Origin of the sequence: Chungangia koreensis, from assembly GCF_042651785.1 — a bacterium.
GTDB classification, from domain to species: domain Bacteria; phylum Bacillota; class Bacilli; order Bacillales_A; family Planococcaceae; genus Chungangia; species Chungangia koreensis.
In genome coordinates, this window is record NZ_JBHSEC010000019.1 from 473,675 (window position 1) to 531,345 (window position 57,671).

63 protein-coding genes and 1 pseudogene (2 of these 64 running past the window's edge) are annotated in these 57,671 nt (G+C 41.5%); 55 read left to right on the forward strand and 9 right to left on the reverse strand.

Going from position 1 to position 57,671, the window contains the following annotated elements; translation table 11 throughout:
- From ACFOZY_RS11545 to ACFOZY_RS11595, 11 genes and pseudogenes are all read left to right on the forward strand, one after another.
- On the forward strand, positions 1 to 101 hold the final stretch of the coding sequence (locus ACFOZY_RS11545; protein WP_378155567.1) for a YqeG family HAD IIIA-type phosphatase. It extends 430 nt beyond the left edge of the window; 101 of the gene's 531 nt are visible here — the last part of the coding sequence; the start codon falls outside the window, past its left edge; the stop codon is at positions 99 to 101.
- Positions 98 to 1,201, forward strand: coding sequence for a ribosome biogenesis GTPase YqeH (gene yqeH, locus ACFOZY_RS11550; protein WP_378155569.1), 1,104 nt, complete (start codon positions 98 to 100; stop codon positions 1,199 to 1,201). The genes ACFOZY_RS11545 and yqeH overlap by 4 nt, the downstream gene beginning before the upstream one ends.
- A gap of 12 nt (positions 1,202 to 1,213) precedes the next feature.
- Positions 1,214 to 2,056 carry a shikimate dehydrogenase gene (aroE, locus tag ACFOZY_RS11555; protein ID WP_378155571.1) on the forward strand — a complete coding sequence of 281 codons (843 nt, stop codon included), beginning with the start codon at positions 1,214 to 1,216 and terminating at the stop codon, positions 2,054 to 2,056.
- A complete protein-coding gene (gene yhbY / locus ACFOZY_RS11560; protein ID WP_378155574.1) occupies positions 2,043 to 2,345 on the forward strand; it encodes a ribosome assembly RNA-binding protein YhbY in 303 nt (100 codons plus the stop codon). The genes aroE and yhbY overlap by 14 nt, the downstream gene beginning before the upstream one ends.
- 6 nt (positions 2,346 to 2,351) lie before the next feature.
- Positions 2,352 to 2,924: a nicotinate-nucleotide adenylyltransferase gene (locus ACFOZY_RS11565; RefSeq protein WP_378155576.1), complete on the forward strand. Its 573-nt coding sequence runs from the start codon at positions 2,352 to 2,354 to the stop codon at positions 2,922 to 2,924.
- Positions 2,911 to 3,486 carry a bis(5'-nucleosyl)-tetraphosphatase (symmetrical) YqeK gene (gene yqeK, locus ACFOZY_RS11570; RefSeq protein WP_378155579.1) on the forward strand — a complete coding sequence of 192 codons (576 nt, stop codon included), beginning with the start codon at positions 2,911 to 2,913 and terminating at the stop codon, positions 3,484 to 3,486. The genes ACFOZY_RS11565 and yqeK overlap by 14 nt, the downstream gene beginning before the upstream one ends.
- On the forward strand, positions 3,483 to 3,839 hold the full coding sequence (gene rsfS, locus ACFOZY_RS11575; RefSeq protein ID WP_378155581.1) for a ribosome silencing factor: 357 nt from the start codon (positions 3,483 to 3,485) through the stop codon (positions 3,837 to 3,839). The genes yqeK and rsfS overlap by 4 nt, the downstream gene beginning before the upstream one ends.
- Positions 3,836 to 4,570, forward strand: a complete 735-nt coding sequence (locus ACFOZY_RS11580) for a class I SAM-dependent DNA methyltransferase (RefSeq protein ID WP_378155583.1) — start codon at positions 3,836 to 3,838, stop codon at positions 4,568 to 4,570. The genes rsfS and ACFOZY_RS11580 overlap by 4 nt, the downstream gene beginning before the upstream one ends.
- Before the next feature lie 130 nt (positions 4,571 to 4,700).
- Positions 4,701 to 5,279 carry a helix-hairpin-helix domain-containing protein gene (locus tag ACFOZY_RS11585; protein ID WP_378155585.1) on the forward strand — a complete coding sequence of 193 codons (579 nt, stop codon included), beginning with the start codon at positions 4,701 to 4,703 and terminating at the stop codon, positions 5,277 to 5,279.
- 70 nt (positions 5,280 to 5,349) lie between these two features.
- Positions 5,350 to 5,767: pseudogene (locus tag ACFOZY_RS11590) on the forward strand (ComE operon protein 2); the annotation flags it as partial.
- 295 nt (positions 5,768 to 6,062) lie between these two features.
- Positions 6,063 to 8,180, forward strand: coding sequence for a DNA internalization-related competence protein ComEC/Rec2 (locus tag ACFOZY_RS11595; RefSeq protein WP_378155587.1), 2,118 nt, complete (start codon positions 6,063 to 6,065; stop codon positions 8,178 to 8,180).
- Positions 8,181 to 8,229: 49 nt separating this feature from the next.
- Here ACFOZY_RS11595 and ACFOZY_RS11600 read toward each other — a convergent pair whose 3' ends face one another.
- A complete protein-coding gene (locus tag ACFOZY_RS11600) occupies positions 8,230 to 8,364 on the reverse strand; it encodes a YqzM family protein (RefSeq protein WP_378155589.1) in 135 nt (44 codons plus the stop codon).
- A gap of 160 nt (positions 8,365 to 8,524) precedes the next feature.
- Here ACFOZY_RS11600 and holA point away from each other — a divergent pair, with 160 nt between their 5' ends.
- On the forward strand, positions 8,525 to 9,541 hold the full coding sequence (gene holA, locus ACFOZY_RS11605) for a DNA polymerase III subunit delta (RefSeq protein WP_378155592.1): 1,017 nt from the start codon (positions 8,525 to 8,527) through the stop codon (positions 9,539 to 9,541).
- Between the two features lie 222 nt (positions 9,542 to 9,763).
- Here the strand turns inward: holA and rpsT are convergent, their stop codons facing one another.
- Positions 9,764 to 10,012 (reverse strand): 30S ribosomal protein S20, encoded by a 249-nt coding sequence (gene rpsT / locus ACFOZY_RS11610; RefSeq protein ID WP_378155595.1) that lies wholly within the window; start codon positions 10,010 to 10,012, stop codon positions 9,764 to 9,766.
- A gap of 158 nt (positions 10,013 to 10,170) precedes the next feature.
- Here rpsT and gpr point away from each other — a divergent pair, with 158 nt between their 5' ends.
- From gpr to recO, 25 genes are all read left to right on the forward strand, one after another.
- Positions 10,171 to 11,211 (forward strand): GPR endopeptidase, encoded by a 1,041-nt coding sequence (gpr, locus tag ACFOZY_RS11615; RefSeq protein ID WP_378156140.1) that lies wholly within the window; start codon positions 10,171 to 10,173, stop codon positions 11,209 to 11,211.
- Positions 11,212 to 11,262: 51 nt separating this feature from the next.
- Positions 11,263 to 12,069: a stage II sporulation protein P gene (gene spoIIP / locus ACFOZY_RS11620; RefSeq protein WP_378155597.1), complete on the forward strand. Its 807-nt coding sequence runs from the start codon at positions 11,263 to 11,265 to the stop codon at positions 12,067 to 12,069.
- A gap of 54 nt (positions 12,070 to 12,123) precedes the next feature.
- Complete coding sequence (gene lepA, locus ACFOZY_RS11625; RefSeq protein WP_378155599.1) at positions 12,124 to 13,956, forward strand: translation elongation factor 4; 1,833 nt, start codon at positions 12,124 to 12,126, stop codon at positions 13,954 to 13,956.
- Positions 13,957 to 14,029: 73 nt separating this feature from the next.
- Entirely contained in the window at positions 14,030 to 15,172 is a 1,143-nt protein-coding gene (gene hemW, locus ACFOZY_RS11630; RefSeq protein WP_378155601.1) for a radical SAM family heme chaperone HemW, read from the forward strand.
- A 90-nt stretch (positions 15,173 to 15,262) separates the two neighbouring features.
- Entirely contained in the window at positions 15,263 to 16,300 is a 1,038-nt protein-coding gene (gene hrcA, locus ACFOZY_RS11635) for a heat-inducible transcriptional repressor HrcA (RefSeq protein ID WP_378155603.1), read from the forward strand.
- A 15-nt stretch (positions 16,301 to 16,315) separates the two neighbouring features.
- Positions 16,316 to 16,906 carry a nucleotide exchange factor GrpE gene (grpE, locus tag ACFOZY_RS11640; protein ID WP_378155605.1) on the forward strand — a complete coding sequence of 197 codons (591 nt, stop codon included), beginning with the start codon at positions 16,316 to 16,318 and terminating at the stop codon, positions 16,904 to 16,906.
- Between the two features lie 26 nt (positions 16,907 to 16,932).
- On the forward strand, positions 16,933 to 18,765 hold the full coding sequence (gene dnaK / locus ACFOZY_RS11645; protein WP_378155607.1) for a molecular chaperone DnaK: 1,833 nt from the start codon (positions 16,933 to 16,935) through the stop codon (positions 18,763 to 18,765).
- 152 nt (positions 18,766 to 18,917) lie between these two features.
- Positions 18,918 to 20,054 carry a molecular chaperone DnaJ gene (dnaJ, locus tag ACFOZY_RS11650; protein WP_378155609.1) on the forward strand — a complete coding sequence of 379 codons (1,137 nt, stop codon included), beginning with the start codon at positions 18,918 to 18,920 and terminating at the stop codon, positions 20,052 to 20,054.
- Between the two features lie 16 nt (positions 20,055 to 20,070).
- Entirely contained in the window at positions 20,071 to 21,012 is a 942-nt protein-coding gene (gene prmA / locus ACFOZY_RS11655) for a 50S ribosomal protein L11 methyltransferase (RefSeq protein WP_378155611.1), read from the forward strand.
- 12 nt (positions 21,013 to 21,024) lie between these two features.
- Positions 21,025 to 21,765, forward strand: coding sequence for a 16S rRNA (uracil(1498)-N(3))-methyltransferase (locus ACFOZY_RS11660; RefSeq protein WP_378155613.1), 741 nt, complete (start codon positions 21,025 to 21,027; stop codon positions 21,763 to 21,765).
- Positions 21,766 to 21,780: 15 nt separating this feature from the next.
- The gene (gene mtaB / locus ACFOZY_RS11665) at positions 21,781 to 23,139 is read left to right on the forward strand and encodes a tRNA (N(6)-L-threonylcarbamoyladenosine(37)-C(2))-methylthiotransferase MtaB (protein ID WP_378155615.1); all 1,359 of its coding nucleotides are present in this window, start codon (positions 21,781 to 21,783) and stop codon (positions 23,137 to 23,139) included.
- Between the two features lie 588 nt (positions 23,140 to 23,727).
- Positions 23,728 to 24,399 (forward strand): deoxyribose-phosphate aldolase, encoded by a 672-nt coding sequence (gene deoC / locus ACFOZY_RS11670; RefSeq protein ID WP_378155617.1) that lies wholly within the window; start codon positions 23,728 to 23,730, stop codon positions 24,397 to 24,399.
- A 101-nt stretch (positions 24,400 to 24,500) separates the two neighbouring features.
- A complete protein-coding gene (gene rpsU / locus ACFOZY_RS11675; RefSeq protein ID WP_004227078.1) occupies positions 24,501 to 24,674 on the forward strand; it encodes a 30S ribosomal protein S21 in 174 nt (57 codons plus the stop codon).
- A gap of 161 nt (positions 24,675 to 24,835) precedes the next feature.
- Positions 24,836 to 26,149 carry an NfeD family protein gene (locus tag ACFOZY_RS11680; protein ID WP_378155619.1) on the forward strand — a complete coding sequence of 438 codons (1,314 nt, stop codon included), beginning with the start codon at positions 24,836 to 24,838 and terminating at the stop codon, positions 26,147 to 26,149.
- A gap of 14 nt (positions 26,150 to 26,163) precedes the next feature.
- Entirely contained in the window at positions 26,164 to 27,159 is a 996-nt protein-coding gene (gene floA / locus ACFOZY_RS11685) for a flotillin-like protein FloA (protein WP_378155621.1), read from the forward strand.
- Positions 27,160 to 27,187: 28 nt separating this feature from the next.
- Positions 27,188 to 27,610, forward strand: a complete 423-nt coding sequence (locus ACFOZY_RS11690; protein WP_378155623.1) for a hypothetical protein — start codon at positions 27,188 to 27,190, stop codon at positions 27,608 to 27,610.
- 51 nt (positions 27,611 to 27,661) lie between these two features.
- Positions 27,662 to 27,907 carry a hypothetical protein gene (locus ACFOZY_RS11695; RefSeq protein ID WP_378155625.1) on the forward strand — a complete coding sequence of 82 codons (246 nt, stop codon included), beginning with the start codon at positions 27,662 to 27,664 and terminating at the stop codon, positions 27,905 to 27,907.
- Entirely contained in the window at positions 27,904 to 29,031 is a 1,128-nt protein-coding gene (locus ACFOZY_RS11700; protein ID WP_378155627.1) for a sporulation protein YqfD, read from the forward strand. Before ACFOZY_RS11695 ends, ACFOZY_RS11700 begins: the two co-directional genes overlap by 4 nt.
- Complete coding sequence (locus ACFOZY_RS11705; protein ID WP_378155629.1) at positions 29,032 to 29,988, forward strand: PhoH family protein; 957 nt, start codon at positions 29,032 to 29,034, stop codon at positions 29,986 to 29,988.
- A gap of 126 nt (positions 29,989 to 30,114) precedes the next feature.
- Positions 30,115 to 32,253 (forward strand): HD family phosphohydrolase, encoded by a 2,139-nt coding sequence (locus tag ACFOZY_RS11710; protein WP_378155631.1) that lies wholly within the window; start codon positions 30,115 to 30,117, stop codon positions 32,251 to 32,253.
- 30 nt (positions 32,254 to 32,283) lie between these two features.
- Complete coding sequence (gene ybeY / locus ACFOZY_RS11715; protein WP_378156142.1) at positions 32,284 to 32,754, forward strand: rRNA maturation RNase YbeY; 471 nt, start codon at positions 32,284 to 32,286, stop codon at positions 32,752 to 32,754.
- Positions 32,747 to 33,103 (forward strand): diacylglycerol kinase family protein, encoded by a 357-nt coding sequence (locus tag ACFOZY_RS11720; RefSeq protein WP_378155633.1) that lies wholly within the window; start codon positions 32,747 to 32,749, stop codon positions 33,101 to 33,103. The genes ybeY and ACFOZY_RS11720 overlap by 8 nt, the downstream gene beginning before the upstream one ends.
- Before the next feature lie 56 nt (positions 33,104 to 33,159).
- A complete protein-coding gene (locus ACFOZY_RS11725; protein ID WP_378155636.1) occupies positions 33,160 to 33,573 on the forward strand; it encodes a cytidine deaminase in 414 nt (137 codons plus the stop codon).
- Positions 33,554 to 34,474, forward strand: a complete 921-nt coding sequence (gene era, locus ACFOZY_RS11730; RefSeq protein WP_378155638.1) for a GTPase Era — start codon at positions 33,554 to 33,556, stop codon at positions 34,472 to 34,474. The genes ACFOZY_RS11725 and era overlap by 20 nt, the downstream gene beginning before the upstream one ends.
- 15 nt (positions 34,475 to 34,489) lie before the next feature.
- Positions 34,490 to 35,278: a DNA repair protein RecO gene (recO, locus tag ACFOZY_RS11735; RefSeq protein WP_378155640.1), complete on the forward strand. Its 789-nt coding sequence runs from the start codon at positions 34,490 to 34,492 to the stop codon at positions 35,276 to 35,278.
- Between the two features lie 159 nt (positions 35,279 to 35,437).
- On the opposite strand, the gene ACFOZY_RS11740 is transcribed toward recO, so the two are convergent.
- Complete coding sequence (locus tag ACFOZY_RS11740; protein ID WP_378155642.1) at positions 35,438 to 36,814, reverse strand: glycine--tRNA ligase; 1,377 nt, start codon at positions 36,812 to 36,814, stop codon at positions 35,438 to 35,440.
- A 333-nt stretch (positions 36,815 to 37,147) separates the two neighbouring features.
- Here ACFOZY_RS11740 and ACFOZY_RS11745 point away from each other — a divergent pair, with 333 nt between their 5' ends.
- From ACFOZY_RS11745 to ACFOZY_RS11785, 9 genes are all read left to right on the forward strand, one after another.
- The gene (locus ACFOZY_RS11745) at positions 37,148 to 37,786 is read left to right on the forward strand and encodes a helix-turn-helix transcriptional regulator (protein ID WP_378155644.1); all 639 of its coding nucleotides are present in this window, start codon (positions 37,148 to 37,150) and stop codon (positions 37,784 to 37,786) included.
- Between the two features lie 11 nt (positions 37,787 to 37,797).
- A complete protein-coding gene (locus ACFOZY_RS11750) occupies positions 37,798 to 38,604 on the forward strand; it encodes a pyruvate, water dikinase regulatory protein (RefSeq protein WP_378155646.1) in 807 nt (268 codons plus the stop codon).
- Between the two features lie 224 nt (positions 38,605 to 38,828).
- Positions 38,829 to 40,655 carry a DNA primase gene (dnaG, locus tag ACFOZY_RS11755; protein WP_378155648.1) on the forward strand — a complete coding sequence of 609 codons (1,827 nt, stop codon included), beginning with the start codon at positions 38,829 to 38,831 and terminating at the stop codon, positions 40,653 to 40,655.
- A gap of 31 nt (positions 40,656 to 40,686) precedes the next feature.
- Positions 40,687 to 41,799: an RNA polymerase sigma factor RpoD gene (rpoD, locus tag ACFOZY_RS11760; protein WP_378155650.1), complete on the forward strand. Its 1,113-nt coding sequence runs from the start codon at positions 40,687 to 40,689 to the stop codon at positions 41,797 to 41,799.
- A gap of 147 nt (positions 41,800 to 41,946) precedes the next feature.
- Positions 41,947 to 42,489, forward strand: a complete 543-nt coding sequence (locus ACFOZY_RS11765; RefSeq protein WP_378155653.1) for a hypothetical protein — start codon at positions 41,947 to 41,949, stop codon at positions 42,487 to 42,489.
- A 72-nt stretch (positions 42,490 to 42,561) separates the two neighbouring features.
- Entirely contained in the window at positions 42,562 to 43,710 is a 1,149-nt protein-coding gene (locus tag ACFOZY_RS11770) for an acyl-CoA dehydrogenase family protein (protein ID WP_465251163.1), read from the forward strand.
- A gap of 137 nt (positions 43,711 to 43,847) precedes the next feature.
- Positions 43,848 to 44,219 carry a c-type cytochrome gene (locus ACFOZY_RS11775; RefSeq protein WP_378155655.1) on the forward strand — a complete coding sequence of 124 codons (372 nt, stop codon included), beginning with the start codon at positions 43,848 to 43,850 and terminating at the stop codon, positions 44,217 to 44,219.
- 95 nt (positions 44,220 to 44,314) lie between these two features.
- Complete coding sequence (locus ACFOZY_RS11780; RefSeq protein ID WP_378156146.1) at positions 44,315 to 45,007, forward strand: tRNA (adenine(22)-N(1))-methyltransferase; 693 nt, start codon at positions 44,315 to 44,317, stop codon at positions 45,005 to 45,007.
- Positions 45,004 to 46,122: a Nif3-like dinuclear metal center hexameric protein gene (locus tag ACFOZY_RS11785; protein ID WP_378155657.1), complete on the forward strand. Its 1,119-nt coding sequence runs from the start codon at positions 45,004 to 45,006 to the stop codon at positions 46,120 to 46,122. Before ACFOZY_RS11780 ends, ACFOZY_RS11785 begins: the two co-directional genes overlap by 4 nt.
- A 45-nt stretch (positions 46,123 to 46,167) precedes the next feature.
- Here ACFOZY_RS11785 and ACFOZY_RS11790 read toward each other — a convergent pair whose 3' ends face one another.
- Both ACFOZY_RS11790 and vrrA read right to left on the reverse strand, forming a co-directional pair.
- On the reverse strand, positions 46,168 to 47,145 hold the full coding sequence (locus tag ACFOZY_RS11790; RefSeq protein WP_378155659.1) for a 4-hydroxy-3-methylbut-2-enyl diphosphate reductase: 978 nt from the start codon (positions 47,143 to 47,145) through the stop codon (positions 46,168 to 46,170).
- A 60-nt stretch (positions 47,146 to 47,205) separates the two neighbouring features.
- Entirely contained in the window at positions 47,206 to 47,787 is a 582-nt protein-coding gene (gene vrrA / locus ACFOZY_RS11795) for a VrrA/YqfQ family protein (RefSeq protein WP_378155661.1), read from the reverse strand.
- A gap of 111 nt (positions 47,788 to 47,898) precedes the next feature.
- On the opposite strand from vrrA, the gene ACFOZY_RS11800 reads away from it, so the two are divergent.
- The 3 genes from ACFOZY_RS11800 to ACFOZY_RS11810 all read left to right on the forward strand — a co-directional run bounded on the left by ACFOZY_RS11800 (position 47,899) and on the right by ACFOZY_RS11810 (position 50,532).
- Positions 47,899 to 49,194, forward strand: a complete 1,296-nt coding sequence (locus tag ACFOZY_RS11800) for a DEAD/DEAH box helicase (protein WP_378155663.1) — start codon at positions 47,899 to 47,901, stop codon at positions 49,192 to 49,194.
- Positions 49,195 to 49,206: 12 nt separating this feature from the next.
- Positions 49,207 to 50,094: a deoxyribonuclease IV gene (locus ACFOZY_RS11805; protein WP_378155665.1), complete on the forward strand. Its 888-nt coding sequence runs from the start codon at positions 49,207 to 49,209 to the stop codon at positions 50,092 to 50,094.
- A 102-nt stretch (positions 50,095 to 50,196) separates the two neighbouring features.
- A complete protein-coding gene (locus tag ACFOZY_RS11810; RefSeq protein ID WP_378155667.1) occupies positions 50,197 to 50,532 on the forward strand; it encodes a YqzG/YhdC family protein in 336 nt (111 codons plus the stop codon).
- Here the strand turns inward: ACFOZY_RS11810 and ACFOZY_RS11815 are convergent.
- Complete coding sequence (locus ACFOZY_RS11815; RefSeq protein WP_378155669.1) at positions 50,523 to 50,777, reverse strand: hypothetical protein; 255 nt, start codon at positions 50,775 to 50,777, stop codon at positions 50,523 to 50,525. The genes ACFOZY_RS11810 and ACFOZY_RS11815 overlap by 10 nt on opposite strands.
- Positions 50,778 to 50,880: 103 nt before the next feature.
- On the opposite strand from ACFOZY_RS11815, the gene ACFOZY_RS11820 reads away from it, so the two are divergent.
- The 3 genes from ACFOZY_RS11820 to ACFOZY_RS11830 are packed head-to-tail and all read left to right on the forward strand — an operon-like array spanning position 50,881 to position 52,951.
- Positions 50,881 to 51,648, forward strand: coding sequence for a metal ABC transporter ATP-binding protein (locus ACFOZY_RS11820; protein ID WP_378155672.1), 768 nt, complete (start codon positions 50,881 to 50,883; stop codon positions 51,646 to 51,648).
- Positions 51,645 to 52,511, forward strand: a complete 867-nt coding sequence (locus ACFOZY_RS11825) for a metal ABC transporter permease (protein ID WP_378155674.1) — start codon at positions 51,645 to 51,647, stop codon at positions 52,509 to 52,511. Before ACFOZY_RS11820 ends, ACFOZY_RS11825 begins: the two co-directional genes overlap by 4 nt.
- A complete protein-coding gene (locus ACFOZY_RS11830; protein ID WP_378155677.1) occupies positions 52,508 to 52,951 on the forward strand; it encodes a Fur family transcriptional regulator in 444 nt (147 codons plus the stop codon). Before ACFOZY_RS11825 ends, ACFOZY_RS11830 begins: the two co-directional genes overlap by 4 nt.
- Before the next feature lie 2 nt (positions 52,952 to 52,953).
- Here ACFOZY_RS11830 and ACFOZY_RS11835 read toward each other — a convergent pair whose 3' ends face one another.
- From ACFOZY_RS11835 to ACFOZY_RS11845, 3 genes are all read right to left on the reverse strand, one after another.
- A complete protein-coding gene (locus tag ACFOZY_RS11835) occupies positions 52,954 to 53,538 on the reverse strand; it encodes a 5' nucleotidase, NT5C type (protein WP_378155679.1) in 585 nt (194 codons plus the stop codon).
- The gene (ispG, locus tag ACFOZY_RS11840; RefSeq protein WP_378155681.1) at positions 53,535 to 54,656 is read right to left on the reverse strand and encodes a flavodoxin-dependent (E)-4-hydroxy-3-methylbut-2-enyl-diphosphate synthase; all 1,122 of its coding nucleotides are present in this window, start codon (positions 54,654 to 54,656) and stop codon (positions 53,535 to 53,537) included. The genes ACFOZY_RS11835 and ispG overlap by 4 nt, the downstream gene beginning before the upstream one ends.
- 89 nt (positions 54,657 to 54,745) lie before the next feature.
- Positions 54,746 to 55,084 carry a hypothetical protein gene (locus tag ACFOZY_RS11845; protein ID WP_378155683.1) on the reverse strand — a complete coding sequence of 113 codons (339 nt, stop codon included), beginning with the start codon at positions 55,082 to 55,084 and terminating at the stop codon, positions 54,746 to 54,748.
- A gap of 188 nt (positions 55,085 to 55,272) precedes the next feature.
- On the opposite strand from ACFOZY_RS11845, the gene ACFOZY_RS11850 reads away from it, so the two are divergent.
- The 3 genes from ACFOZY_RS11850 to sodA all read left to right on the forward strand — a co-directional run.
- Positions 55,273 to 56,907 (forward strand): Na/Pi cotransporter family protein, encoded by a 1,635-nt coding sequence (locus tag ACFOZY_RS11850; protein WP_378156148.1) that lies wholly within the window; start codon positions 55,273 to 55,275, stop codon positions 56,905 to 56,907.
- A gap of 18 nt (positions 56,908 to 56,925) precedes the next feature.
- Positions 56,926 to 57,402: a DUF456 domain-containing protein gene (locus ACFOZY_RS11855; protein ID WP_378155685.1), complete on the forward strand. Its 477-nt coding sequence runs from the start codon at positions 56,926 to 56,928 to the stop codon at positions 57,400 to 57,402.
- 104 nt (positions 57,403 to 57,506) lie between these two features.
- A protein-coding gene (sodA, locus tag ACFOZY_RS11860; protein WP_378155687.1) for a superoxide dismutase SodA crosses the window boundary here: on the forward strand, positions 57,507 to 57,671 show its 5' portion. The gene runs 444 nt beyond the window's last position; the window shows 165 of its 609 coding nt (coding positions 1-165); it begins with the start codon at positions 57,507 to 57,509; its stop codon lies beyond the right edge, outside the window.

Consider the following 57,671-nt stretch of genomic DNA (forward strand, 5'->3'; position numbering starts at 1 on the left):
CATCGGATGGTTTTTTCACACGCTTTAACAGGAGAATCGAACGGAGAATCATGAAGCATTTTAAACAAAAAGGCTTATTGACATGGGAGGAAGAAGCTTGAACGAAAAATATGTTTGCATCGGCTGCGGCTCTTCAATCCAGACAGAAGACCCTACACAACCGGGGTATGCACCGGAATCATCACTTAATAAAGAAGATATTATCTGCCAGCGCTGCTTTCGACTGAAAAATTATAACGAGTTGCAGCCTGTTCCTTTGACAGATGATGATTTCTTAAGAATACTGAACGGCTTAGGGCAAAGGAAAGGGCTAATTGTCAAGATTGTTGATATTTTCGACTTTAACGGAAGTTGGATTCCTGGACTCCAACGGTTTGTTGGGAAAAATCCAATACTATTAGTGGCGAATAAAGTTGATCTTCTCCCTAAATCGGTGAATAAGAATAAAGTGATTAATTGGCTGCAAGCTGAATCGAAAAAACTCGGGTTAAAACCGATCGATGTAAAACTTGTGAGTGCTTATAAAGGAATTGGCCTGGAAGAAGTAATGGATTCACTTGATGAGTATCGAAACGGTCAAGATGTATTTGTCGTCGGTTGTACCAATGTCGGAAAATCCACATTCATTAACCGGATCATAAAGCAGGCAACCGGTGAAAATGATGTGATTACGACCTCTTATTTTCCGGGAACTACATTAGATTTAATCGAAATTCCGCTTGAAGATGGTCAAGCTTTGTTTGACACACCTGGAATCATTAATCATCACCAAATGGCTCACTATATTAGTGAGAAAGATTTAAAGAAAATCACGCCAAAAAAAGAAATCAAGCCAAAGGTATTTCAGTTGAATTGTGAACAGACGCTCTATTTAGGAGCATTAGCACGATTCGACTTCATTAAAGGTGACCGATCTTCTTTCACCGTTCATATTTCGAATGAAATCGAGATTCACAGAACTAAGCTGGAAAATGCTGATGCATTATACGAGCAGCATAAAGGAGGCTTATTAACTCCGCCATCGGGCGATTCAATCGATCGTCTCCCTCCTTTAGTTAGAAGAGAATTTTCCATAAAAGAACCAAAGACGGATATTGTCTTTTCAGGGCTTGGCTGGATAACTGTTCAGCATCCGGATGTCGTTGTGGCAGCTTATGTACCAAAAGGCGTCGAAGTGATGATCCGTCCATCCCTTATATAGGAGGAGAGGAATGTGAAAAAATGGTTCGGAGTTATAGGTGACCCGATTTCCCATTCGCTTTCACCATTCATGCATGACCAATGGTTTCGAGAAAACCATCTCGATGCAACTTATTTGCCGATTCGGGTTTCTACTGAACGTCTTGGTACCGCTGTTGAATCTTTACGGCTGTTAGGAGCATCCGGGTGGAATGTAACCATTCCTCATAAAACGTCAATCATTCCATTTTTGGACGGGCTGGACCCAATGGCTTCCAAAATGGGTGCTGTCAATACCGTTGTTCGGAATGAAAAGGACGAATTGATTGGCTATAACACGGATGGACTCGGTTTCGTCCGTTCTTTAGAGGAAGAAATTGGACTAAACGAAAAACAAAGTTCAATATTAGTGATTGGTGCTGGAGGTGCTGCAAGAGGGATTGTGCACGCTTTAAGCGAAAGCGGGTATGAGCATATTACAATTGCCAACCGGACAATCGAAAAAGCAAGTTTGTTAATTGATGAAATTGGTCGAGGTGAGGCACTTTCCCTGCAAGAAGCAGAAATTCGTCTTTCTCAATTCCACATTATTATTCAAACGACATCGGCTGGCATGAAAACCGATCAAGCGAAGTTGCCATTATCAATGGAGCGTATGCGGAGCGACTGTATTGCGGCAGACATTGTTTATAATCCACTTGAAACCCCCTTTCTAAAAATTGCTTCTGAAAAAGGGGGAAGGACGATAAGCGGAATTGGGATGTTTGTCCACCAAGGCGCCATAGCATTCAATTATTGGACTGGTATCGAACCAGATACATTATCAATGAAGCAAAAAGTGACGGAACATTTAGGAGGAAAGTATGTTAACAGGTAAACAAAAAAGTTTTTTACGTAGTGAAGCTCATCATCTTCAGCCAATTTTCCAAGTAGGAAAAGGCGGGGTGAACCAGGCGATGATTAAACAGATCGAAGAAGCGCTGGAAGCACGCGAGCTTCTTAAAGTAAGCATTTTACAAAATAATGATGATGATAAAAAAGAAGTGGCTACTGCATTGGCGGAAGGCACAGGAGCAGATTTGGTCCAACTGATCGGTAGTACGATTGTACTTTATAAAGAATCGGTTAATAATAAGAAAATCATCCTTCCAAAAGCAAAGGCGTGATGCTAAATGAAAAAGGTCGGAATCTTGGGAGGAACGTTTAATCCTCCTCATAACGGCCATTTGATCATTGCTAATGAGGTATTTGATGCATTGAAACTTGATGAAATTAGGTTTATGCCGAATGCGGTTCCGCCTCACAAAGAAAAAGCAGGGGACGCCGAACTCAGTCACCGACTGGAAATGACTCGTTTAGCTATTGAGGATACTCCCTACTTTCTACTGGAAACTGCAGAAATTTCACGCGGAGGAAAATCGTATACGTATGACACAATGGTGGAATTGAAAGCTGAAGAGCCGGATGTGGATTTCTTTTTCATTATCGGCGGTGACAGTATTGATTCTTTAAAAACGTGGTACAGAATTGAAGATCTTATACAATTCGTGAACTTCGTAGGTGTTGGACGTATAGGCTCTACGGGTGAAACTGAATATCCGGTTACAAAAGTTGATATTCCATTAATTGACTTGTCCTCGACTCTAATCCGAAACCGTTTTGTAGAGGGAAAAACCGTCAAGTTTCTTATTCCTGAAAAGGTGGAACACTATATCCGAGAGGAGTGTTTATATGGTAGCAATTGATGAGGTTCTGCAATCGTTAAAAGAACGTATGCCAGAACGAAGGTATCACCATATATTGGGTGTAGTCGCAATGTCGAGGAGACTGGCTGAACACTATGGCATTCCAGAGGATAAGGCGGAGGTTGCAGCAGTATTTCATGATGTGGTGAAGTTTGCGGAGGATGACTGGCTTGAATCTGTAGTGCTGAAATCTGGCGTAAATCCACTTGTACTCACGTTTCATAGTGAGTTATGGCATGCTCCTGCAGGTGCCTATGTAGCCAAACATGAATATGGTGTAGAAGATGAAGATATTTTAAATGCCATTACGTATCATACGACTGGCCGTGCAGGTATGAGTGATCTTGAGAAAATTATTTATATGGCGGATTTAATAGAACCATCCCGAACCTTTACCGGTGTAGAGGAATTAAGGGAAAAGGCTTTTGAAGACCTTAATGAAGGCATGCTTGCATGCGTAAGACATTCGATTGCATTTTTAGTGGAAAAAACCGCTCGTATTTACCCATTAACGCTGGATTGTTATAACGAATTGATAAAAGAAGGGAAAAGTGATGAATGACGAATCCAACATTACTTGAAGTCGTTTATAAAGCGGCAGACGATAAGAAAGCAGAGGACATTGTAGTCCTCAATATGAAAGGTGTATCATTGCTTGCGGATTATTTTCTGATCTGCCATGCAAACTCCGATCGGCAAGTACAGACGATTGCAAAAGAAATTGCTGATCAGGCGAGCGAGGCTGGGCATGATGTGAAAAGACTCGAAGGATTTGATGCTGCACGATGGGTACTTGTAGACCTTGGCGATGTAGTAGCCCACGTATTCCATCGCGACGAACGTGCTTATTACAATTTGGAACGTTTATGGGGCGATGCGCCTTCGGAAAATCTTTCAATCGGTCAGGAATCATGACCTATCAACGTTTCGCTCATGTGTATGATCGGTTGATGACCGATATCCCATATGAGGAGTACGTAGAGTGGATCAAAGGAAGTGCTCCTGTACAAAGCCATCCTCAATTACTTGATATCGGCTGTGGTACCGGAACACTTTCTTTGCTGTTCCATGAAGCAGGTTATGAAGTAACAGGGACCGATCTATCAGAAGAAATGCTATCAGTAGCGCAAGAGCGATTCATGGCTGAGAAAGTGGATATTCCACTTGTTGCTCAGTCCATGCATGAGCTTGAAGGATTTTCGGATTTTGATATTGCGGTAATTGCGATTGATTCCCTTAACTACTTAAAAGAGCAAGAGGAAGTCAAAGGAACATTCAAACTGGTATATGAAGCACTCAGGACTGGTGGGTGTCTCTTTTTTGATGTTCACTCCGAATATAAGACGGATCACTTATTTTTAGACGGGCCATTTGTATACGATCATGAAGAACTTTCTTATATTTGGTTTACTGAAGAAGGGGAAGAGCCTCATTCCGTATATCATGACTTAACGTTTTTTATCAAACAGGCAAACGGCCTTTATGAACGATTTGAAGAGAGCCATTACCAGAGAACTTTCCCATTCAATCACTATGTGCAATGGTTGAATGAAGCGGGGTTCTCGGAAGTTACTGTAACCGCTGATTGGGATCGTACATCCCCAGAGCCAAACAGTGAACGGATTTTCATTCATGCAGTAAAGTAAGCCTTTCAAAGTTATGGCAAATCATATATAGTAGAGTCAGCTCTATATGATTTGCCTCCTATCGAAAGGATGGATTGAACTGTTCAGTTCATGGCAATTCAAAAATGTTCGGAAGCTTTTAATCCCCATTATGGCTTTTGGACTTATTCTGCTTTTCATTTTCCCCATCTCCGACATGTCTTCCAGCAGTGAAGGCGAAATTATTCAACCAACGTCTTCCACTTTTGATCACTCATCACTTATAGAAGAAAACAACCAGCCGTCAACTGAAGAGGTACAACAGAAAATTATGGTCGATGTCAAAGGTATGGTAAAGTACCCAGGTGTCTATGAACTTCCAGCAGGCTCCAGAATGATTGATGCCATTGAAATCGCAGGAGGACACTTGCCTGAAAGTGATGCGAGTTCTATTAATCATGCTCAAATCTTAAGCGATGAAATGGCAATCTATATTCCTTATAAAGGGGAAGAAACGGTTGCTGCTGTCCAACTGTTCATGCCTGAAGCGGATGACGGTAAAATTAATATCAATACAGCCGATGAAACAATGTTGACATCACTTCCTGGTATTGGTCCCTCAAAAGCAAAAGCAATCGTTTCTTTTCGGGAAGAAAATGGTTTATTCACTTCACCAGAAGATTTGAAAAAGGTCACGGGTATCGGTGACAAAACATATGAACAACTTGAGGATCAGATCAAAATTAAATAATACAGAAGGCGTTGACGCCCAAATAGAACTACGACTACACTAATAGAAACAGAAATAGGGAGGTCATCATATGGAGCGTATTACTTGGCATCAATTTTTTATGGCACAAAGCCATTTACTCGCAATGAGAAGCACATGTACCAGATTGGCAGTCGGTGCTGCTATCGTTAGGGACAAGCGGATCATTGCTGCGGGGTATAACGGTTCTATTTCAGGTGGGGACCATTGCATCGATCTTGGCTGCTATGTAGTAGACAACCATTGTGTACGCACAATTCACGCTGAGATGAATGCACTGTTACAATGTGCTAAATATGGGACTTCTACAAATGATGCAGAGCTTTATGTTACACATTTCCCATGCTTACAGTGCACAAAAGCAATTATCCAAGCAGGAATTAAAACCATCTATTACGCAGAAGACTACAAGAACCATACATATGCATTAGAATTACTTGCTCAATCAGGCGTTAAAGTGATGAAGGTTCCTTTTACCAGCGACGTGGATTTCCAAAAAGAAGAAAAGCTTTCTTTAGTAGAAGATTTATTAATGAAACTCCGCGAGAATGGGGCAGGACAAGAAGAACTGGCCACTTATGAATTGAAGGTGAACGAGCTATTCAAATCATAAATTTTCGCAATAAAGCCATATATTTTGCCATTCCGGTTCTTTTATCCGCTTTTGCAGTGGAGGGGCCGGCATGGCTTCCATTTTGCTCACTCCTACTGATCCCTCTCTTCATCATTCGGAGAGAATCTCTTGTTATAGCATGTTTTAGCATCTTGTTATGTTTCATTACCTTTATATTTTTTAAATCAACCCATGAACAAGTTATACCTGATCAAGTATTTGAAATTGTATGGACCGATCAATACCGGATAGATGGCGATCGACTTCGTGGTTTTGTTAAGTCACGTGATGGTGTGAAGTATTATGCGGTTTATCAGTTTAAAGATGAAGATGAAAAAAATAAGTACGGTGAAATGTCACTAAGTGGCATGAATTTTAAAGTGAATGCTGAATTTAGTGACTCAACGAGACCTGCACATCAGTATTCGTTTAATATGGAGAAATATTTAACAAGTCAAGGTGCCGCAGCTGCAATCGACATCCAAACTATGGACTTTACTGGAGTAGAAGAGGGATTGTCAACAAGGATGGCAGACTATAGGCACGGACTCCAAATGCATATCCAGCGTACATTTCCGGATACCTTAGTTGCTGAGGCAGAAGCTTTAATCATCGGGCAACGGGCAAATATCGAACAGATTGATGAGCGCGCCTATCAAGTATTAGGTATTACTCATTTATTCGCCATTTCTGGCCTTCATATCGGATTGATAACGTTTTTTGTATATGGGGTATTATTCAGAGTAGGTTTTAGGAAAGAGACTGTACGCTTACTAATAATAGTAGGCTTACCACTTTATGCTCTTCTTGCAGGCGGAGCTCCTTCGATTTGGCGGGCAGTCACTACGATCGAACTGATTTTACTCGCTTCCCAGTTCCGATGGTGGATAGGTCTCGATGATGCAATTTCGATTAGTATGTTTCTTTTTGTGTTAGTCAAACCATCAGTCGTGTATCAAATCGGATTTCAGCTTTCCTACGCTGCCGCTTTTTCATTAATATTTTCTGCTTCCATTTTGAAGAATAAATCATATTTGACATCTTCTCTGCTTATCACATTCATCTGTCAACTCATGGTTCTTCCACTTTTACTCTTTCACTTCTATGAACTCTCACTCTCTTCGTTCATCTTGAATTTACTTTTTGTTCCACTCTTTTCTTTTATCATCTTACCAGCTAATATTTTGCTTCTTTGTTCGACATTATTGCCGGGCTTTTTTTCGGATTGGCTCTTCTATTTTTACACTCCGGCAAGGGGACTTTTAGCGGACTTGATCCGTCAATTAGCCCAAATTCCCTATCAAATGTGGAACCCGGGCAAGCCGACAATTCCTCTACTGATTCTATCTTTTATAGGGGTTTCCGTTTGCTTCGTGCAATTCGAAAAAAAAGAGTATAGGAAGGGCTTTGTATTTTTAGTAATTCCGTTACTTATGATTCAGCTTTTACCTTATACTGATCGTTCCCTTTATATAACGTACCTTGATGTAGGACAAGGTGATAGTATCGTAATCGAAATGCCATACAGGCAAGCGGTATATATCATTGACACAGGTGGAGTAGTCAGATTCGGGCAGGAAGGATGGAGGGAAAGAAACTCATCTTATGAAGTCGGACGTCAAGTGGTGGTTCCTTATTTAAAGGGAAGAGGAATTCATACAGTCGATCGACTCATTATTTCACATGCTGATGCGGACCATGCAGAAGGAGCCGATGAAATAATTGAGGAGACTCAAGTGAAAGAAATTCATATTTCACCTGGTACTACCGATTTCGGTGTCCTACAAGAATTGACCCGTTTCGCCTTAAAACGGAATATTCCTATCATGGAAGTAAAAGAGGGAAGCTATTGGACATTGGGAGAATATAGCTTCAAGTACTTGTCTCCATCTGATCACATTTACGAAGGTAACAATGATTCACTCGTATTGCTTTTAGAATCTCAAGAGTTTAAGGCTCTGTTCACTGGGGATTTGGAAACAGAAGGGGAAGAAGATCTGATCAGGAAGTTTGAAGAAGAGATTAAGGAGATTACGGTATTAAAAGCAGGTCATCATGGAAGTAAAACGTCAAGTTCGGAAGTCTTTATACGGGAAACGATGCCGAGTTTAACGATATTTTCTGCAGGTATTGATAATCGTTATGGACATCCTCACGAAGAAGTGATGAATCGGTTTCAACATTATGGTTTATGGACGCTTTCTACAGCAGATATGGGTACAATACGAGTAACAGTGAAAAAGGGTGAATGGATAGTTGGAAAAATGTAAAAGAGGCAGTCCGAATTTTCATTCAGGCTGCCTCTTTGGAATAAGTCCATTACATAGTGAAAAAATCTACCACTTGAGCAACAACAAAGATCGCTGCAAAGAAAACGAAAGAAACGACAAATCCGATACCAGAGTCAATCACATCGTTAGTTTTCGTTTGTACATCTTTTTCAAATTCGTTCATTGTGACCCCTCCTAATTCAAATCTCATTATAATGTATCCAATTGAAAAAATCTATAAATAACAAAACAATGTTATTGTGTTTTCAAAACGGTTCACAGAGCTGACAAGATTCTAATCGTTTCATGTATACTTAAGAGGAAGAAAGTTCAGGGGGAATATAATGTTTACATCAATTTGGAAAGAGATTCGCAACGGCAATCTCTCACCTGTCTACTTGCTGATGGGTGAAGAAGGCTATTTTATAGAGGAAACAATAAGCCGATTAAGAAATCGTCTGTCTGCTGAAGGTGATTTGGAGGAAATGTCTTTCGACTTGGAAGAAATTCCGGTTGAAGCTGTGATAGAGGAGGCTGATACATTTCCGTTTTTCAGTGAACGAAAGCTTATACTCGCTAAAAATGCGTCTTTTTTAAAAGCCGCTGAGAAAAATAAAGTGAAAGTGGAACATGATTTAAAAGCACTTGAAAGATGGCTTGAACACCCATCTACTACTGCAGTAACCGTTTTTGTAGCCCCTTATGAAAAATTAGATGAACGTAAAAAAATCACGAAGCTAATGAAGGAGAAATCAGTAGTTGCCGTTGGGAAAGCTCTCCAAGAACAAGAGTTAGTGCAATGGGTGGTACAAGAAGCATCTAAAAGGGGAAAAACGATTAGCAAAGAGCTTGCCTTGAAGCTGATCGATATTACAGGACTTGATATGATCCGTCTACAGGCTGAAATTGAAAAAATGTCCCTCTATTTAGGGGAGGAAAAAGAAATCACTTCTTCCATCATTGAGGAAATGGTGGCAAGAACGCTTGAACAAGACGCATTCAAAATGCTGAACGCTTATTTAACTGGTGATACAGAAACAGCACTTTCCGTTTATCATGATTTAATCAGGCAAAAGGAAGAACCGATCATGCTTACATCATTATTGGCATCACAAATAAGATTAATGCATCACGTTTTCTTTTTGAAGAAGAAAGGATATCATCAGCAACAAATTGCAAAACAACTGAAGGTCCATCCATATCGTGTGAAACTTTTACTTGATAGTACGTTGAGGATTAATGAGAATAAACTGATTGAGGTTATGAAAAAGCTTGCGGATGTTGACCTGAAGCTGAAAACAGTAAGCGGCAATCGCGATCGGATTTTGGAATTAGTACTCATGCAGAAAATATCTTCATAAATGGAGTAGTGTGACGAGCACTGGCTTATTAAGTCGTTTCAGGACGGACGCTTTCCGCGGGAGTCGCCGCCTTCCACTATTTTTTATATTATGATTACAATACCAATTATTTTTCTATGAGATATTTAGATGTATACCGTTTTCCTATAATGACAGGCGTTTATCAATTATAAAAGCAAAAAACCGGTTTCCTTTAGGATACCGGTTTCTTCATATTCTGTATTACGCTTTTTTTGAAAGGCGCGCTTTTTGACGGGCAACAGCGTTTTTGTGGATCAATCCTTTGTTAGCGGCTTGGTCCATTTGTTTGTAAGCTGCTTTCAAAAGGTCATTGGCGTTTTCTTCATTGTTATTCAATGCAGTTTCAGCTTTTTTCAAAGCAGTACGCATAGCTGATTTAGCTTTTGAGTTTTGAGCATTTGCAGCTTCGCTTGTTTTAACGCGTTTAATAGCAGATTTAATGTTTGGCATGTGTTTCACCTCCTACATAAAAGACCGCGATGAGTGTTACCTCATTAAATTCGTGTCTCAATACAACAAGCATTATTTTAACAAAGTGAATAGGAGATTGCAATCATTAAATGCAAAGAATATTTCCTTGACACCTTGAGCAGAATGTTAATGAGGTGATGAATGTGACAATGGAAACGAATTGGTATCGTACTGACCTGATTGATGAGAGTGAAGAGATGGTACAGCACCGGACCAAACAGGAGAAAGAGAAACTTGAGGATTCCTCAGGTATTGATTTTTCCGAAAAACGGCAGGGACGTGTTCAAATTACTGAAATTAAAGTAGATGAAAAAGGTGCAAAAGCCATCAACAAAAAAAGTGGGACATACATAACCTTATCTGTCCCAGCTTTAACAGCTGATGATGAAGATGGATTTAAAGATCTGGAAGAAGTCATGATTGAAAAACTAAATAGCATTCATGAACATTTAAAATTATCATCCAAATCGACTATACTCATCGTTGGATTAGGGAACAGGACCATTACACCGGACGCAGTTGGTCCTTTTGCGATTGACAGGTTGCAAGACGAGGTTCCATCGTTCTTCGATCGTGACGGTAGAATGATTGTCTATGCCCCCGGTGTTACCGGTCAGACGGGATATGAAACGAGCGAATTTGTCTATTCACTTAGTGAAGGGATCAAACCGGATTTAATTTTGGTCATCGATGCGCTGGCTGCAAGAAGCAGTACAAGACTTTGCCGGACGATTCAATTAACTGATACTGGGATCCATCCGGGTTCCGGGGTAGGCAACGAGCGTAAGGAAGTATCGAAGGAAGTTATGGGGATACCGGTAACAGCAATCGGTGTTCCGACAGTAGTGGATGGACCCGTGATGATTGCAGATGCCCTTGAATCCGTTTTTAAGTTCTTGGCTTCTAAGATTGAAGAAGCCAATAGTCCTTCTTCCAGGTTATCCGTCACTCCTTGGTTGCACAATTCGGAAAAAGAAGCGGATCGCGCACCATTAAAACCGATTTTTGGTGAACTATCACAATGGTCCAAAGATGAGAAGCTTCAACTTTTAGAGGAGACTTTGTCCGGAAGTGAACAACGAATTTTTGTCACACCTAAGGATACCGACCAATGGATTTTTAATTATGCAACCTTGATTTCAAGCGGTATTACGAAGTGGATGTCGAGCTTGTCCTAAAGGTTCTATCCCTCCTTTGCGGTTCATAGAATGGGCGAAGGAGGGATCTTTATGCGTAAAAAATTACAACTCTGGATCGGGCTTATTTTCTTTCTCTTTTTACTTCCAATCGTAGCCGATAAAATCCCGGCAGAAGCAAAAGAAGAAGTGACAATTGTCGAAAAAAAGGACCAGCGACTCGTCTATGCGTCAAACCTCCGGCAGATTGAACCTCCTCCAGCTGTTGAGGAGCCTGCTGTTCAGAAAAAAAGTGCCCTTGTGTATTTTACCCATTACGACGAGGCCTTCAAGCCGATTACACAAGCTCATGACGGAAAGATAGCAGTCTCTCACCTCGAAAAGAATATTACAAATTTCGGAGAACAACTGAAAGCTCATTTTCAGGCTAATAACATCCAAACAGATGTATTGGATGTTAAGGTTTCTCGTACAAAAGCATATGATGCCATACGGCCCCATGTAAAACAGATGTTGGCTGAGAAACAGTATGATCTCCTATTAGATATTCATAGGGATGCCTTAAAAAAGGATCGTACGACCGTACAACATGAAGGAGCAAGTTATGCGAAAATAGCCATCGTCATCGGGCAGGAGAATAATAATTATCGTTGGAATGAAGCGCTGGCAGAGCGGATTTCCAAAAGAATGAACGAATTAATCCCTGATATTTCACGTGGCCTGATTCCAAAGCAAGGTCATGGAGTTGACGGTAATTATAATCAGGACCTTTCAAGGAATCTATTACTTATCGAAATCGGTGGAATCGATAATACGGAAGAGGAAATTAATCGGACTATCGCTGTATTGAGCAAGGCGGCATCAGACGTTTTAAATGCAGAACAATTAGCGAAAGATTGAAGGATTGGGTGTACACTGCTATAATTCTAATAGCTTAAATAGGAGTGGACACGCATGAACCGAGAACAACGATTAGATAGACAGAAACGGATCCGGAATTTTTCCATCATTGCACATATCGATCATGGGAAATCGACATTGGCGGACCGTATTTTGGAGTCGACAAAGACTCTTACAGCACGTGAAATGAAAGGCCAGCTGCTCGATTCCATGGATTTGGAACGGGAACGCGGCATTACGATTAAATTGACAGCTGTTCAGCTGAAATATGAGGCAAAAGATGGTCAGGAATACATTTTCCACTTGATTGACACGCCGGGACACGTAGACTTTACCTATGAAGTTTCTCGAAGCCTTGCTGCTTGCGAAGGAGCCCTTTTAGTCGTAGATGCAGCACAAGGCATCGAAGCTCAAACATTGGCGAACGTTTACCTTGCCCTGGATAACGACTTGGAGATTCTTCCGGTCATTAATAAAATCGACTTGCCAGCTGCTGATCCTGAACGTGTAAGGGACGAAATTGAAAATGTAATCGGATTGGACGCTTCAGAAGCGGTACTTGCCTCGGCGAAATCCGGAATCGGCATTGAAGATATCCTTGAACAAATTGTTGAAAAAGTTCCTGCACCACAAGGGGATCCGGAAGCACCACTTAAGGCGCTTATTTTCGACTCCTTATATGATCCATATAAAGGTGTTATCGCCTATATTCGTATTGTAGAGGGAACTGTTAAGCCGGGCGATAAAATTCGTATGATGGCCACTGGAAAAGAATTTGACGTCGTGGAAACAGGCGTATTCAGACCAAAGTCAACATCTACGGATGAATTGACAGTAGGAGACGTTGGTTATTTAACTGCCTCCATTAAAAATGTAGGGGATACACACGTCGGGGATACGATTACAAGTGCAGCGAACGCTTCGACAGATCCGCTGCCGGGTTACCGGAAATTGAACCCCATGGTTTATTGTGGTCTTTATCCAATTGACACATCGAAATATAACGATTTACGTGAAGCTTTAGAGAAACTTGAACTAAACGACTCCGCTCTACAATATGAAGCAGAGACTTCACAAGCGCTAGGTTTCGGTTTCCGATGTGGTTTCCTTGGTTTACTTCATATGGAAATCATTCAAGAGCGGATTGAGCGTGAATTTAAAATTGACTTAATCACTACTGCGCCAAGTGTTATTTATGATGTCAAATTAACTGATGGCTCTTCTCTAAGGGTGGACAATCCATCTATGATGCCTGACCCTCAAAAAATCGATCAGGTAGAGGAACCTTATGTGAAAGCTTCAATTATGGTTCCGAATGATTATGTCGGAGCAGTCATGGAGCTTTGCCAATACAAACGTGGAAATTTCTTAACGATGGATTATATGGATTCATCAAGGGTGAATATCCTTTATGAAATTCCATTATCTGAAATCGTATATGATTTCTTTGACCAATTGAAATCGAGCACGAAAGGGTATGCATCATTTGACTATGAATTAATCGGCTATAGGCCATCTAAGTTAGTGAAAATGGATATCCTTTTAAACAACGAGAAGATTGATGCGTTAAGCTTCATCGTTCACCGTGATTTCAGCTATGAGCGCGGAAAGGCGATTGTTGAGAAACTGAAAGAGCTCATACCGCGTCAGCAGTTTGAAGTACCGGTTCAGGCTGCGATCGGAACGAAAATCGTTGCCCGGTCGACGATTAAATCGATGGGAAAAAACGTACTTGCTAAATGTTATGGCGGCGACATTTCCCGTAAGCGTAAACTTTTAGAAAAGCAAAAAGAAGGGAAGAAGCGCATGAAGCAAGTGGGATCAGTTGAAGTTCCACAAGAAGCATTCATGGCTGTTCTCAAAATGGACGATCAAAATAAGAAATGATGATTAGGGGGCACCTTGCCCTCTTTTTTGTTGATGGACTGTAGCTTTATGTTTATGAAAGGAGGAGGTAAACATGGTAGAAGGCATTTATATTCACATCCCGTTTTGTCAGCAAATTTGCCATTACTGTGATTTCAACAAAGTATTCATCAAGAACCAGCCGGTGGATGAATACATTGAAGCACTCAATACTGAAATCATCCTTCTGATGCAATCTGGTGCAATCACCAGAAACCCCAAAACAATTTTTTTAGGCGGCGGAACACCAACTGCTTTGAATCCTTCCCAGCTCTTAAGATTAATGGAGATTATTCAACAGCATTTCGATCTTCCGACAGTGATTGAGTTTACTTCTGAAGCGAACCCCGACGATTTAACACTGGAGAAAATGCAGATTCTAAAAGACGGCGGAGTAAACAGGCTTAGCATCGGGGTCCAATCCTTTCATCCTGAACTGTTGAAAAAAATTGGGCGGACACATAGTAACGAAGATGCATACCGGACAATCGAATTAGCTAAAGAAATTGGATTCCAAAATCTAAGTATCGATTTGATGTATGGATTGCCAGGACAAACCATGGAAGATTGGGTTGAAACGTTAGATATCGCCTTAAAATTGGACTTGCCTCATTACTCGGCTTATTCATTAATTATTGAACCGAAAACAGTGTTCTATAATCTTATGAACAAAGGTAAGCTTCGATTGCCAGGAGAAGACCTGGAAGCAGAAATGTACGGTTTACTCATGAAGAGGATGGAGGAAGCGGGGAAATGGCAGTACGAAATAAGCAATTTCGCTCAACCGGGAACTGAATCACTCCATAATCTGATTTACTGGAACAATGATTCCTACGCAGGAATCGGTGCCGGAGCTCACGGTTATTTAAATGGTACCCGCTACTCAAATGTCGGTCCGTTGAAACGATATATTAACCTGTTGCAGGAAGGGCAGCTTCCAGTTCTTCAATCTCATGAAGTGCCGACAAAAGAAAAAATTGAAGAAGAATTGTTTTTAGGATTACGAAAAATTGAAGGGGTATCTTCAAAGCGCTTTAAAGAAAAATTCAGGTTGGATTTGCTATCTATCTTTGGAGATAAAATAGAGAATTTGATTGAACAAGGACTTCTTGAGTGGTGTGACGACTCAATTAAACTAACACAAAAAGGGAAATACTTAGGCAACGAAGTATTCCAAGAATTTCTGATTAGCGGGTAAGCCATTTAATTGACAATGGCCCCCGCTTTTTGATAATTTAAGTATAGTATTAGCACTCAAATTCAACGAGTGCTAACAGGAGTGATGATCATGTTGACGAATCGGCAAATTCTCATATTGCAAGTCACTGTTGATGATTTTATACAATCTGCTCAACCGGTAGGATCCAGACAGATTTCGAAGAAGAAAGAGTTGTCATTCAGTCCGGCTACTATTCGAAATGATATGGCTGATCTGGAGGAACTCGGTTTCCTTGAAAAACCACATACTTCTTCAGGGCGTATTCCGTCTGAAAAAGGGTATCGCTATTATGTCGATCATCTATTAAAGCCGGAAAATATCAGGCAGGAAGATCTGTTTACGATCAAATCCATTTTCATGGAGAAAATGACGGAAACAGAAGAATTGATCAAAAGGTCCGCGACCATTCTTTCGGAATTGACAAATTACACGTCAATTTTACTAGGGCCGGACGTCGGGAAACACAAGGTTAAGCGATTTTCGATTGTTCCCATCAATTCTGAATCTGCTGTAGCGATCATTGTAACGGATGAAGGGCATGTCGAGAATAGATTGTTTTCGATTCCTGAAAATATTGCGCCGTCAGATCTTGAAAAAATGGTCAATATTCTGAATGAAAAACTTACCGGAACATATTTGCATGACCTTCACAAAAAACTTGAAAATGAGACTGTTCATCTCTTCAGACAACATATTAACCGATATGGAGAACTATTTTCTTCGTTCAGGGAAGTTGTTTGGATTGAGCATGAAGACAAATTGTTTTATGGTGGTAAGATGAACATGTTCAATCAGCCAGAATTCCATGATGTCCAAAAAATCAAAGACTTTATGGGACTACTGGATGAATCTGAAGCAATCGCTTCAATCTTCCATGAGCGAAATAAAGGAATCAAGATCAAGATAGGCACAGAAAACAAACTGGATGCCATGGGAGATTGTAGTGTCATAACTGCTTCTTATCGAGTAGGGGATGAGCAGAGCGGTTCCATTGCGATTGTTGGACCGAAACGAATGGATTACCGTAGGGTAGTATCCATATTGGATCTACTTAGCGGAAGTCTCTCCAAAGAACTCACCCGCCTATTATTGGCTGACCGGCATTAAAGGAGGATTCATATTTTGACTGAGAAAAAAGATGAATTGGAGCAAAATCTGCAAAAAGTGGAAACGGCTTCTTTAGAGGAAGCAGCTTCTGATGAGACGGTTGAACTCAACAATGAAACAGAAGTTCAGCAGCCAGAAGATGAAACAAGCGAGCTCCGAAAACAGATCGAGGAACTGAAAAACAAACTCGAAGAAGAGGAAGCACGAGGGTTAAGGGCACGTGCTGACTTTGAAAACTTTAAACGCCGAAGCAATCTTGACCGGGAATCGGCTGAAAAATACCGAGCTCAAAAAATATTGACAAATATTCTACCGGTCCTCGATAACTTCGAACGTGCATTGCAAGTGGAACCGAAAACTGATGAAGGGATATCTATCTTGAAAGGGATGGATATGGTATACCGTTCTCTTGTAGCAGCAGTTGAAGAAGAGGGATTGTCTGCAATTGAAGCGGAAGGCAAAGAATTCGATCCTAACTTCCACCAAGCTGTCATGCAGGAAAAGGATGAAGCGAAACCAGCCGGGATCGTATTAGCAGAACTCCAAAAAGGGTATATGTTAAAGGATCGCATTCTAAGACCGACGATGGTTAAAGTTAACGAGTAAACCGATTGAATTAGGAGGAATTTATAATGTCTAAAATTATTGGTATTGACCTTGGAACAACAAATTCTTGTGTAGCTGTATTAGAAGGTGGCGAACCGAAAGTCATTCCTAATCCAGAAGGAAACCGAACAACACCATCTGTTGTTGCATTCAAAAATGGTGAACGCCAAGTAGGAGAAGTAGCAAAACGCCAATCCATTACAAACCCGAATACAGTTATGTCAGTCAAACGACATATGGGTACTGATTATAAAGAAACGATTGAAGGCAAAGAATTCACTCCACAAGAAATTTCAGCGATGATCTTACAATACTTGAAAGGTTTTGCTGAAGACTATCTTGGTGAAAAAGTAACAAAAGCTGTTATTACCGTACCTGCTTATTTCAATGATGCTGAACGACAAGCGACGAAAGATGCTGGCCGTATTGCAGGTCTTGAGGTAGAGCGAATTATCAACGAACCTACTGCAGCTGCGCTTGCTTACGGTTTAGATAAAACAGAAGAAGATCAAACAATTCTTGTATTTGACCTTGGCGGTGGTACGTTTGACGTATCGATCCTCGAACTTGGGGATGGTGTATTCGAAGTACGCGCTACTGCTGGTGATAATCGCCTTGGCGGAGATGATTTTGACCAAGTGGTTATGGATTATTTGGTTCAGGAATTCCGTAAAGAAAACGGTATTGATCTTTCAAAAGATAAAATGGCAATGCAGCGTTTGAAAGATGCAGCTGAAAAGGCTAAAAAAGATCTTTCTGGTGTATCATCCACTCAAATTTCCTTGCCATTCATTACAGCTGGGGAAGCTGGACCACTTCACCTTGAAATGACACTTTCCCGTGCGAAATTCGATGAATTGACTGCTCATCTTGTGGAACGTACGATGGGTCCTACACGACAAGCGTTGAAAGATTCTGGTCTATCTGCATCAGAAATTGATAAAGTAATTCTGGTTGGTGGCTCTACTCGTATTCCTGCTGTTCAGGAAGCCATCAAGAAAGAAATTGGTAAAGATCCACACCGTGGTGTAAACCCGGATGAAGTAGTAGCTATGGGTGCCGCTGTACAAGGCGGAGTTTTAACAGGAGATGTGAAAGATGTAGTGCTTCTTGATGTAACTCCATTATCTCTTGGAATTGAAACTATGGGTGGAGTATTTACGAAACTTATTGATCGGAACACGACAATTCCGACTTCAAAATCTCAAGTATTCTCCACTGCTGCAGACAACCAGCCAGCTGTTGATATCCATGTGCTTCAAGGTGAACGTCCGATGGCGGCAGACAATAAGACGTTAGGAAGATTCCAATTGTCTGATATTCCTCCTGCTCCACGAGGAGTTCCGCAAATCGAAGTAACTTTCGATATCGATAAAAACGGAATTGTGAATGTTAAAGCAAAAGACCTTGGGACTGGAAAAGAACAAAACATTACCATCCAATCGAACACTTCTCTTTCCGATGAAGAAATTGAACGTATGGTCAAGGAAGCTGAAGCCAACGCTGACGCAGATAAACAGCGTAAAGAAGAAGCTGATTTGAAAAATGATGCAGACCAAGCAATTTTCATGACTGAAAAAACATTAAAAGACCTTGGTGACAAAGTTTCAGAAGAAGAAGTGAAAAATGCTGAAACTGCAAAAGACGAATTAAAAGCGGCACTTGAAAAAGGCGAATTAGAAGATATTCGTACGAAGAAAGATAAGTTGATGGAAATTGTTCAGCAACTATCTGTGAAATTATATGAGCAAGCTGCACAGCAAGCTCAAGGTCAAGAAGGCGAAGACAATGCAGGCGGCTCTGACGATGGTGTCGTGGACGCTGAATTTGAAGAAGTAAACGACGATAAAAACAAATAATGTATTTAATTGAAAAAGCCAAAGTCCGTTTATCGGCTTTGGCTTTTTCAATGCATATGCTTGTATATGTAACCAAAGCCAAATGTTTTTGCCATTCGAAATTTCTACGTGTTAGAATAGACTTTATGTGAAAGTGAACCGGGAGTGAGACAATGAGTACAAAACGGGATTATTATGAGGTGCTCGGTTTATCAAAATCGGCATCAAAAGAAGAGATTAAAAAAGCGTATCGCAAGTTATCCAAACAGTACCATCCGGATATAAACAAAGATCCGGATGCCGTTGATAAGTTCAAAGAAATATCTGAAGCTTATGAAGTATTGAGTGACGATCAGAAAAAAGCACAATATGACCAATACGGCCACGATGCAGGCAACCAAGGCTTTGGCGGATTTGGTGGTTTCGGTGGCGCTGGTGCTGATGGTTTTGGCTTTGAAGATATTTTTAGTTCGTTTTTCGGTGGCGGGAGCACCCGCAGACGAGATCCGAACGCTCCACGTAAGGGAGACGATCTACAATACTCCATGGTGATCGACTTTGAGGATGCGGTATTCGGAAAAGAAACTGAAATTGAGATACCGAAAGAAGAAACTTGTGCCACATGTAACGGGAATGGGGCAAAGCCAGGAACTTCTCCTGAGACTTGTACCCACTGTAGCGGTACTGGGCAAGTCAGCAGCGTCCAAGAAACAGCCTTTGGCCGAATGGTCAATAGAAGAGCATGTCCAGTTTGTCACGGAACAGGTAAGATCATTCCTGAAAAATGTCCTACCTGCCACGGTGATGGCACAGTCAAAACACGTAAAAAGATAAAAGTGACAATCCCTGCTGGAGTTGATGATGGTCAACAGCTAAGGGTGTCTGGTCAAGGAGAGCCTGGACGAAATGGCGGCCCTGCTGGCGACTTGTATATCGTGTTCCGAGTTCGCGAACATGAAAAATTCGAACGTGACGGTGACGACATCTATTTAGAAATTCCACTTACCTTCCCTCAAGCTGCATTAGGTGATGAGATTGAGGTGCCGACCGTTCATGGAAAAGTGAAGCTGAAAATACCAGCTGGCACACAAACCGGAACGAAATTCCGCTTAAAAGGAAAAGGTGTGAAAAATGTTCATGGTTATGGAGTTGGGGATCAGCATGTTATTGTGAGAATTACTACTCCTAAAAAACTGACTGAAAAACAAAAACAATTACTCCGTGACTTTGCGGAGATTAGCGGGGATATACCGGAAGAACAAGGAAGTTCCCTTTTTGATAAAATTAAACGAACAATTAAAGGTGACTAAAAGGAGTTGATTGCAAGTGAATTGGGCAGAATTATCCATTCAAACGACACATGAAGCAACCGAGGCCATATCAAATATATTGCATGAGTCTGGCGCAAGTGGGGTCGTCATAGAAGATTCCGAAGAGCTACTTCGAGAGAGGGAAGATCGATTTGGTGAAATCTATGATTTAAATCCAGGTGACTTTCCGACCGAAGGGGTCATTATCAAAGCCTATTTACCAGCAAACAGTTTCATCACTGAAACTGTTGAGGAAATTAAACTTGCAATCAACAATCTGAAGAATTTTGACATTAATATCGGAAAGAACATCGTCACGATGATCGAGGTAAATGAAGAGGACTGGGAAACTGCTTGGAAGCAATACTACCATCCTGTCAAGATTTCCGAACGATTTACCATTGTCCCGAGTTGGGAGGATTACAAGCCGGTTTCTACAGACGAGTTAATCATTGAACTTGATCCGGGCATGGCTTTCGGAACCGGCACTCATCCGACAACGGTGATGTGTTTGCAGGCTTTAGAAAAAACCGTGCAACGAAATGATTATGTTATTGATGTCGGTACAGGATCTGGTGTTTTAGCAATCGGGGCTGCCAAGTTAGGAGCTGGTCACATACACGCTCTTGATTTAGATGAAGTGGCAGTCAGAGCTGCAAAAGAAAATGTTCAGTTAAATCATACCGATGAACAGATAGATGTTCTCCAAGGAAACTTGTTAGATACAGTTACCAAGCCTGGTGATATCGTCGTAGCGAATATTCTTGCCGAGGTGATCATGTCATTTACTGATGATGCCTTCCAAATTGTGAAAAACGGTGGGAAATTCATCACTTCAGGTATTATCGAGGCGAAGAAAGACGATGTAAAAACAGCTTTGACTCAATCTGGTTTTGAGATAGAGGAGATTATGATGATGGAAGACTGGGTGACCATCATATCTCGTAAACCACAATAATGGAGGTAAGTGATGCAGCGGTATTTCATTAACGGCCCTTTACTTGAAGATGGCTCAGTAGAAATTTCGGGTGAGGACGCAAAGCATATCTCCAGAGTTTTACGGATGGGGGTTGGTGACCGAGTCATTGTGGTCATTAGTCAGCGTTCGTTTATAGCGGAAATCACTACGATCACAGATCAATCCGTCATTGTTGTTCCGGAATCGAATGAATTAAGGAACAATGAAATGCCCATTCGTGTTGCCATCGCTTGTGGATTACCGAAAGGCGAGAAACTAGAATGGATTGCTCAAAAAGCGACAGAACTTGGGATGAATGAGTTAATTCCGTTTAAAGCTGAGCGCTCCATTGTGAAATGGGATGACAAAAAAGGCGCAAAGAAGCAGGAAAGACTGCAGAAAATTGCTAAGGAAGCAGCGGAGCAATCGCATCGGTCGATCATTCCAGAAGTGCATGAACCCATCAGCCTAAAACAACTGATTGACATGAGCTCCCAATTCGATGTCCTTTACGTCGCGGATGAAGAAGATGCAAAAGCAATTACTCGTACACGATTTGCCGAGCAAATGAAATCCGTATATGATAAACTATCGATGATGGTCGTGTTCGGCCCAGAAGGCGGGCTCTCGAGAAATGAAGCTGAGGTACTGAAGGAAGCCGGTTTCAAAACGATTTCCCTCGGACCCCGTATACTTAGAACAGAAACAGCCCCTTTATACGTATTGTCCGCTATATCATACGAATTTGAATGAAAGAGGTGAGCAGCCTTGGCAACAGTTGCATTCCATACTTTGGGCTGCAAAGTCAACCATTACGAAACTGAAGCGATCTGGCAGCTTTTTAAAGACTCAGGCTACGAGCGTACTGACTTTGAACACACGTCTGATGTTTACGTTATTAATACTTGTACTGTGACGAATACAGGCGACAAGAAGAGTCGTCAAGTCATTCGTCGTGCGATTCGACAGAATCCGGATGCTGTCATTTGTGTAACAGGTTGTTATGCGCAAACTTCCCCGGCTGAAATTATGGCGATACCTGGAGTTGACATAGTTGTCGGTACGATGGATCGTAAAAAGATGCTCGACTATATTGAGCAGTATAAAGTTGAGCGCCAACCGATCAATGCAGTAGGAAATATTATGAAAAATCGAGTATATGAAGAACTTGACGTTCCTTCATTTACGGATCGTCATAGAGCATCACTGAAAATACAGGAAGGCTGTAACAATTTCTGTACCTTCTGTATCATTCCTTGGGCTCGAGGATTAATGAGATCCCGTGATCCGAAAGAGGTCGTCAGACAAGCGCAGCAATTGGTTGATGCAGGTTATTTAGAAATCGTCTTAACAGGTATCCACACTGGTGGCTATGGAGAGGATCTCAAAGATTACAACTTGGCACAATTGCTTCGTGATATTGAAACCCAAGTAAAAGGTCTTAAGCGCCTACGAATTAGTTCTATCGAAGCGAGTCAGCTGACTGATGAGGTGATTGACGTACTTCGTGATTCAAACATCGTTGTACGCCACTTGCATATTCCACTTCAGTCAGGATCTAACACAGTTTTGAAACGTATGCGCCGTAAATATACAATGGAGTTCTTCGCTGAGAGACTTGAACGTCTTCGGGAAGCACTTCCTCAATTCTCATTGACTTCGGATGTAATTGTTGGATTCCCTGGGGAGTCTGAAGAGGAATTCATGGAAACATATGATTTCATTCGCGAACACAAATTCTCTGAACTTCATGTATTCCCATATTCGAAACGGACGGGTACTCCAGCAGCGAGAATGGAAGACCAAATTGATGAAAATATTAAAAATGAACGAGTTCATCGCCTCATCACGCTAAATGATCAATTAGCGAAGGAGTATGCTTCACTTTTTGAAAATGAAGTGTTGGAAGTTATTCCGGAAGGGCCTTACAATGATCAGCCTGAAAGCGGTCTATATGAAGGCTATACGGATAATTATTTGAAGGTCGTGTTCCCGGCAACAGATGAAATGGTCGGAAAACTGGTCAGAGTTAAGATTACAAAAGTTGGCTATCCTTATTGTGAAGGTCAGTTTGTACGTGTAATGGACGACTTGGAAACTGACATAGAAACTACAGCTGTCGTGTAAAGCGAATAAAATATCAGCAGTGCCTGCCACTTCGCTTTCCGTGGGCTTGGCTTTAGGCCAGCAGGAGGTTGGTCACAAAGGCGTTGCCGCAGGACGCGGCGATTTTAGCCTTTGTTCCCCCAACTGTCGTTCCTGCGGGGTCTTCAGCTCAAGCTATTCCCACAGGAGTCTTCGTGGCAGGCACTTCTCGCTTACCGACATTAACAATAGAACTTATTAATAAAGTTTTTAGTAATTACTACAAATGTAAAAGCTATAACAAATGCTTTTGGTAACATATGGTAATAATTTTATTGTAAAGACAGGAGCGGAAGGCGGCGACTCCTTAGAGGAAGGCGTCCTAAGTTCGCCACGTCCTGTGGCAACAGACGCATGACCCGCATCCTGAGGGCCCGACAGCGAGACAGTCCGAGACCCCGCAGGCGCAAGTGGAAGGGATGCTAAAACGCCGCATCGTGCGGCAACGCATCCATAACCGACATCCTGTCGGTCCGAGGCTTGGCGCGAGCCCGCGGAAAGCGTCCGCCTGGAGCGATTGCTCCAGTGTAAATTGATGTTATTAAATACAGAATTAAAAGGAGAATATCCATGACCCAAAACATCGCTTCTTTTATCGATCACACATTGTTAAAAGCAGAAACAACAAAAGAGCAAATTATTCAATTATGTGCGGAAGCAAAGGAATATTCCTTTGCATCTGTTTGTGTAAATCCTACATGGGTGGCAGTTGCTGCTGAAGAATTAAAAGGTTCGCCTGTTAAGGTGTGTACCGTTATCGGTTTTCCTCTTGGGGCTTCTACTTCCGAAACTAAGGCTTTTGAAACAAAAGACGCTATTTCAAAAGGCGCACAGGAAATCGATATGGTCATTAATATCGGTGCACTTAAATCTGATGATACTGAAATGGTAAAGTCAGATATTAAGGCTGTCGTTGAAGCTGCAAAAGGAAGTGCTATCGTCAAAGTTATTATTGAAACAAGCTTGTTGACTGATGAAGAAAAACGTGCGGCTTGTGAATTATCGAAGACAGCGGGTGCTGATTTTGTCAAAACTTCAACCGGTTTTTCTACAGGTGGGGCAACTGTAGAAGATGTGAAACTTATGCGTGGTACAGTAGGACCTGAAATGGGTGTGAAAGCATCCGGCGGCGTAAGAAGCTTGGAAGATTTGAACAATATGGTGGAAGCCGGTGCAACCAGAATCGGTGCAAGTTCAGGTGTTCAAATCATGCAAGGCCTTTCTTCAACCTCAGATTATTAAAATCGAAGCTATCTATTGACCACAAAGCGACAATACGATATAATTTCTTGAGTACATGGCCTATGTCATGTTTGATGTGTGTCGGAGGGAGGGAAAGAGAGATGTCAAAAACTGTCGTTCGTAAAAACGAATCACTTGAAGATGCTCTTCGCCGCTTCAAACGTACTGTGTCTAAAAGTGGTACGATCCAAGAAGTTAGAAAGCGCGAGTTTTATGAAAAACCAAGTGTAAAACGTAAAAAGAAGTCTGAAGCTGCACGTAAACGTAAGTGGTAATAACCCTCACCGTCCCTGCGTACAAAACTATTAAATTGATTATGATCTAAACCGGAGAATCCATGAAGGATGATCCGGTTTTATTTTTTTCTTGAAGTGAAACCTTTAGTCCTTTAATCCGTATACATACTAAGTCTTGAAAGGGAAGGGGTGAACGTTATATGGCCCTAAAGATCAACGCATTAAAATTGCTTCCGGTTTTTCTTTTATCATTATTATTTTTCCTTCCAATCACAGTTATGGCGGACGAAGTCTATCATATACCAATTGAAGAGGAAGTTGAAAAAGGATTAAGTGCATATTTAGACCGTGCATTGGATGAAGCGGAAGAAAACGGAGCGGACGCTGTAATCTTTGAAATTCATACTCCTGGTGGATTCGTCAATGCTGCTGGTGATATTGGAAAGCGGATTCAAAATTCACCACTAAAGACGATTGCTTACATTAATAGGGAAGCACATTCAGCTGGCGCCTATATAGCCTTGCATGCGGATGAAATTTATTTTGCCCCTGGTGCAACAATGGGTTCAGCTGCTGTAATTGACCAAGCGGGAAATGCCGCAGATGAAAAAGCGACCAGTGCATGGCTTGCTCAAATGGCTTCTGCAGCAGAGAGCACAAATAGAGAACCGATTTATGCAAAGGCAATGGCGGACAAAAATATCGATTTGCCGGATTTTGGTGCACCAAAAGGTTCACTTTTAACACTTTCAGCTTCAGACGCTTTAAAAGTGGGCTATTCTAATGGAACGGCTGCTTCTATTAATGAAGTGATGGAAATGGCTGGATTAGCAAATGCGGACCTCATACCTGTGGAAATGACCATTGCCGAGAAAATCGCCCGGTTCATTACGAATCCGGTGGTAGTGCCTATCCTATTATCAATCGCTAGTCTTGGACTCATTGTTGAGTTGTATTCTCCTGGATTCGGTATTCCCGGACTTATGGGTATAAGCGCACTGATCTTATTCTTCTATGGTCATATGGTGGCAGGACTTGCAGGCCATGAGTCCATCATTTTATTTGTGGTGGGGGTCATCTTGGTGGTGGCCGAAATATTCTTGCCGGGAGGAATTGCAGGATTGCTTGGCTTTGGTGCTATAATCGGAAGTATCATATTAGCGGGGGGCAATATGTTGTACATGACTATCTCAGTAGTCATCGCTTTGCTTGTCGCAATTATAGGAATGGTGATTTTAGTGAAAATCTTCGGTAAGAAGATGCATCTTTTGAATAGGCTGATCTTAAAGGATGCTACCAACACCGAAAGTGGGTATGTGTCTAACGTTAATCGCCTTGACTTACTTGGAAAGACCGGCATCAGCCTGACCCCTTTAAGACCTTCTGGAACAATTATTGTTGAAGAAGAAAGAATCGATGCAGTAACAGAAGGCAGTTATTTGGATTCCAATACTGCCGTAAAAGTAGTAAAAGTGGAAGGCTCCAGAATCGTTGTAAGAAAAATGTTGGATTAAAAGGAGGAAAACAAATGCCATTAGATTTACTCTTTACCGGACTTATCGTTGTTGTCGTCATTATCGCATTGGCCATTTTCTTTACCCTTGTCCCGGTAGCTCTATGGATTTCTGCACTTGCTGCTGGAGTAAAAGTAAGCATCTTTACTCTAATTGGAATGAGATTAAGAAGGGTAATCCCAGCAAGGGTCGTAAACCCTTTGATCAAAGCGCATAAGGCCGGATTAAGCGTTTCGATCAATCAACTTGAAAGTCACTACCTTGCAGGTGGTAATGTGGATCGGGTCATCAACTCATTGATTGCTGCCCACCGTGCAAATATCGAATTGAGTTTTGAACGGGCCGCTGCAATAGATCTTGCAGGACGTGACGTTTTGGAAGCTGTTCAAATGTCCGTTAACCCGAAAGTGATTGAAACACCATTTATAGCCGGTATGGCCATGAACGGGATTGAAGTGAAAGCCAGGGCAAGAATTACAGTGCGAGCTAATATCGACCGACTTGTAGGTGGTGCAGGCGAAGAAACCATCATCGCCCGTGTCGGAGAAGGGATCGTCAGTACGATCGGTAGCTCCGAGCATCATAAAAAAGTACTGGAAAATCCTGATTTAATCTCTAAAACTGTATTGTCTAAAGGTCTGGATTCAGGGACTGCATTCGAAATTTTATCCATCGACATCGCAGACGTTGATATAGGCAAGAATATTGGTGCTGAATTGCAAACAGAACAAGCTGAAGCAGATAAGAATATTGCTCAAGCAAAAGCGGAAGAGCGCCGCGCTATGGCCGTTGCAACTGAACAGGAAATGAAAGCCCGAATTCACGAAATGCGTGCGAAGGTTGTTGCAGCCGAAGCTGAAGTTCCGATGGCAATGGCTGAAGCATTCCGTGAAGGTAACTTAGGTGTTATGGATTACATGAATTACCGAAATCTTCAAGCTGATACAAGTATGAGAGATTCGATCAGTAAAATGGGCGGACAGCAAAAAGATCAGGATGACAACAAGTAATAAGCTGACATGAAAGGAGCACTTCTGCATGGAAATAATTGCGGTCATTGTTTTAGGATTGATATCGTTGTTGTTTAAGAAGTTCGGGGACCAGCAGGAAGAGACTCCACCTCGTCAGCGGCCAGTATCACCTAATCAGCAGTCACGACAGCCTAAACGACTTGATGATTACGCAAGAAAGTTGTTCGAGGAGTTCCAGGAGCCACAAAGGAGAAGTCCAGAACCTATCCGCACCATAGAGGTGAAACAACCTGCTCGCCAAGAACTTACAATGGAACCAGTAACTGAAAATGTTCCAGTGGAGACTTCTACATCCAGACGTGCAACTGTTCGGGTGAAAGAAGCAAAGCGTACGGTGAAGTCAACTTCAATTCTTCCAAAGAACGAACAGGAATTGTTACAAGGTTTCATCTTTTCAGAAGTGATTGGACCTCCTAAATCTAAACGATAGTACATGACCCCCCTTACTGCAGCATAAACTGCAAGTAAGGGGGGCTTTTATTTGTTCATGAAAGATCTATTGCAAATGGACCCGCAAGTCGTAATCGAAAACTTCGAAGACATTAAATTGTCGGGTAGCTATCGGATCGTCCGTTTTGAAAAAACAAGCTGCAGTTTTCGGATGAATGGATTTTATATAGAGGTTGAAGGGGACGAATTACAAATCGATATATTGCAGGAACAACTAACCTATTTGCGAATTAAAGGATTAAAATCCATTACAATCAAGGAAGGCGGAGAAGCTTGAAAAAATGGCAGTCGTTCGGTGAAAAAGTTACTGTTCTTGTAAAGGACAAGCGGGCAAATCTAATTTTATCTTCACTGAAAGCAGAAAAAGTATTTGTCACAAATAGTAAGGTGACAGAAGAAGGACTACTTTTTAAAACAACATTCCGGGATTTAAATAAGGTAAGGAAAATCAGGAAAAAATACAATGTGAAAATGGAAATATTTCCCCGAAGTCTGGATCGAATTTTCCGTTGGAACAGTTACACATTCGCTGGTGTTGGCATCTGGATCCTGATTCCATATATTTGTTCGTTTTTCTTATGGTCGGTTGCTGTAGAAGCTGATACACCGGAACGTGAGGAACAAATTCAAACCATTTTAAATAAGAGTGGTATAAAAACGTTAAGATTAATTAAAAGCTTGCCTGATGAAGCGTTAATCAGACAGCAGGTCATGAAAAATGATGCCGAATTATCGTGGGTCAACATTAGTAGAAGTGGAACTAAATATACATTAACACCACTGCCCGCTCCAATTCATACGATCAATGATGGTAAAAAGATCGCCCCTGCTCATTTAATTGCCGCGAAAAGTGGAATCATTACACATGTTTCCATTGCAAGTGGGGAAAGAGTAGTGATGAAGGATAGTACTGTACGTAAAGGTGATTTACTGGTCTCTGCTTTTATTAAACAAGGGGAAGAGATAAAGGTGGTTGGTGCTGATGGCTCTGTTTTCGCAGATTACTGGCTTGAAACCGATTTTACGGTACCTAAAACCGTGAAAATGGAAAGTCCGGATGAGCGGGTATTACATGTTGAAGTGCCTTTTGTAAAGTCAGGGAAATCTGTTCAATCCTATTGGAAAGAAATCGATCTTCCTGGACCTCTTGATCGAATTGCAAGAGCAGGGTTGGTACAACCTACATCCGAAATCACACTTACATTGGAAGAAGAATCACTTGAAAAGCTTCTGATCCCATTGCTGAGGGAAAAATTACTGACTGGACTTTCAGAAGGAGCAATTATTAAAGAAGAGAAAATTTTACACGTCGCTAGTGATAATGATACATTAAAAGGGAAGATTCTATTCTTGATCAATGAAAATATCGCTAAAAGACAACCTATTCAAGGAGAAGAATAAATGACTGAAGAAAAAGCTACGGAACTGCATGTGCAAAACCCGAATGAAGCAGTAATGCTATTGGGCATATCCGACAGCAATATGAAGCTCATTGAAGAGAGCTTAAAGGTTCAAATCATTACTCGAGGAGAAACTGTCCGCATCATTGGAGATGATGAAGGCAAAGAGAAAGCGCTTCTTTTAGTGGATCAGCTCTTAAGAGTTATCCGTAAAGGGATCAATATTAATCAGCGAGATGTTACTGCTGCTCTTGAAATGAGTAAAAGCGGAACAATTGAGTACTTTGCCGAACTATATGATGAAGAGATTGCCAGGAATACGAAAGGCAAAGCCATCCGGGCGAAAACGATCGGTCAGCGTGAATATATTCATGCGATCCGTAGGAAAGATTTAGTTTTCTGTATCGGTCCTGCTGGAACGGGAAAGACGTACCTCGCTGTTGTCATGGCTACACAAGCTTTGAAAAATGGACACGTAAAAAGAATTATCTTAACTCGTCCTGCAGTCGAGGCTGGAGAAAGTCTCGGATTCCTTCCGGGTGATTTGAAGGAGAAGGTGGACCCATATTTAAGACCACTTTACGATGCCTTACACGACGTACTGGGGACAGAACAGACGGAGAAACTGATTGAACGGGGAGTTATCGAGGTTGCTCCACTGGCTTATATGAGGGGCCGAACACTTGACGATGCATTCGTCATCTTGGACGAAGCCCAAAATACAACAAAAGCTCAGATGAAAATGTTCCTTACTCGTCTTGGCTTTGGCTCGAAGATGGTAATCACAGGGGATAAGACTCAAATCGATTTACCTAAGGGAGTGGAGTCCGGTCTCATCGAAGCTGAGAAAATTTTGACGAATGTTGGAGGCATCCATGTTCAACATCTGGAACAAGGGGATGTTGTTCGACATCCATTAGTTGCAAAAATCATCAAAGCATACGAAGAGCTTCCTTAAAGAAAACAGTCAGTTTGGAGACAGCAGTCAGCAAGAGACTGCTGTTTTTTCTCTTTTTTTCCAATGAAACAATGAAAATCTTAGCGAGAATTGCTATGATGATAGTAGGAGAAATGAGGTGGAAACGTGCAACGATTTGTGAAAAAGATGCAGCAATATGTTAGTTTTACGACCTTCTTAATACTCTTTGTAGGATTAACGGCAGTTCTTTCTTTTGTGCTGATCCTAAGTGATGTCAAAGGCGAGTCTTATGATATTCGTGAGTTCACTTTGTCGCCGGATACGATTCGTTCTAACAAAACGGTCGAGGATCCGGTCAAGACAGAGGAGGAACGGACGCGGGTTGCCTCTGAAGTACAGCCGGTTTATCAATTCACAGAAGAAATAGGCTCTAACCGTGCTGCAATCGTTTCCTCCATATTTGACTACGTATTAGACGTAAAGGCGAATTCCGTGATACAAAATACTCAGGAAGACGGTATACCAGCAGAAACTGTAAAACCGATGAGTGCCATGGTGGATGATCTCCGATCTAAACTTTCACCGATAGAAAAATCGGAAACGGCTTTTCGACTTAGTGATGAACAATTGAGGGTTTTGTTAGGACAGAATTCAGAAACGTTACGTGAAGTGCGGGATATCCTAACGAATACTACAAAAACAGTCATGAAGGACCCCATAAGGAACGATGATTTAATTCGAGCTAAAAACGAATTGGAACGGATCTTGCGTGAAGATCAGCGAATTCCAACTTCTTTGATGCAAGTAGCAGTTACGATAGGCAGATTCAGTATTGTTGAAAACGAAATATTGAATGAAGAGATCACAGAAGCGCGCGTAAAAGATGCAATGGCAGATGTTGAACCTACGAAAATCCTTCAAGGGCAGGTAATCGTGAGGGAAGGACAAGTGGTTGACCGGGAGGTATATCGCCAACTTGAACTTACGGGCATGCTGACAAGCCAAACGACTTATAAACCAATTGTCGGATTAGCCTTTTACATCATATTAATGATGTTCTTGGTGTTTACCCATTTCTATTCCTGGAAAGCGACGGCCGAGAGGAAAGGGAAGATCTTACTCGTTTTTCTAATTATTTTCCTTTTAAATGTTGTCGTCATGAAGCTTATTGGATTGGTGGAAAAGGATTATGACGTGATGGTTGCGTTTCTTTTCCCAACAGCATTGTCAGCGATGTTGACAAGAGCTCTCTCGAATGAAAAATTGGCTTTTTTGATGTGCATCTTAACAGCAGGTACTTCCGGTCTTGTGTTACGGGATGGATATACGACCATTTTACAAATGGAAATTTCTCTCTACGTATTGTTCAGTGGAATTGTCGCTGTTTATATGATGTCCACATCACACAAGCGTTCCGTCCTCTTACAGACAAGCATGTTGGTTGCGCTAACCAATTTGATTTTCTTAGCCTTTTATTTATTGATGACTCAATCTTCATATAGTTGGCAAGAGCTGACTTTCTATGGAATAGCAGCGGTTGTGTCAGGTCTATTATCGGGTGCTCTTGCAATTGGACTGTTGCCGTTTTTTGAAACGGTTTTCAATATCCTTTCAGATATGAAGCTCATAGAGTTGTCGAACCCCAACCATCCATTATTGAAAAAGATTCTGACAGAAACACCTGGAACGTACCACCATAGTGTCATGGTCGCTAATTTAGCTGACAGTGCCTGTGAAGCAATCGGGGCTAACGGACTTCTGGCGAGGGTAGGCTCATATTATCATGATATTGGAAAAACAAAACGTCCATCTTTTTTCATTGAAAATCAGATGAACGGAAAAAATCCGCATGATACAATTCCTCCGGAGACGAGCAGCGATATTATTATTGCACATACTACTGAAGGGGCAAAAATGCTCTCAAAACATAAAATGCCACAGGAGATTATCGATATTGCACGTCAACATCATGGAACGAGTTTACTTCAATATTTCTATGTGAAGGCTAAAGAACAGAATGACGAAGTGGCAGAGACAGATTATCGATACCCGGGTCCGAAACCACAAACAAAAGAAGCAGCCGTCATAAGTGTGGCGGATTCTGTGGAAGCCGCGGTCCGTTCGATGAAAGAGCCATCTGCCGAAAAAATACGTCAAGTCGTAAACAATATTATCAAAGGCAAATTGAATGATGGACAGTTTAATGAGTGTGACCTCTCCATGAAAGAACTGAAAAAAGTGGAGTCGGTGATATGTGAAACGATGAACGGTATTTATCATTCCCGTATTGAATATCCGAAATAAGAGAGGGTGGAGACTTTCTTGGAACTAATGATGGACGTTAATGACCAAACCGGATCTATCGGTGAGGAAACAGTTGAATTTATTGAAAAACTTTTAAAACATGCTGCAGAAAAGGAAGGCATTACAAAGGACACAGAAATCTCTTTGACATTCGTGACGAATGAAGAAATTAAGGAAATTAACCGAGAGTACCGTGGGAAAGATTCTCCGACTGATGTCATTTCATTCGCTATGGAGGAGCAGGGCGAAGGTGAAATCGAAATAATCGGAGAAGAAAGTATGCCTACAGTATTAGGTGACATCATCATTTCGATCGAGCGTGCAAAGGAACAGGCTGAAGAGTATGGACATAGTTATAAACGTGAACTTGGCTTTTTGACAGTCCACGGCTTCCTGCATTTACTCGGTTACGATCATATGAACGAAGAGGATGAGAAAGAGATGTTCGGTAGACAAGACGAAATCCTACATTCGTTCGGTTTACGGCGAGAAGATGTTTAATCTACGAAAGTTGCTCCTCTCCTTTAAATTTGCGTTTGAAGGGATAGTCCATTCCATTAAGACTGAGCAGAATATCCGGTTCCATCTGTTAGCAACGATGGTTGTGATGATAGCCGGTCTATTGACCGGACTGGATAAAGGGGAATGGATTATCATCTTCATTCTGATTGGCGGTATGCTCTCACTTGAGTTGATAAACACTGCCATTGAACGTGTGGTTGACTTGGTTTCCCCTGGATGGCAGCCATTGGCTAAGCAGGCAAAAGACGCTGCAGCAGGCGCCGTTCTTGTATTTGCAACAATAAGTGCTATAATCGGAATACTCATCTTTTTGCCAAAATGGTTTTAAAGATCTGGATAAAAGATTAAGAGGGAGCCGTTTGCTCTATGAGGGAGTTTGGACTAATGGAAACGAAAAATTTAATTGAACAATCGAAAAAAGCGAGAGAAAAGGCTTATGTACCGTACTCCAAGTTTCAAGTCGGTGCAGCTTTATTGACAGAAGACGGCCAAGTGTTTCATGGCTGTAATATCGAAAACGCAGGATACTCAATGACCAACTGTGCAGAACGTACAGCAATGTTTAAGGCAGTTTCAGAAGGGCACCGCAAGTTTGCTGCGATCGCAGTCACAGCAGACACTGAAGGCCCAGTTTCTCCGTGTGGCGCATGTCGACAAGTGCTTGCCGAATTTTGCAGTCAGGACATGCCTGTATACTTGACTAATTTGAAAGGCGATATTTTGGAAACAACTGTGGGAGAACTTCTTCCCGGGTCATTTTCAGCGGAGGATATGGAATATGCAGAACGGGGAGAATAAAGGCTTCAAATCAGGGTTTATTTCAATTATCGGACGTCCAAACGTCGGGAAATCCACATTTCTCAATCGGGTAATCGGACAAAAGATTGCCATTATGAGCGATAAACCACAAACTACCCGAAACAAAGTTCAGGGCGTGTTGACCACTGATCAGAGCCAAATGGTTTTCATTGATACGCCAGGGATCCATAAACCGAAGCATAAGCTTGGTGACTTCATGATGAAGGTTGCACAAAATACGTTGCGTGAAGTGGATGTCATCTTATTCATGGTGAATGCTTCTGAACCGATTGGTAAAGGTGACCGTTTTATATTGGAAATGCTGGAAGGGAATAAGACTCCAGTATTTTTAGTGATCAATAAGATTGACCTCGTCCATCCTGATGAGTTGTTAAATATTATTGATTCCTATCAATCAGAGTTCAGTTTTGCTGAAATTCTTCCGATTTCAGCTATACAAGGTAATAACGTTGATCGATTATTGGAAACGATCGGCAAGTATTTGCCAGAAGGACCACAATATTATCCCGCTGACCAGGTGACAGATCATCCTGAACGGTTCATCATCTCTGAACTCATCCGCGAAAAAGTGCTTCACCTGACAAGAGAAGAGATCCCCCATTCTGTGGCGGTAGTAATTGAAAAAATTGCTCGTGACGAAGAGAAGGATAATATGATCCGGGTGATGGCGACAATAGTTGTGGAACGGGATTCACAAAAAGGGATCGTGATCGGTAAAAGAGGGGCTCTTTTAAAGGAAGTTGGAACGTTGGCAAGGCATGATATCGAAATGCTTTTAGGCAGTAAAGTGTTCCTTGAACTATGGGTGAAAGTACAGAAGGATTGGCGCAATAAATCCCTGCACTTACGGGATTTTGGATTCAGGGAAGACGAATATTAAAGGAGTTGAAGACAATTGCTCAATAGATGGGAAGGGATTGTCTTAAAAACTCGCCCTTATGGTGAATCCAATAAGATTGTTACCATTATGACCAGGGAAGCAGGAAAGGTCACGGGTATGGCAAGGGGAGCTAAAAAACCGGCTAGCCGTCTGGCTGCTGTGACCCAGCCATTTACCCATGGCTCCTTTCTCATACAGAAAGGCCGTGGAATGGGCACGATTCAACAAGGGGAACCGATGGAGTCCATGCGACATATTGCACAGGACATAGAGGCGACAGCATACGTCAGTTATATCATCGAACTGATTGATAAACTGGTAGAAGAGGACCACTCCATGCCCCAAGTTTTTGAGTTGCTCCTGCAAGCACTCCATGCGATTTCGGAGGAGTATGATCCGGAGGCAATTGCGCTGTTTGTGGAGTGGAAGATGCTTCCTATTGCTGGAGTGCATCCAATTCTTCATCAGTGCTCAAATTGTGGAGCGACTGAAGGGGAGTTCGCCTTTTCGTTCAAATTTAACGGTTTCCTTTGTCACCGTTGTTTTGAAATGGATCCATATTTAATTCGCTTGAATCCCCAACTTGTTCGATTAATCCGGATGATGTACACAGTACCGATAGAACGAGTAGGGAACATCAGCTTAAAAAGGGAGACGAAAAATTTCCTGAAGAAGATCGTTCGTACGATCTACGAGGAACAAACGGGCATCCGTTTGAAGTCCAGGTCATTCCTGGACCAACTCGAACGCACCCCTGAGCTAAGAACCAACAGGGAAGAGCATAAAACAGATTCTGTCGAATAAAAATAAAAACTGTTTGGTCCAGTAAAGGATCAAACAGTTTTTTTAGTTTTTGAAAAAAGTTCCTGGATTAATAGCTACAGGAGGACGGTCCGAGGCTTGGCGCGAGCCCGCGGAAAGCGACCGCCTGGAGCGATTGCTCCAGCAATTATTAAACTGTTATTAGAACTCTAAGTGTTTCTCAATATATGCTTTTACATCTGCAATTGGCATACGAACTTGCTCCATTGAGTCACGGTGACGAACTGTCACTTGTTTATCTTCAACTGAATCGAAATCATATGTGATGCAGAATGGCGTTCCGATTTCATCTTGACGGCGGTAACGTTTACCGATTGACTGAGACTCATCATAATCCACCATGAAATGCTTTTGAAGTTCTGAGTAAACTTCGGTTGCCCCTTCGTTAAGCTTCTTCGACAACGGAAGAATTGCTGCTTTGTATGGTGCAATCGCAGGGTGGAAACGAAGAACAGTACGAGAATCATCGTTGTCCAAAGCTTCTTCTTCGTAAGCGTTGCACAGGAACGCAAGTGTTACACGATCTGCTCCTAATGATGGCTCGATGCAATAAGGGACATATCGTTCGTTTGTGACCGGATCAATATAATTGAAGTCTTCTCCGGAATGCTCCATATGACGCTTTAAGTCAAAGTCCGTACGATCAGCAATACCCCATAATTCGCCCCAACCGAATGGGAATTTGTATTCAATATCTGTCGTAGCATTGGAGTAGTGGGAAAGCTCATCTTCATCATGGTCGCGGAGACGCATATTGTCTTCTTTGATCCCTAAATTGAGCAACCAGTTTTTGCAATACTCACGCCAGAAAGAGAACCATTCCATGTCTTCCCCTGGTTTGCAGAAGAATTCAAGTTCCATTTGTTCAAATTCTCGTGTACGGAATGTAAAGTTACCTGGTGTGATTTCATTCCGGAAGCTTTTACCTACCTGAGCGATACCGAATGGCATTTTCTTTCGCATGGAACGCTGAACATTTTTAAAGTTAACGAAAATCCCTTGAGCCGTTTCTGGACGCAGGAAGATTTCGTTCGTGGAAGATTCAGTGACGCCTTGGTGAGTTTTGAACATTAAATTGAACTGACGGATTTCAGTGAAATCCTGTGCACCGCAATCTGGGCATTTAATTTCATGTTCATCCATAATGTCCTTCATCTTATCAAACGGCATTCCATCAACAAACATTTCGATTCCTTTAGCTTCAAGCGCATTTTCGATGAGCTTGTCGGCACGGTGACGGGCTTTACATTGCTTACAGTCAACCATCGGATCGTTAAAGTTACCGACGTGTCCTGATGCAACCCAAACTTGAGGGTTCATAAGAATGGCAGCGTCCAACCCTACGTTGTAAGGGGACTCTTGAACAAATTTCTTCCACCAAGCCTTCTTAATATTATTTTTCAGTTCTACACCTAGTGGACCGTAATCCCAAGTGTTTGCTAATCCTCCATAAATGTCGGATCCCGGAAAAACAAATCCCCGATGTTTTGCTAATGCTACTACTGCTTCCATTGTCATATCTTTTCCCTCCATAACATAAAATAGCACCCGTCCCCGGACGTTTCCGTCCGGGGACGGGTGCGTAATGACCCGCGGTTCCACCCCGATTGATTGTCAAAAGACAATCCACTTTGAGATAAAATGGCTCCAGGCTGCCTTTTCCCAGCGTTACAGGCTTTCACTATCCCTGCTCGCTTCGTACTGGTACTTATAATCCCTTCAGCGCCTATTCAACTATGGCTATATTGTAGCATGGTCCGAATTTCTTAGCAATAAACACGCAGATAAGATATAATGACTAATAGTAATAATTAACTTAAATTATGCTACTTTATTTATTGCACTGAGGCGGTGGGTCCCATAGAACTCAATAAACGTCAAGAAGAAATATTAGAAATCGTAAAAGGGAATGGACCTATAACAGGTGAACATATAGCAGAACGTCTAAATTTGACAAGGGCTACCTTACGGCCAGACCTTGCCATCCTGACGATGGCAGGCTTCTTGGATGCACGGCCCCGGGTAGGCTATTTTTATTCCGGAAAAAAGGCAGGGCAGGACCTTTCAGAAAGTGTAATGAACATGAAGGTAAAGGATTTCCAATCTATCCCTGTAGTTGTTTCAGAGAAGGTTTCTGTTTACGATGCAATCGCCCAAATGTTCCTCGAAGACGTCGGGACTTTGTTTGTAGTCAATGAACAATCATTATTGACCGGTGTATTATCGAGAAAAGATTTACTACGATCAAGTATAGGAAATAAGGAAATCAGCAAAATTCCTGTCCATATCATCATGACCAGAATGCCGAACATCACTTACTGTTTTAAGCATGATCCTTTATTGCATGTGGCAAAGAAATTAATCGAGAAACAAATTGATGCATTGCCTGTTGTGGCAGAGCACGAAAACGGTCTTGAAGTCATTGGCAGGATTACGAAAACAAATATAACGGCAGCGTTCTTATCGCTTGCTGAAAACCATGACTTGTAAGGAGGACCGTGATGAAAAGACTGAGAATTTTCATTGTATCCGATTCTATCGGTGAAACAGGTGAGCTGGTGGCAAGAGCGGCTATCAGCCAGTATCAGAACGGTTCCAGCATTTCCATTAAACGGTTTCCGCAAATAGATACGTTTGAGCATTTGCAGGAAATAGCCGTTTTGGCTAAAGAACAACGTGCCATGATTCTTTATACGTTAGTTAAAAGAGAGATGCGGGATTTCATTAAGAAAGAATGTTCATTGCATAGTTTGCATTGTATCGACCTTTTAGGGCCAACAATGAATGCGTTGGAACGTGAATTGGATGAACAACCGATCGAGGAACCGGGACTTGTGAGAAAATTAGATGATGATTATTTCAAAAAAATCGAAGCGATTGAATTTGCGGTAAAATATGATGATGGAAGAGATCCACGAGGTTTGTTGACTGCTGATATTGTCCTGATCGGTGTATCCCGGACGTCAAAAACTCCACTTTCCCAATACTTGGCGAACAAGCGATTTAAAGTAGCCAATGTACCGCTTGTTCCCGAAGTGGAACCTCCGGAAGAGTTGTTCCTGATTGACCCCGCAAAATGCTTTGGTTTAATCATTTCACCGGAGAAATTAAATTCTATCCGCCGGGAAAGATTAATTGCCCTTGGATTAAGTGATGATGCCAATTATGCTAAACTTGAACGGATTAATTCCGAGATTCGCCATTTCGAACGTATTGTCGAACGCATCGGCTGTCACGTAATTGATGTAACGAACCGTGCAGTTGAGGAAACGGCAAACTTGATCATTAACCAGATTCAGCAGAACTAAGTAAAGAAATGAATAGGAATGGACCTGCCGTGGTAGGGAGGTTCATTCTTCTTTTTTCGGTTGCAAACATGTTTTCAATAGATTTTTATAAACAAACGTTTTATAATGAAAAATTGTGGTAAAAATACTTAATGATTCGTGTTTCACCGTAAAAGTAAAATTTTTGTCGAAATTTGAAGGGTTTTTATCATTTATCTCGAATTACATTTGAGTAGGAAGTAAAGATGGTGAGAGAGTTGCGAATCGCAGAAGAGACAATCGAAGAAATTCGTTCGAAAACAGACATTGTAGAGTTTATAAGTGAATATGTCAGTTTGACGAAAAGGGGAAGAAACTGGTTCGGACTTTGCCCGTTCCATGGGGAAAATACCCCTTCGTTTTCTGTCTCTGAGGACAAGCAGATTTTCCATTGTTTCGGTTGTGGCGCTGGTGGTAATGCCATTACATTTTTAATGGATATTGAAAACATCCCATTTGTGGAGGCAGTGGCTAAAATAGGGGAACGAATAGGAATCCATGTTGATGCAGCTCCCCAGTCCCATGAAGAGTCAACACCCGCTTCCAAGGAAGCAGACCGCTTGATTGAAATGCATAAAATCGCTTCTAATTTCTATCATCATCTGCTATTGAATACAGTTGAGGGAGAGAATGCATTAAGTTACTTGAAAAAAAGAGGATTTTCAAGAGATCTTATCGAAAAGTATGGAATCGGATGGTCATTACCGAATTGGGATTCCCTATCTTTATTGCTACAGCGAAATGGTTTTGGCTTAGAAGAGGCTGAAAAAGCCGGACTCGTCATTTTAAGAGAGAATGGTGATGGCGCTTTTGATCGATTTAGGGGAAGAGTTATGTTTCCACTACACGACGATCATGGAAAAGTTATTGGATTCTCTGGAAGGATCATTGACGACCAAGACGAACCAAAATACTTGAATAGCCCGGAAACACCGATTTTTAACAAAGGGAAACTTTTATATAACCTTCACCGGGCACGTGTTCCCATCCGTAAAAACGGGAAAATTATCTTATTTGAAGGTTTTATGGATGTCATCGCAGCAAGTAAATCGGGTATTGAACATGCAGTAGCAACAATGGGCACTTCGCTCACTCCTGCACATATCGGAAAGATCAAACGTCTCGCGAACCATGTCGTTGTATCGACAGACGGTGACTCTGCCGGTTGGGAAGCAGCAAAAAGATATTCGGAAATGTTGAAAAACGAAGGGCTTCAAACCGATATCGCCGTTCTTCCTGAAGGATTGGATCCAGATGAATACATCAACAAATTTGGTCCAGAGGACTTTGCAGAAAAGATTATCGGGAAACCTCATTCTTTCTTGGCATTCATTATGATGTATGCAAGGAGAAACAAAAATTTCAAATTCGAGAATGATCTGCTCCAATATATCCATGAGGTGCTTGAACATCTCGTAGGGCAGTCTTCACCGGTGGAGCGTGATCTATACATCCGCCAGCTGAGTGAGGAAACAAAAATATCTGAAGAAGCGATTCTTCAACAATTTCGTAAGATGGAAGGCAAAATTGCCAAACTGTCTAAAAAAGAAGAAAATAGCCGACAATCACCTATACAGGCGAAAATTGAAAAAAAACGTCCATTAAATAAGGTGGACAGGGCAGAAAGAATATTATTAGCCCACATGTTGCATAATGTAGAAATATTCGATCGTATTAGTGAAGAGTCTGAACAACCCCCATTTTTCCATGATCCGTTTTTAGCTGTCTATTTTCGGTTAGCCGGGTTTTATGAAGAATACGAAAAAGCGGATTTTCAACGGTTTTTGGAGATGCTTGAAGACTCATCCCTAAGAAAAATTGTGATGGAAGCATCGATGACAGAACGCGATCCTGACCATACGGAAGAGGAAATCACAGACTGTCTTCGTCAAATAAAAAAATACCGGATTGAACTTTCGATCTCGGAAAAGCTTCAAGAATCAAAGGAAGCGGAAAAGCTTCATGATCATGCCAAGGCTCTGGAGCTTGCAAGGGAAATCATTAATCTAAGGAAATCATTATCGGCTGTCTAATAAGTCCGGTTTGTATTAAGGAGGAACAGGTATGGCGAACAAATCTGAGGAATCAAAAGAAGTGGAACAAGAACTGACAATTGAAGAAGTGAAGGCGCAACTGATAGAAGCTGGTAAGAAAGCAGGCGAACTAAGCTTTGATGATGTGACGGAAAAACTTTCTTCTTTTGAATTGGAACCGGATCAGTTCGATGAATTTCTGGATCAAATCGAAGCACAAGGAATTGAACTTGACCGGAAGGACCACGAAGAGAACGGCGAGAAAGATTCCGAAGAGACTTTCGATCTGAATGACTTGAGTGTGCCTCCTGGCGTAAAAATCAACGATCCAGTCCGGATGTATTTAAAAGAGATTGGCCGGGTGGACCTCTTATCAAGCGAAGAGGAAATCGAGCTTGCTAAACGAATTGAACAGGGCGATGAAGAAGCAAAAAAACGCCTTGCCGAGGCGAACTTGCGGCTCGTAGTCAGTATCGCTAAAAGATATGTCGGGCGTGGGATGTTATTCCTTGACTTGATTCAGGAAGGAAATATGGGTCTGATTAAGGCGGTCGAGAAATTTGACTACCGAAAAGGATTTAAGTTCAGTACGTATGCGACTTGGTGGATTCGTCAGGCAATTACTCGTGCAATTGCGGACCAAGCACGAACAATTCGGATACCGGTCCATATGGTGGAAACCATCAATAAGCTGATTCGTGTACAGCGTCAATTGTTGCAGGATTTAGGCCGTGAGCCTTCTCCTGAAGAAATTGGCGAGGAAATGGATTTGCCAGCTGAAAAAGTTCGCGAAATCCTCAAAATTGCACAAGAACCAGTCTCTCTTGAAACTCCTATCGGTGAAGAAGATGATTCCCACTTGGGCGACTTCATTGAAGACTCGGATGCGCAATCACCGTCTGATCATGCGGCATATGAATTATTGAAAGAGCAGTTGGAAGATGTCCTTGATACTTTGACGGATCGTGAAGAAAACGTTCTTCGTCTACGTTTTGGTTTAGATGATGGTCGTACAAGAACACTTGAAGAAGTCGGTAAAGTATTTGGTGTTACGCGGGAACGTATTCGTCAAATCGAGGCTAAGGCACTTCGCAAGTTAAGACATCCATCCAGAAGCAAACGTTTAAAGGACTTTTTGGAATAAATTCAATCAACCGTCCTCGAAGCTCATGAGCTTCAAGGACGGTTTTTTTTGACTATCAATCGTTATCGATAATAATAGAAAACGGAGATTGAATACTTATATAGTTTGATATAATAACAGTAGATTACGTGTTAGGTGGTAGTGGTCTTGAAGGATCAAAGGAAATCCATAATCGTAAACGAAATTCATTTTTGGAAGAAGAATCAGATGCTTCCGGAACATTATTGTGATTTTTTGCTTGCGCTATACGAGCAAGAGGAACAAAGTCATAAACCACAAAAAACGAAAAAATCCATTTTAAGCAAAGAAAGTTCGATCGCGGTACTGTGGCAGATGGTACTTGTAATTACTACCATAGTAGTTCTCTTATTTGTTTTCTACTCAACAAACTTGTGGGTTCCGATCATACTTAGTTTGTTAATGCTTTTCATATTAATCGGTGCAACGTATTATTTCACTAAGAAAACGATAAAAGCACCGGTCCTTTATGTGTTACTGGCTTTAATCTTATTAGGGCTTTCAATGAAAATATGGCTGCTCTATTTTAACGACCAACCGATTGTATTGATTGTCGTCATGTTCATCCATTGCGTACTATGGATAATTGCAGGGAGAGTTTTAAAACAGGTTTATTTTGTAATATCCGGCATTGCTGGAGTTCTGATCACTTTATATTATCTATTTTTCTGACACTCTATTCCTTGTGACATAGGGTGTTTGTTTTATATAATGGGAAATGTAAGCGCGTTCAAACAAAAGGGGATGAAAAAGTTGAATTTCGATTTAACGGATGAACAACAAATGATCCGGCGAACCATTAAGGAGTTCGCGGATGAGGTAGTAGCACCAGGAGCAGTAGAACGTGATCGTTCAAAAGAATTTCCAGTGGAAATTTTCCAGCAGCTTTCTGATATGGGGATGATGGGGCTGCCATTTCCAGAGGAATACGGCGGTGCAGGTGCTGATACAATCAGCTTTGCCATTGTAACAGAAGAGTTAAGCAGAGCATGCGCATCCACTGGTATTACATATTCTGCACATATTTCACTCGGTGGTGCTCCATTAAATCTCTTCGGTACAGAGGAGCAAAAACAGAAATATTTGACGCCAATCTGTTCAGGAGAGTCATTCGGGGCATTCGGGTTGACTGAACCGAACGCTGGTAGTGATGCAGGAGGTACAGAAACGACGGCAATAGAAGATGGCGATGAATGGGTCATTAACGGAAGCAAAGTGTTCATTACAAATGCAAGTTACGCGAAGCATTTAGCGATTACAGCAATAACAGGTGTGAAGGATGGAAAAAAAGAAATTAGCGCAATAATAGTGCCGACAGATGCTGAAGGCTTTAAGGTAATTGATAACTATGAAAAAATGGGTCTGAATGCCTCGAATACGACCGAATTGATCCTTGAAAATGTACGGGTTCCGAAAGAGAACTTATTAGGAGTCCGTGGTAATGGATTCCGCCAGTTCCTGACGACATTGGACGGAGGAAGGATCGGAATCGGAGCAATGGCAGTCGGGATAGCTCAGGCGGCATTTGATCGGGCACTCCAATACGCAAATGAGCGTAAACAATTCGGAAAGACTTTGTCCCAATTCCAAATAACCCAGTTCAAACTTGCTGATATGGCACTTAAGATTGAATTAGCCCGAAATATGGTTTATAAGGCTGCTTGGCTTAAGGATCAAGGCCGACCATTCTCAAAAGAAGCTTCCATGTGTAAATTATATGCTTCTGAAATAGCCATGGAAGTTGCAGATGAGGCGATTCAAATCCATGGTGGATACGGCTATATGAAAGAGTATGAAGTAGAGCGTTATTTGCGGGATGCAAAATTGCTTGAAATCGGTGAAGGAACCTCCGAAGTTCAGAAAATGGTCATTTCACGATTGATCGGTTGCTGAATTTGTGACTAATTTGTCACAATGAAATTGCTTCTTGGCTTTAAATACTTTCAGTTTTGGATGTAATGCAGTACAATATGGATTGTGAACTGATTCTCATTTCAGTATTAGTATACTTCTGAGGGAGGAAATACGTAATGAAAAACCCTGTTGTACCTTATATCCTTATTATGGCGTTTGGTATCGGTCTTATCTTCTTCATGTCGATTTACGGCGTGGACAAACAAGAGGAAATCGCATTAGAAAATGGCGAAGAACAATCTTCTGATAGCCAATCTGAAACACAAGCTGATTCTAACAAAGCATTCGATCCTGAATCATTTGTACAAGAAAGCTGCATCGGATGTCACGGTAACGCTTTAGAAGGCGCTTTCGGACCAGCATTGAAAGGTACTTCACTTTCCAAAGATGAAATCGTAGAAGTGCTTCAAAATGGTAAAGGTCAGATGCCTGCATTTAAAGATGTTGATCAAGCTGCAATAGCTGATTACATCCTTTCATTGGAATAGAATTACCAGAAACCTCTGTCTTCAAGGACAGGGGTTTTTCTATGCAACTATATTCCACTTCCGCTACAATAATCGAAGAGGTAGGTGCAAGTAAATTGAATTCACAAAAGTTATCGAAACGCTTGGAAACAGTTGCTTCATATGTCCCGAAAGGTTCCAGGTTAGCAGATATTGGGAGCGATCACGCATATTTACCATGTTATTTAGCCCATCAAGGGATGATCGATCGTGCAATAGCTGGTGAAGTCGTGAAAGGTCCTTATGAATCAGCGGTTAAAGAAGTCAAGAAGGAAGGGCTTCAGAACTCGATTGTTGTCAGGCTGGCTGATGGTCTGGATGCGATAAGGGAAAGTGATCAAATCGATACCATCACGATTGCAGGAATGGGCGGACCTTTAATAGTATCTATCATTGAAAAAGGGAAGACGAAATTAACTAATGTCCAGCGTCTTATATTACAGCCGAATGTTCATGCTAAAGCGATCAGGGAATGGGCAGTGAACAATGAGTGGAAGCTGATTGATGAAAAGATTTTGAAAGAAGATCGTAAAATTTATGAAGTGCTTGTGTTAGAGCGTGGAACTGTCAACTACTCAGATGTTGAAACGTTGATGGGGCCTTTCTTATTAAAAGACAAAAACTTAATTTTCCTTGAAAAATGGAACAGTGAAGTGAACCAATGGAGACGAATAGTAGATTCCCTAAATTTAGCTACTGAAGACCAAACCATGCGTAAAGAAGAGTTGGAAAAGCTTATATCACTAGTGGAAGGTGAGATAGGACAATGAAAAAAGTGAACGGACATGAAATCATTCAGTTATTTGAGGAATGGTCTCCAAAGAAATTTGCTGTAGAGGACGATCCGATAGGGTTGCAGGTTGGCAGGCTAAATGAAGAGACCGAGAAAGTTTTAGTGACATTAGATGTAAATGAAAAAGTTGTGGATGAAGCGATTGAGAAGGGTGCAAAACTGATCATTGCCCATCATCCACCCATTTTCAGGCGCCTCAAGCATATACGGACAGACTTACCGCAAGGCAGAATGTTTGAAAAATGTATTAAACATGATATCTCCATCTACGCTGCACATACAAATTTGGATGTAGCTCCAGGCGGGGTCAATGATTTGTTGGCGGAAATCTTAGAATTGGAACAATGTGAAGTGATGGAAGTTTCCTATTCAGAGCCACTTTACAAGCTGGCGGTTTTTGTACCTGTATCTCATGCAGATATAGTCAGGGATGCACTTGCTAAGGCAGGTGCTGGAGCTATTGGTGACTATAATGGATGTTCTTTCTCAACAGTGGGAACAGGCAGATTTACACCGGGAAATGGAGCAGATCCCTTTATAGGTGAAAACGGGAAACCGGAAGTGGTAGAGGAAGAGCGTATTGAGGTTGTCCTTCCGCAATCGATTAGAAGTAAGGTGCTGCATGCCATGATAAAAGCACATCCTTATGAAGAAGTTGCGTATGATTTCTTCCAGCTTGACCAACGAACAAATGATTTCGGCTTAGGTCGTGTAGGGAAGCTGAAAACTGACATGACTTTACATGACTTTGCAGAATTTGTGAAAGACCGTCTTTCCGTTCCTGCAGTTCGTGTAGTTGGTGACTTGAATGCCAGAGTCCGGAAGATTGCAGTGTTAGGCGGGGACGGTAATAAATATATTTATGCAGCTAAACGTAAGGGTGCCGATGTATTTGTTACGGGTGACTTATATTATCATGTAGCACATGACGCTTTAGATCTTGGTCTCTCTGTTGTAGATCCTGGACATAATGTAGAAAAGGTCATGATAGAGGGGGTTGTCCGAAAAATGACTAAGTTATGTTCGGAACGGGGCTATAATTGCGAATTTGTCGCCTCCGATATAAATACAGAACCTTTCAAGTTTATTTAAAAAGCTGGTCCGCCGTCACGTTGTGACAAGTGGACCAGCTTTTATTTAGGATACCGGGTAAGGTTCAATACGGTTAACCGGTTTGGGTTCCTTGATTTTCGGCAAGATTTTATTTATAGCGATGGTCCGTTCAATGGTATGGGTTTCCGGATTCTCCGGATCATATTTCTCAAGGAATTGAATGACCTCTTTGACAATCGGCGTCGGAGTGGAGGCACCAGCTGTAACAGCAACTGTATTTATGCCTTCCAGCCAATCTAGTTTCAGTTCTGAAATATCCGCAATCCGATATGATTTTGTACCTGCAATTTCCTCGGACACTTGAGTTAAGCGATTTGAGTTATTACTCATCGGGTCTCCTACGACGATCAGTAGTTCCGCTTCTCCTGCTTGATCAGCTACAGCCTCTTGGCGTACTTGAGTTGCAAGACAGATTTCCTTATGAACCTCAATATGTGGGAAACGTTCTTGAAGACGTTCAATCATATGAACCACATCCCATTGACTCATAGTAGTCTGGTTTGTGACTAATAGCTTCTCGTGAACAAGTTCAAGTGCTTCGACATCTTCAAGGGATGTAATCAACTTCACTTTGTCTGGAGCCACTCCAATTGCACCTTCCGGCTCTGGATGTCCTTTTTTGCCGATATAGAGGATATAATACCCTTCGGCCGTTTTTTCGCGGATTAAGTCGTGAGTGCTTGTAACATCCGGACAAGTTGCATCGATTGAAACAAGGCCTTTTTTACGAGCGAGCTCTCTTACTTCCGGGGATACACCATGGGCAGTGAAGATGACGGTTCCTTGTTCTACTTTATTCAAGATGTCCAAACGGTTTTCGCCATCAAGAGTAATAATGCCTTCCTGTTCAAAAGCATCTGTTACATGCTTATTGTGGACAATCATGCCCAAAATATATATAGGGCGGGGCAATGACTTATCGAGTGATGCATTACGTGCAATGACCATAGCATCCACGACACCATAGCAATAGCCCCGCGGAGTTATCTTCAACACTTTCATTCAATCTCACTCCTTCGGATACTATCCATTATAACGGAGTGGACCTAATAATTCAAAGCTTCATACAGGCGGCTGGAAAATGCGGGGTGTGGAAGCCAGCGGGGCCGCCGTATCTGCAGCACTCGTAGCGGCTGCTACTGAAGCGGCACCGGCTGAAGGGGCTGATGAAAATCCTCTATAGATGTTTAGTAATGCAGGGATGTTTTGAAGCATTGGTGCAAAACGGTTAATGATTGGAGCATATTGTTGTGCTGTGGACATAAATCTGTCGGCAGTTTGAAGATAATACTCCAATTTGGAACCACCACCACCCGGTGCTCCCGGTCCACCCGGTCCAGCTTGACCGCCACCTAAGAATCCTGGCCTACCTTGGTTGCTTCCTCTACCACCTCTTGAGAATCCTGGTCCTGATTGGCCGGACGGACCGAACGGACCTGGTCTGCTATCGCCGCCCGTCAGTCCCAACCAGTTAGGTCCTGCATGACCACCTGTCGGTCCTAACCAATTTGGTCCTGCATGGCCTCCAGTAGGCCCGAATTGTCCTGGTCCTGCTGAACCACCATGCTGCCAGCCTCCGAAAGGTGCCGCATGTTGGGAAGGTTGAGAGTTCTGTTCAAATGGATAAAATGGACGGTATTTCATTCGAATCTCCTTTCTTTCGAATTGACATCGCAATATCACTTTCTATAATATGCAATTGCTCAACTAAATGTCCGAAACATGGTACAATGATGAAACGTTAGGAGTGACAGTATGTCGAATTTTAAAGATTATAATTTCCAGCCTTTTTTACTGAAGGCGATTGAGGAGTTGGGCTTTACAGAGCCGACCCCAATCCAGCAACAAATGATCCCGTTAATCATGAAAGGGAAAAGTGCAATTGGTCAATCGCATACCGGTACCGGAAAAACACATAGTTTCCTCATCCCGATTGTAGAAAAAATCGATCCAGCAAAAATGGAGGTACAAGCTATCATAACTTCACCGACCAGAGAGCTTGCAACCCAGATTTACAATGAGTTAGACAAGCTGATCGGTGATACGGAAATTCAAACAAAATTGCTCATCGGTGGGACGGATAAGAATAGGTCAATTGAAAAATTGAAAACACAGCCGCAAATTGTAGTCGGTACACCTGGACGTATTCGAGATCTTGTAGAAGAGAACGCATTACTTGTTCATACGGCACCGATTTTAGTTGTGGATGAAGCTGACCTTGCTTTTGATATGGGCTTCATCGAAGATATCGATAAATTTGCATCTCGCATGCCTGAACAGCTTGACATGTATGTCTTTTCAGCTACAATCCCTGAAAAACTTCAACCATTTCTAAATAAATACATGGAATCTCCAGAGCATATTAAAATTGGCGATAAGCGCCCGGTTGCAGAAGGAATCCACTTTTCACTTGTACCGATTCGCAGTCAGTCAAGAAAAAACAAACTTCTCCATGTCATCAAAGCTATTAACCCTTATTTAGCTGTGATTTTCGTCAATACTCGAAATAACGCGGAGGAAGTTTCGCATTACTTGACAGGCCAGGGGATTAAAAATGCACAAATTCACGGTGCCTTAACACCGAGGGACCGAAAACGTGTAATGAAGCAAATCAGAGATTTGGAATTTCAATTTATCGTTGCTACAGATCTTGCTGCCCGAGGTATAGATATTCCAGGAATCAGCCATGTCATCAACTTCGAACTTCCTGAAGACCTTGAATTTTTCATTCATCGGGTGGGCAGAACTGCTCGTGCAGGTTTAAAGGGTACCGCAATCACGCTATATGGTCCAAGTGATGAACATGCAATCATCAAGATAGAAAAAATGGGCATCCCGTTTGTCCATCAGGATGTAAAAGACGGAGAATGGATTGACTTGAAAGAACGCCATTCACGTAAGAATCGGACAAAAGGTCAAGATGAGATCGATCTAAAAGCAAAATCACTTGTTCAGAAACCAGGTAAAGTCAAGCCGGGATATAAGAAAAAGATGCAGCGGCAAGTAGAAACTATTAAAAAAAGAGAACGCCGTATAAACAAAAAGAAATAGGGGGAGAGATTGTTGCTGATAGGTTCACATGTTTCTATGAGTGGGAAGAAGATGCTTCTTGCTGCAAGCGAAGAGGCGGTTTCATACGGTGCATCGACATTTATGATCTATACAGGTGCCCCTCAAAATACAAGAAGAAAACCGATAGAAGAACTGAATATCGCGCAAGGAATATTACACATGGAAGAGCATGGCATTTCCAATATTGTTGTGCATGCACCGTATATCATTAATATTGCAAATACAGTAAAACCAGAAACTTTTGAACTTGGGGTTGAATTCTTACAGAAAGAGATCATCAGAACAGCAGCTGTAGGTTCATCCCAAATTGTTTTACATCCCGGTGCGCATGTAGGTGCAGGAGCGGATGAGGGAATTAAAAAGATCATTGAGGGCTTGAATGAAGTCTTGACAGAGGATTATCCGGTAAATATTGCTCTTGAGACTATGGCAGGTAAAGGATCTGAATGTGGACGGACATTCGATGAATTGGCGAAAATCATTGATGGGGTGACTCATAATGAGCGGCTTACCGTTTGTTTCGATACTTGTCATACACACGATGCAGGATATGACCTTGTAAATGACTTTGACGGAGTTTTAGAAGAATTTGACCGTTTAATTGGGTTGGACAGACTAGCGGTACTTCATATTAATGACAGTAAAAATGAACGCGGTGCCGCAAAAGACCGTCATGAAAATATCGGTTTTGGTCATATTGGATTTGAAGCCTTGTCTTATATCGTCCATCATGAACAGTTGAAGCATATACCAAAAATCTTAGAAACGCCTTATATTGGTTCGGATGCAAAAACTAAAAAGCCGCCTTATAAACATGAAATTGCTATGTTGAAAGCGAAAAAGTTTGCACCTGAAGAATTAGACTTATTACGAGTATAAATTCAAAGAAAAAGTGTATCCTCGGATGTTGGGGATACACTTTTTCTTTTTGCAGAATAGAGACTGGTTTTCGGTGGACACTAATATAAAAAGGAGTCTCTCATGAAAAATTTATTCTTTTCAGCTGCGATGATCTTGTTGTCTTTGTTTGGGCATGACATCATTCTGCCAGTATCAAAAATGGTTTCAGATATACAAGAACCTGCATATGCAAAATGGGGAAGAATAGCGTTAGAACAGGCAAAAGAGCGTTATCCTAATGCGGAAATTATTGATTATCTTCACGTAGGCCGCAGGGATATGGATGACACGGCTATGGAGACGTTTAAACTCTGGATTCGTGAATCCGAGAGGGAGTTCGGCGTATTCGTCATGATTGAATTCAATCCCGAGAACGATTCTATTAAGAGAATCGAGTTTATAGAAACTCAGAACTGATTTTTATAGCCATTTAGTTGATCGAAAATACGATTTGCTTTTTCTTTACCCAAGATTTTTTCAATTCGTTCAATAATCGATTTCGGTACACCGATAATGAGCCAATGAAAAGAAAACTCCTCAAGAAGTGGTCTTAACTTTTTAATTTCGGATTTCGATAACGGAATTCCGTTGGCCTTTGCCAATTTTTCCACTTCCGAATCCGATTTTTGGCGAATTTCATTAATCAATTGTAAAATGTCCATCTTTTCATCCTTTCAAACTCACATGATTTACAAATCATGAACTCTCCTATATAATAACTCTTTGTAAATCGTAATCATTACTTTTTAGAAAAGGGGCGACTCAATGGACGCGCCATATATTGATATAGAAGATGTAAATTTTCATTATGAACATACTTCGGTATTAAGGGATATTTCCTTGATTGTATCGAAAGGGGATTTCTTAAGTATTATTGGACCGAATGGTTCTGGGAAATCCACTCTAATTAAGCTTATGCTCGGATTATTGAGACCGACCTCAGGTTCAGTTAAACTTTTTGGGGAACCGGCTCATAAGTTTAGTCATCGTGAATGGATCGGTTATGTTTCTCAAAAATCAAATGCCTTTAATACTTCATTTCCAGCAACTGTTTTGGAAGTGGTCATGAGCGGCTTAGCTAAGAAAAGAGGTCTGTTTAGAAAATACTCAGCTGAAGATCGCCATGGAGCGATGGAAGCATTAAAAGCTGTGGATATGGATCCTTATGCTTCTCGTAATATTGGGAACTTATCCGGTGGTCAACAGCAACGCGTCTTCATCGCAAGAGCGTTGATTAGCCATCCGAAAATGCTTATTTTGGATGAGCCTACCGTAGGAATTGACCGTCAACATGTTCAATCTTTTTATGATATGCTTGCACAGCTGAACCGTGACCGACAAATAACAATGGTGTTAGTGACTCATGATGTAGACACTGTATCAGATCGAATCAGCCATGTCGCTTGCTTGAATCAGACGATTCATTTTCACGGGGTTGGCAAGGAATTTGATCGAATCAGTGATAATCAGCTGCAGTCCTGGTATGGTCATTCCGTTAGAAAAGTGCACCATACTACGGAGGACTTATCATGATCGCATCTATTTTACAATATGAATTCCTTCAAAATGCATTTGCTTCAGGTATTATCATCGGTTTCATCGCACCTTTGTTGGGTGTATTCATTGTTGTCAGGAAATTGTCATTAATAGCTGATGCTCTGAGTCATGTGACTTTAGCAGGGATTGCAGGGAGTCTCTATTTGAGCCAAAGCGTAGCGTCCTTGGCGTTGTTAAATCCAATTTACTTAGGAATTGCTGCGTCAGTGGCAGGCTCATTAATGATTGAAAGGCTAAGAAGTTTATATAAGAATTTTGAGGAACTGGCGATACCGATTATCCTCTCTGCAGGAATTGGTTTCGGAGCTATTTTCATCTCTTTGGCCCAAGGGTTCAGTTCAGATTTGTTCGGCTACCTTTTCGGTTCAGTTTCTGCGGTAAGCCGGCAAGATTTGTACGTTATTATCGGAATTGCTGTAGTCGTAATTATTTTCCTATTTTCATTGTATAAGGAGCTTTTCGTTCTCTCTTTTGATGAGGAGTATGCAAAAGTAAGCGGCATCGGTTCAAAATGGATCCATGTTTTATTTATGATTGTTACAGCACTTGTCATCGCTGGCTCTATGCGAATCGTTGGAATCCTTTTAGTTTCGTCTATGATGACTTTACCGGTCGCTGCAAGTTTACAAATCGCCAAAGGCTTCAAACAGGCAATTGCGTACTCTGTCATATTTGGCGAAATTGCAGTCCTGATCGGACTTGTAACAGCATATTACCTTGAACTTGCACCCGGTGGAACAATAGTTGTTTCGTCGATTGCCATCTTACTCATCATCCTTCTTGGGAAACGAATCTATTTGGCTTTCGGTAAAGAACAAAGGGGAGGCGTTCCAGAGTGAATATTTCAAAAGCATGGGAAATCTTAAAAGAATATGGATACAAAAAAACGGATAAGCGGGAACGGATTTTATCCCTTTTTTCTGAAACAGACCGTTATTTAACGGCAAGAGATTTGTTAGATGATATGATGAAAGATTACCCTGGGATGAGCTATGACACTATATATAGAAATCTATCGACCTTTGTTGACTTGAAAATATTAGAGGAAACAGAACTATCAGGTGAACGGCATTTCCGCATGCAATGTGATGTCGAACATCATCACCATCATTTCATTTGTCTCGATTGTGGAAAGATTAAAGAGATTCATATGTGTCCGATGGATCAATTAAAGGAAGCTCTTCCTTCCTATACAATTGAGAATCATAAATTTGAAATCTACGGTAAATGTCCGGATTGCAATATTGATCAAAACAATAAAAGCGCAATGAGTGTGTAAACTCATTGCGCTTTTTCGATTGCAAATTCTTGTTCGATTATATGTTTTGCTTCCTTCCAGTTGCTTACCCGGAAGACTCCATCCGGAATGGGATCCCGATTGTACGGTGCATCAAAAAGAATGACCGGAATCTTAAGTTCCTCGTGGATAGCTACGGCATTATCGTGCTTGTCTTCAAAGAAGGCATGTACTCCATGCATCTTAGCTGTAGCAATCTTATTATGTGTACCAATCAATTCTATATGGTCATAGACCACTTCATGCTCCAAGAACCATTTGTACGTTATATCCTGTACATTACTACCGCGTGCTGATATGAAATATAATTCATACCGATCGTTCCATTCCGATAGAACTTCACGGGCATCATCGCGAATAGGGGAGGTTGCATAAATTTCAGGCTCTGATATTTTGAACCACTTACCAAACTCTAAAGGATCAATATCCGGTAATGCCTTTGTTAAATCATATTCCTGGATATCTTCCAACACCAAATTCCTTTTAAATGCCTGGTTAATATGAGGAAGGAGGGAGGTGGGACAAGTAACTGTCCCATCTATATCGATACCGAACCGATATTTTCTCAATTCGACGTTTCTCCTGCAAGTTCAAGCTCTTCTAATCTTTTCTTTTCAAAGTATTCTTGAGCAATAATGTCGATTTCCTTCTTCAATTCATCAACCATTGTCTCTTCCGGTACTTTGCGAACAGTTTTTCCGTGACGGAATAACAATCCTTCACCACGGGCACCGGCTATACCGATATCTGCTTCACGTGCTTCACCAGGACCGTTTACAGCACAGCCTAATACGGCTACTTTAATCGGAGCTTTAATGTGGGAGATATATTCTTCCACCTCATTCGCAATAGAAATCAGGTCGATTTCAATCCGGCCGCATGTCGGGCATGAGATCAATGTTGCTGCATTTGAAGAAAGGCCGAAAACTTTTAATAATTCACGTGCAACTTTGATTTCTTCTACAGGGTCCGCACTAAGAGAAATCCGTAGAGTATTTCCAATACCAGCGCTCAGTAAGGCGCCAAGACCTGCTGCACTTTTAACAGTACCGGCGAAAAGTGTTCCGGATTCTGTAATTCCTAAATGGAGTGGATAAGGAATGACTTCAGCCGCTTTCTTATAAGCTTCGATCGCCAAGTTAACATCTGATGCTTTTAAAGAAACAATAATATCGTGGAAATCAAGATCTTCTAATATCTTGATATGATGTAGAGCACTTTCCACCATTCCTTCCGCAGTAGGATATCCATACTTTTGAAGAATATGCTTCTCAAGGGAACCTGCGTTAACACCAATACGAATTGGAATCCCTTTCGCCTTAGCCGCATTAACTACCGCTTCAACCTTTTCACGGCGCCCGATATTGCCCGGGTTAATCCGAATTTTATCCGCACCTTGCTCAATTGCAATCAAAGCCAATTTATAGTCAAAGTGAATATCTACTACTAATGGAATGTTGATTCGCTTTTTTATTTCCCCAATTGCATAAGCAGCGCGCTCATCCGGGCAAGCTACACGTACAACTTGGCAACCTGCTTCTTCTAAGCGAAGGATCTGTTCAACTGTCGCGTCGACGTCGTGTGTTTTTGTCGTAGTCATACTTTGGATGAATAACTCGTCGCTTCCACCTATAGTCAAATTCCCTACACGTACTGGACGCGTTTGAGAACGATGAATAATACTCATGAAAGATTCTCTCCTTTTCAGGCTATAGCCTCACTGCTCTTATTTTATCAACTATTGTGTCGAAAATACAAGAGAGAAAGACCTCTCTATCATTGACAGCTACCTAAAGACTGGTAAATCGGCAATTGTAAAGTTTCACCATAGGCAAAATCCTGGTTTTGTAAATGGGGGTTCAATTTATAAAAATCACTTAGTCGCTCGATGAATGATTTTCCTTCAGCGGGGTAAAGTGCAAATAAAGTATAAATGGTATCCCCAGGAAGAGTTTGAACGGCAATAGAAGTCATTTCAACTGATTCTTCATTTTTAGAGCAAGCTTCAACTTCCTTTGAATAAAAGGCGGCTAATGGGATTGTACCTTCGGCCATATCTATTTTGAGGAAGTAGAAACAAATGAGAATGATGGCAGCTAAACTTAAGATTCGCATAGTGCTTGCCTCCTTTTCCCCAATATATGATTCCGAATCTATTTCATGATTCATTTGAACAAAATGTTTCAAAAAATAAAGCATAATTGTAAAGGCTTTGTAAATTTTATGTTTACAATCTTTACAGATGTCGTCTTTCCTCTAATAATGGGGAAGATGCTAAAAAGAACTGGGAGTTGAAACGTATCGTGGAAATGAATTGGCAGGAAATGCTGTTCGAATTTTTAGGTGGTCTTGGTATTTTCCTATTTGCAATAAAGTTTATGGGAGACGGACTACAAAAAGCCGCAGGGGATCGTCTTCGTGACATAATCGACCGTTTTACAACAAATCCATTCATGGGTGTACTTGTCGGGATTTTAGTTACGGTTCTTATTCAGTCCAGCTCAGGGACTACTGTAATCGTAGTTGGTTTAGTAAGTTCTGGCTTCATGACGCTCCGTCAAGCGATTGGCGTCATCATGGGTGCCAATATAGGAACAACTGTTACAGCTTTTATTATCGGGATTGATGTAGGGGAATATGCTCTACCGATTATGGCTATTGGTGCATTTTTAATCTTCTTCTTTAAAAAGAACACCCTCAAGAATTTAGGAGAAGTTATTTTTGGTTTTGGCGGTCTATTTTTAGGGCTGGAATTGATGAGTGGTGGTATGAAGCCATTACGTGAGCTACCCGCCTTTATCGATTTAACAGTTTCCATGAGTGAACATGCTACCCTTGGGGTTGTAATTGGAACACTTTTCACTGTTGTCGTTCAAAGTTCAAGTGCGACTGTCGGGATTTTGCAGGAATTATATTCGACAGGACTTGTCGATTTAAGAGCTGCTCTACCAGTTTTATTCGGTGATAATATCGGAACGACCATTACAGCAGTATTGGCTTCAATTGGGGCTTCCATTGCGGCTAAGCGGGCTGCTGCTACACATGTTCTATTCAATGTGCTTGGTACAGTCGTTTTCTTAGTCATAATAGCTCCATTTACAATGTATATTGAATGGTTGACTGGGGTACTGGGGTTGGAGGAGAAAATGCAGATTGCTTTTGCTCATGGCTCATTTAATGTACTGAACACAGTCTTACAATTCCCATTAATCGGTGCTTGGGCATGGCTTGTTACAAAACTGATTCCTGGCGAAGAAGTTACAATTGAATTTAAGCCTAAACACTTGGATCCACATTTCATTGAACAATCTCCATCCATCGCACTTGGACAAGCGAAGGAAGAAATTTTACGTATGGGTGAATTTAGCGTTACAGGTTTAAAAGAGACATACGAGTATTTAATCACAAGCAATAAGAAACATGCCGAAACTGCTTATCAAGTAGAAGATGCATTAAATAATCTTGACCGGAAAATTACGGATTATCTTGTTATGATTCCGGCAAGTAATATTTCTTCTGCAGAATCACAAAGCCATCGTGAACTGATGGATAATGTTCGTGATATCGAGCGTATTGGTGACCATTTTGAAAACATAATCGAATTGATCGATTATAAAGAGTCGAACCGCTTAAAATTAACGAGCGATGGTATGGACAACCTGACTGAAATGTTTACGTTAACAATTGAAACAGTTTCGAAAGCCATTAAGGCGTTGGATGATCAAGACAATGAGCTTGCTCGCGAAGTTGCAGAAAAGGAAGACTTGCTTGATAAGATGGAACGCAAATTCCGTAAACTTCATATTAATCGTGTAAATGAAGGCATTTGTTCAGGACAAGCAGGAATTGTGTTTGTCGATATTATCAGCAATTTGGAACGTATTGGTGACCACGCCGTCAATATCGCAGAGTCGGTACTTGGAGAGCGGGTTGACTAATAGTAGGAGGTAATACGGGTGGACGTGTTCGGTTGGATTCTAATTGGATTATGCTTTGTCATTGCGTTTGTCGGATTGGTCTACCCGATCATACCGTCAGCAATCTTCCTCTTCGGTGGTTTTTTGTTATACGGCGTTTTCTTTACCTTTGATCTACCGTGGTGGTTCTGGGTTGCTGAAGTTATGTTCCTCCTATTGCTCTTCGGAGCGGATATGATGAGTAATGCATTCGGTGTAAAGAAATTCGGAGGTTCCAAAGCCGGAATATGGGGAAGTACGATTGGGCTCTTGATCGGACCCTTCGTAATCCCGGCTTTTGGAATTTTGATCGGGCCATTCGCTGGAGCGGTTATCGCAGAATTGCTTATATCAAGGAGCGGATTTAAACAGTCGATCCGAACCGGTATAGGTTCACTGATCGGGTTCTTAACATCTGTCGTAACAAAGGGAGCAATACAAGTAGTAATGCTGATTATCTTTTTCTTAGTTGTGTAAGTTCATATGTGACTTTTGTGTAGGAGCATTTTAATTGAATGCTCCTATTTTATTTGATACGCTAAATTTGCAAATACATTTATAGTTCTGAGGAGGATGTAACAATGGCTTACGAATTACCACAATTACCTTACGCGTACGATGCATTAGAACCACACATCGACAAAGAAACGATGAATATCCATCATACGAAACACCACAACACGTATGTAACAAACTTGAACAACGCTGTGTCCGGAAAAGGGGACTTGGAAAACAAATCTGTTGAA

Coding starts and splice junctions, on each gene's coding strand:
- ACFOZY_RS11790 (WP_378155659.1), bottom strand. CDS start 47,145: ATGAAAGTGTTGAAGATAACTCCGCGGGGCTATTGCTATGGTGTCGTG.
- ispG (WP_378155681.1), bottom strand. CDS start 54,656: ATGAGTATTATTCATCGTTCTCAAACGCGTCCAGTACGTGTAGGGAAT.
- yqeK (WP_378155579.1), top strand. CDS start 2,911: ATGGTAGCAATTGATGAGGTTCTGCAATCGTTAAAAGAACGTATGCCA.
- rsfS (WP_378155581.1), top strand. CDS start 3,483: ATGACGAATCCAACATTACTTGAAGTCGTTTATAAAGCGGCAGACGAT.
- holA (WP_378155592.1), top strand. CDS start 8,525: ATGTTTACATCAATTTGGAAAGAGATTCGCAACGGCAATCTCTCACCT.
- era (WP_378155638.1), top strand. CDS start 33,554: ATGCAGAACGGGGAGAATAAAGGCTTCAAATCAGGGTTTATTTCAATT.
- ACFOZY_RS11845 (WP_378155683.1), bottom strand. CDS start 55,084: ATGCGAATCTTAAGTTTAGCTGCCATCATTCTCATTTGTTTCTACTTC.
- ACFOZY_RS11580 (WP_378155583.1), top strand. CDS start 3,836: ATGACCTATCAACGTTTCGCTCATGTGTATGATCGGTTGATGACCGAT.
- ACFOZY_RS11775 (WP_378155655.1), top strand. CDS start 43,848: ATGAAAAACCCTGTTGTACCTTATATCCTTATTATGGCGTTTGGTATC.
- dnaK (WP_378155607.1), top strand. CDS start 16,933: ATGTCTAAAATTATTGGTATTGACCTTGGAACAACAAATTCTTGTGTA.
- ACFOZY_RS11660 (WP_378155613.1), top strand. CDS start 21,025: ATGCAGCGGTATTTCATTAACGGCCCTTTACTTGAAGATGGCTCAGTA.
- ACFOZY_RS11600 (WP_378155589.1), bottom strand. CDS start 8,364: ATGAACGAATTTGAAAAAGATGTACAAACGAAAACTAACGATGTGATT.
- ACFOZY_RS11740 (WP_378155642.1), bottom strand. CDS start 36,814: ATGACAATGGAAGCAGTAGTAGCATTAGCAAAACATCGGGGATTTGTT.
- ACFOZY_RS11820 (WP_378155672.1), top strand. CDS start 50,881: ATGGACGCGCCATATATTGATATAGAAGATGTAAATTTTCATTATGAA.
- lepA (WP_378155599.1), top strand. CDS start 12,124: ATGAACCGAGAACAACGATTAGATAGACAGAAACGGATCCGGAATTTT.
- ACFOZY_RS11565 (WP_378155576.1), top strand. CDS start 2,352: ATGAAAAAGGTCGGAATCTTGGGAGGAACGTTTAATCCTCCTCATAAC.
- ACFOZY_RS11690 (WP_378155623.1), top strand. CDS start 27,188: ATGGAAATAATTGCGGTCATTGTTTTAGGATTGATATCGTTGTTGTTT.
- ACFOZY_RS11815 (WP_378155669.1), bottom strand. CDS start 50,777: ATGGACATTTTACAATTGATTAATGAAATTCGCCAAAAATCGGATTCG.
- spoIIP (WP_378155597.1), top strand. CDS start 11,263: ATGCGTAAAAAATTACAACTCTGGATCGGGCTTATTTTCTTTCTCTTT.
- dnaG (WP_378155648.1), top strand. CDS start 38,829: ATGGTGAGAGAGTTGCGAATCGCAGAAGAGACAATCGAAGAAATTCGT.
- ACFOZY_RS11825 (WP_378155674.1), top strand. CDS start 51,645: ATGATCGCATCTATTTTACAATATGAATTCCTTCAAAATGCATTTGCT.
- hrcA (WP_378155603.1), top strand. CDS start 15,263: ATGTTGACGAATCGGCAAATTCTCATATTGCAAGTCACTGTTGATGAT.
- hemW (WP_378155601.1), top strand. CDS start 14,030: ATGGTAGAAGGCATTTATATTCACATCCCGTTTTGTCAGCAAATTTGC.
- ACFOZY_RS11585 (WP_378155585.1), top strand. CDS start 4,701: ATGGCTTTTGGACTTATTCTGCTTTTCATTTTCCCCATCTCCGACATG.
- ACFOZY_RS11720 (WP_378155633.1), top strand. CDS start 32,747: ATGTTTAATCTACGAAAGTTGCTCCTCTCCTTTAAATTTGCGTTTGAA.
- ACFOZY_RS11725 (WP_378155636.1), top strand. CDS start 33,160: ATGGAAACGAAAAATTTAATTGAACAATCGAAAAAAGCGAGAGAAAAG.
- vrrA (WP_378155661.1), bottom strand. CDS start 47,787: ATGAAATACCGTCCATTTTATCCATTTGAACAGAACTCTCAACCTTCC.
- rpsT (WP_378155595.1), bottom strand. CDS start 10,012: ATGCCAAACATTAAATCTGCTATTAAACGCGTTAAAACAAGCGAAGCT.
- gpr (WP_378156140.1), top strand. CDS start 10,171: ATGAATGTGACAATGGAAACGAATTGGTATCGTACTGACCTGATTGAT.
- rpsU (WP_004227078.1), top strand. CDS start 24,501: ATGTCAAAAACTGTCGTTCGTAAAAACGAATCACTTGAAGATGCTCTT.
- ACFOZY_RS11810 (WP_378155667.1), top strand. CDS start 50,197: ATGAAAAATTTATTCTTTTCAGCTGCGATGATCTTGTTGTCTTTGTTT.
- ACFOZY_RS11770 (WP_465251163.1), top strand. CDS start 42,562: ATGAAAAAGTTGAATTTCGATTTAACGGATGAACAACAAATGATCCGG.
- ACFOZY_RS11750 (WP_378155646.1), top strand. CDS start 37,798: ATGAAAAGACTGAGAATTTTCATTGTATCCGATTCTATCGGTGAAACA.
- rpoD (WP_378155650.1), top strand. CDS start 40,687: ATGGCGAACAAATCTGAGGAATCAAAAGAAGTGGAACAAGAACTGACA.
- floA (WP_378155621.1), top strand. CDS start 26,164: ATGCCATTAGATTTACTCTTTACCGGACTTATCGTTGTTGTCGTCATT.
- ACFOZY_RS11680 (WP_378155619.1), top strand. CDS start 24,836: ATGGCCCTAAAGATCAACGCATTAAAATTGCTTCCGGTTTTTCTTTTA.
- deoC (WP_378155617.1), top strand. CDS start 23,728: ATGACCCAAAACATCGCTTCTTTTATCGATCACACATTGTTAAAAGCA.
- ACFOZY_RS11705 (WP_378155629.1), top strand. CDS start 29,032: ATGACTGAAGAAAAAGCTACGGAACTGCATGTGCAAAACCCGAATGAA.
- ybeY (WP_378156142.1), top strand. CDS start 32,284: ATGGACGTTAATGACCAAACCGGATCTATCGGTGAGGAAACAGTTGAA.
- ACFOZY_RS11785 (WP_378155657.1), top strand. CDS start 45,004: ATGAAAAAAGTGAACGGACATGAAATCATTCAGTTATTTGAGGAATGG.
- ACFOZY_RS11800 (WP_378155663.1), top strand. CDS start 47,899: ATGTCGAATTTTAAAGATTATAATTTCCAGCCTTTTTTACTGAAGGCG.
- yhbY (WP_378155574.1), top strand. CDS start 2,043: ATGTTAACAGGTAAACAAAAAAGTTTTTTACGTAGTGAAGCTCATCAT.
- dnaJ (WP_378155609.1), top strand. CDS start 18,918: ATGAGTACAAAACGGGATTATTATGAGGTGCTCGGTTTATCAAAATCG.